We start from the raw sequence: 52,399 nt of genomic DNA, 5'->3' as shown, positions 1-52,399 counted from the left end.
GACTTGTCGCTTTTGAAAACCCACCTCACGATAGTGACCTTTAGGTAAAAAATCTCGGTCAACTAAAATGACTTGTACCTCATCAGGTGTTTCTGTTTGAGTCAGCGTTTTACCTACTCGGCCTTTTTGTCCGCCAGCTGATTTTTCTGACTTCTCTCTTGTTGGCTTTGTTCGGTTGATATCTTTTGATGGAGGAATGCTACTATTTTGACTATTAAGTCCTAATTTACTAGCTAGCATAACAACGACAACAAGAATGAGTTCAATAGACATCTTCAACGCTGGCGAGAGTGTTTTATCTTCTTGTAACTGAGTTTTAGTTTGCTCAACTATTTCAGTGATATTTATGCTGTTTAAATTCATTAAAGCTAGAGCGATAGGGTAATAGCTCTAGCTTGGCATACTGGCAGGATCAGTCAATAGCTAAAAAAGATCCTTAGAAAATAATTTGTCTTGGTGAATAGTTACAATAAGTTTAACTTTAGGAAGCCCTCGTGCAATTTCGGCTATTTTAAATAGCGGCTTATATAAATTGCGATATGACCAAAAAAAGTCAATAAAAGAAGATTCATCACAAAAAGTTGAATAATAATTAGTGAGTACTTGCCATGAAGATTCACTATATAAAAAGTCGGCTTCATTAATACCGTCTTTTTTAGCTAAAGTTTCAAATGCAAACTTTAATAATTCAGTCGGGATTGGCTCGTTACAATCTCTAAAATAATTTTGTAGTTGCTGCCAAAAATCAAAGAGTTCTTTTTTATATTTAACCCCATGCTTAGCTTTTATTTCAGAGGTATCATTTTGTACTAAATAATGAACATGCAGCTTGGTAACGTTTTCAGGCAAGGTATATTGAATCTCGCCATAATGCTCTGGCGCTCCACCTATAAAAACAAGCTCAAAGTTATAATGAGGTAACCCTTCAATTATTTGATGAACCCAGCTAGATACGCCACCACGCACATAAGGGTAAGTACCTTCTAAAAGCAGTAAAATGTCTGCATTTTTGTTACTCATGCCAATACTCCTGTAAATGACGTAATTCACTGCCCTTAGGTTGTTCTGGGAGTTCTTTTAAGTAGCGTTTACAGTCGTCAAACTTGTTCATACAAAAGGCAACTTCGGCTTTATAAGGGAGAACATGACGCCTTGCCATGCCCGACTCAGTTGCTTTGAGTAGGTACTCATGGGCTATTTCGTATTTGTCTAAGGCTAAAGATATACGCCCTAAAAATATAAAAGTTGCAGGTGTTTTTATGTGCTTAATACTTTGCAATGCAAGTGCTTCTGCTTTTTCTAAAACGTATTTACGCAGTGCGCCTTGTGCTAAGCCTAAATAGCTCAGTTCCCAATAAAGTTCGGCTAGCTGTTTTTGTAAATGACTCAATTTTGGCTGCTTAGTTGTAACTACTATTTCTTGCTGGTACAAACTGATTTTTTCGTTAAGTTTGATTTCTTTACCATCAAGGGTTGAGTAGGCGAGTAGTCGAATATCATCTTCTAAATCTTTAAGTGCTAGCTTTAAAATAGGAATAGCTTGTGAGTCACTCATGTGACGAGCCGCCATTACAGCACTTAAACGCTTGTTTGGCTCATTAGCGTGCTTCAAAATTGCTTTAAGTCCGCCCATAGAATAGGTTGGATTTGCTGATATTGCTCTGGCTTCAAAAGGAAGCTCAGGTATTTTATGCTCCTCTATTTCTATCTCGTCATTCTTGAGAGGTTTACAAAGAGCAAATGTAAGTGCTACTACAACACCTATAATTCCATGTACTGGTAATGTAAGCAATAATAAAAACATGAGTAGCAAAGAGCTATAAGGAGTCGTTTTGTATTTTTTAGGTATAAAAACATAACTAACAATAGCAAAAAAGATGCTAGCAATAGCATGCAATAATATAGCTAAAAACCAATTAGGTGTTTCCAGTACTTCTATTAGTGCAAAGTACTGACAAATAAACCCTAATATAGCCGCTACAATAATTATAATCATGAAAGTGAAACCAATCTCTTTATGTCATCTGAGCTTATAGGTAGTGCAAGTTGCTGCTCAATAACAATATCAAGCTCAGCTAAAGTGCTACCAGTGCGCTCTTTACACCAAGTGTTCATTCGGGCGATAAACCCTGCTTTTTCAAGTTCATCAGCTAATGGCATCAATAGCAGTAATACCTGATTTTGATTATCGTACAAATAAATGTCTAAACCACGGCGTGCTTCACTTAAATAACTCATAAGTTGAGTGGATTTATCAGTAATATTATTAGCTTTTATTTTTAGTAGCTGCGATGGAATGTTGTATCGTTTTGCTTCTTTATTCGCACGTTTAACTTGGCGAATAAAGTATGGATACTCTTCATAAGTCATTACTGGGTTTGTTATTTCATGGCGCAGNATGCCCAGCCATTACAGCAAGTAATGTTAGAGTTGTATTTTTAAGCGCAAAAAATTGTATTCTTTCAACCAAAATAGCGCCGTAAATAGTATTGTTTACGTCGATAAGTGGGATTGCCATATGGTATTTACTTATACCCGATGATGCTTTTTCGTCTTTTACCGATACTAATTCTTTTTCTTCGATCATTGCTAATATAAGAGGATCGTTTTTAGCTATTGGACTCATTTTACCTATAGAGGCAAGTGGTGGCTCTAAAACACTGTCGTTTTCAACTTTATATAACCCCGCTCTTTCTAGCGAACCGTACTCAACAAACAAGTCGATTATTTTTTGCGCTGCGCTATCAAGTCTTCTTTCTTTTAATAGCCCGATAGAGGTTCTTACTGCTTGTAGTGATTCACGTAAACTTAACGTATGGCCAGCTAGCATTTGCTCAATTCTATCGTGAGATGAATTAATTAAATGATACTGACGAGTAAATGTTTCAAGACGATCTGTTACGTACTCAAGCTGAATACTTTGCTGTTGATTAGTACGCTCCCACACATCTCTAAATTCGCCTGTGATCATAATTACAATAATGTAGCCAATCATAGCGTTAATATTGAAGTCGCTTTGCGGTGATAAAATATTTGCTTGAAGTAAAAAAAGTTGGCCAACAAGCAAACATAAAATACTAATAAAGCCTTTTGAAAAGCCATAGCGTAAAGAAACTAAAAGTGGGCCAAGTACAGGCCACGAAAACCCTCCCTCAGTCCAAAATGGGTCCTGTGCGTTAAATAATACAGGCAGCCCTAAAGCAAGCGCGGTAAATATAAATACCTCAGCCCATATTTGTAGCCCAGGAACGTCTCTTGGTCTAAGGAAATGTGTTTTCACTCACTAACCTCTATATAAGAAATTAAATCGGCAATCACATCTTGTGCTGTTGCTGCAATGCTATCGCGGCCCCAGCCACTTTTAGCAATAGTACCTGTCCAAACTGGTGTGGTTTGTCCATTTACAGTGAGTGATAATGTAAGTGCAACAACAGGTTCGCCATCAAGCCCTGCTTTATAGCGCCACTCTTCAATGCTGCCTGTTAGTACATAGTCAGCTTGTTGAGTGCTTAACCATTGCATAGCATTGTCTAAACGGTATTGATCATCCAGTGGTGGAAGCTCTTTGCTGTTTACGCGAGGTGCACGTATTAGAGTTGGTAATTTATTTTGTTGCCAAATACTGGCTAAAATATCTTCAGCACGCTCACCGGCAAGCGGTGTTTGAGCATGATTAACAAGCGGCATTAGTGCCACTGTTTTTGAAGGGCTAAGCTCTATATCATCAGCAACTCTGCTGGTGGTACATGCTGATAATAGTAATACCAAACACGGTATAATTAAACGAAACATACTCTCTCCTAACATTAAAAATGTACGTAATAACCTAATTGTAATTGTGTATCTGAGTTACCCACTTTATTACTACTTTGGTAACCCAGCTGTAATTTAAATAAATCATCGCCCAGTACAGACCAACCTGCGCCACTTGAAACTGATACATCTACTGTATCGTTAAGTGTTTGATAGCCAGTACTTATATCAAATAACCACGAAGGGCTTGCGCCTAGGTATGGTGGTTCTAAAGAACCAGTTGAAGCAAATGAGGTCCCTAGTGCAAAACGTCTAAATGGTTGAAGGTCAACTCTTAGCGGTCTTCTGCTTGCATCTGTATTTATTAATGCATTAACACGTTCAAAGTCTTGCCATTGCGCACTAAAATAAGCGTTCCAAATTGGGCGGTCTTTTAAAATACTGTATTGGTAACGAGCATTATATTCTTGGCCGTTTATTAGTGAGCTGCCATCGCTTCTTCGAGAAAAAGACATCGCTGCTGCTGATAGCTGTACGTTTTGTCTACCATCAATATTGTAGTTAACATAGGCCGTGGCTTTATCTAGCTGAGCATAGCTAAGTAGCGCTTCTGATTGGCGGTTTTCAACATTATATTCAAGCTTTAAACCTACCTGTGTACGCGAATCCCATTGATAACGAGAGTCCAAGCTAAAACCTTGACGGCTAACTAAGCTGCCTTGGTGAGAATCTATTTTTGCATCAAAATACCAACGACCAAATGTCATCTTATCTTCTATCGCGAACAGTAATCCGTTGTTATCAAGATTTTGCTGATTACTTAAACTTAATTTCCATTGCCCATTAGCATAAGGAAAATAAACGTTTACATCGTACTGGCTACTGTTTAAACCAGCCTCTGGCGATAGGTTTATTTCAAGCGCTCTAAAATAGGATGCGCGTGCATTTCTGAGTAAACTCAATTGCGATTCATTTGCCTCGCCAGTGAGTTCTTCGTACCAACGTTGCATGGTGGCATAGGGTTGTTTTAAATAGAGTAGGGCGTTTAGCTCATCTAATTTGCTTAGTGAACCTTCAGCTATAAGCTGTTTCGCTTTATTAAATTCGCCGTTTGTCATATAAAGTTGTAGTTTTTGCCATGGCTCTAATTTTTGTGCGGCCTTGCGCGCTAACCACCAGTTTGTTTGGGGCTCACCAATAGTGTCGGGGGCAAGTTCTTCCATTGTGTTTAATTGCATTAAATGAGGAACAGCCATCGCGCCCGCCCAGCGGAACATTAAGCCTCTGTATGCATATTTATCTTTAGGTAAGTGTTGCAGTAAATAGTGATTAAGTTCAGCAGCATTTGCATAATAACCAAGTTGCTTCATTACATCGGCTAAGTTAACCAGTGTTGTTAAGTCACTTGGATCTGCAATGGCTAATTTACGCAAATAAAAGTAAGCACTATTATATGATTTTTCATAAATAGATAGGCTAGCTAATAGCTGGGTCCACGCATAGGAAGGATCACTTTGTGAATAGCGAGCTAAAATGCGGCTAATCATCACAGTGTCGTGCATTTGCAGTGCTAACCAACCTTGTGCAAGCACAACATCAGGGTTGTATTCGCTTAATTTAGCGGCGCGGTTAAGCGTTGTGTAAGCATAATTTAAATCACTTTGGTTTTGATACCAATTTGAAAGAATTAACCAAGCAGGGTAGAGGGCTTTATTATAGCGCTGCTTATCAAGTTCAGCATGAATGCGTGCAACTGATTTAGCATCATTTACTTGGGTGCTCAGCAATGCAATTTGAATCAATTGACGGTCAGTTTGCGACTCGCTTTTCCATAAATAATCAAGAAGCTCCTGAGGCCTACCTTCAAAGCGCAATTGTTGGTAGTGCAGCATGTCGCCTACGCTTAAAGGGCTTATTTGTTGTAACTGCTCTAATGCATATAGCTCATGAGCTTTGTCTTGGACTCGCATTGCCATGTCTACATTGGCACTCCAAAACTCATCGTCAGAACTTTCATGTTTGTTTTTTAGTACTTGCAGAGCTGTAGAAAAGTCATCTTCTAGCCAAAATGCGCGGGCAATCCAAAGTAAATCTTCTTCATTTTTAGGCCCTTTATATGTAGGCCACAAAGCTCTTAATGCTTTTAAATTACCAGTATCGTGAAGTACTTTTGCTTTCCAATATTGTGATAATGCACTTTTACCATTTATTTGCTCAAAGCGTTCAATATTATTTAACTCTTGCTTTGTGTTACCAATAAATTCGTTAGCTTGCATCCAATTAGCAAAGCCATTTCCTTTTAGATTTCTATTTTGGGCTTTATATTCGTATATATCATTAGCATCTTGGTATAAATATAAAGCGGTGGCATCGTTAATACTATCGGTAAGCATCGAAGGGGTTACGGCTTTGTTAGACATTAGCCATTTAAACTCTCGAAGTGCCTCTTTAGGCTTGTTTTGCCAGCGCTTTATCTTCCAATTTAATAAATGTAGCTCTTTGTCATCTGGGCTTTGTAGTAATAACTTTGCAAGTAATTGCTCAGCCCCTTTTGCATTTCCATTTGCTAAACGCAGGTGCATTGCTTGTGTTAAGTACTCGCTGTTATTTGGCTCGCTCTTTAATAAGCTTTCAATGGCTTGAGCTGCATCTTCTGTGTTGCCAGCCAAGTTTGCTAAATAAAGGGTGCGTTTAACATCGGCTTTGTCACCGTAGGTGTTCCACCATGCATAAGCTTGAATCGGATTATTTGCGCCAAGTGCAGTTTCAATCGCTTTAGCTGCAATGTCAGCATTTATATTTGTTTTATAAATAGCGAATGCTTTGTCAGGTTCCCCTGCGCTTAACCAGTAATCGGCTGCAAGGAGTGGCTGTTTATTTTTTTGATAATACTGAGCAACTTTTGCGTTTAACCCAACGGCTTTTGCAACAGTCAGTATTTGTTCGTTCCAATTTTTATGAGCTCCTATTTTTAATGATAGCTCTTCAAAGCGGTCGTCAACTTTAGCACCACTTGCTAGCCATAATGAGTAAAGCAGCTTTATTTCAAGTGTTGCTTTGCGCTCGCCCCTAGGTAGCTTTTCAAGCTCGTTAGTGGCTTGTGAATACTCACTAAGCCCTATATGTAGCTCAACCAATTTTGCGCGAAGCTTTTCGTTGTCGGGCTCTGCATTGAGTGCTGCATTGAGGTAAGATTTCTCAAAGGTATAATCTTGTGAAAGTGCATCATCTTCAAAAAATAAGGTATGGGGAAATAACGCATAAAGTGCAAAACAACTTACAGCTAGTATCGCTAATATTGTTTTTATAGAAATTAACTGAGGGCGCTTTTTAGTATTCATTATAGAGCAGATCCGTTGCAGTTAAGGTAACCATAAAATTGACCTTTTGGCAGATTAAAGTGCGTCACATTAGTGCGTGTTACACCTTTAAAGTGTTCACCCAAATTAGATACAAATTCGCATGAGCGTGCATTAATTAAATCAAGTGAAGCGGGCACCCATGCTTTAAAACTAACCGGTCCGTTAACTTGCCAGTTATCAATAACAACATTTGCAGACGCTAAATAAGGTTTTTTACTATTTTGGCTATGATCAAAGCTAAGGCGAGCTATGTTATTTATAATATGTATGTAGTCACCTTTTTCAGTTACACCCGATACTCCTTCACTTTGAGCTATGTTTGGCACATCAAAATCGCTAGGTATGCGTAGAGTACGAATGTACTTTGAGCTAAATAACCATTCATTATTACTGTTTTTTGCAAGTGCAGAAAAGTAAAAGTCTTTTGCTACTTTTGCATAGTGGCTTAAATGCACCGGTGTATTTGGCCTTGCTAAAACATAATCAATGTTGTGTTTAAGAGCGTCTAAGCCCGCAAGAACTTCACCTGAATAAAAGTGATAATAAATAGTGTAAGGTTTTAACCTATATGGCTTTTCTGTTATTTCGAATGTTTCGGTTAAGCGTCTAAAGCCGTAATAAGGGCCATGCCATAAGTTTGTGTAAACATTTTCATTCAATATGGGGGCGTAAATTTGATACAGCAAATCTCTTTCAGGGCGACCGATAGGGGAGATGTGAGAAAGGCTTGGGTTATCAGCATTTACATCAGTATTACCGCCATTGACATTTAACACGCCAGCGTCACGAGCAAGTTCAAGTGCTTTTGGGCCAGGTGTTGCATCACCAGACCATAGCATCATTACTGTTTTTTTATTTTTAGGTGTGAGTTTTTCATCAATGTACTTTATCGAGTCGGTAATTTCTTTTTTAAGGCTAATTGTGTTGTAGCCAGGGACGTCTAGATGAAAACCGTAATCGGTGTCGTCTTCATCTATTTTTTTTCGCCCAGATAGGGCTGTCCAAAAATAGGGATGACTATAAGTGTGTGAAGCAACTTCTACGTAAGGCAGGTTAAAAATACTACGCGCAATGCCTTCGAGTTTGGCACTTTGTTTAGAATGAATACCGCCTTCTTCAATATCAGCTTGGATCACTGATGACGTTAACGGTAGTTTGTAGTGTTTAATTATTTCATCTCGAATTACTTCTGCTGAATAAGGCTTACCTGCGTAGTGGGCAACACTTGTAAATCCATCTCCATCGATATGCAAAGTAAGCATTCGCCTGCCGCTTTCGGTGGTTGTATCTGGCACTAATATAGGTGGTAACCCCATTGCTTGAGTAAGTAATGTACGCGGATCAATAACCCATTTGCTGCCTTCCATCGGAAATGTGTCAATTAACCAAGGAGCGGCCACGACTGCACCATATTTAGTTTTAGCCGCTTGTAAAATACTTATATTATTAGCAGACTTTATTGTTATTAGAGGAGTCGCATCAGTTGCTAATTTAAGTAAGTATGGTTTAACAATAGGGGGAGGTTTTGTTGACTCCCCTTTGAGCCAAGGTGCAAAGCTATCTTGTTTATATGGACCTTCAGGTAGTGTGTTTAACGACTCAATACCTAAGCTTAATAATAATTTAGTTGATTGTGGTAACTCGCCTAAAATGAGTTCTGGTACAACACCTAAATTAGCTTCAAGCCAATTGTTTAGTGTTGGTGTGTAAAACGTATCGCTTGTGGTCCACGAGATAATACCTGCATGCAAGCTAGGATCAACTAAAGGTAAGTCGCGCTTTGCCGTATCTATGTAATCAGGTATATATCCCAAATACTCAATCATGGTCGCTAGTTTTAAATGTACGGTAGTGTAAATGAGTGGCTTTACGTTACTGTTGTACGGAATGAGGATGCGTCTTGGTACTGGTGATATAGTTGATGTACCCCATGTTTGTAAGTGTCCATCAGTTACCCAAGGGGTAAAACCTGCCTGCTTAATTTTTTGCGCCATAGTAAGACGGTTGTCAGGCTGTGCATAATCAATAACTTGTACTTTAAAACCAAGCTTTTGTGCCGTTTTTAATTGTGCACTTAGCCAAGCTTGATCGTTCTCGGTGGTTAATTTGTAGCTATTATTGATTGGGTTGTAATGGCTATATAAACCTTCAGCCACTAAATCGCTGGCTAAACCGGTAAGTCTAGGTAGTAACTCAAAGCCTCGGTTGAGGATAAGGTGTTTATTAAACGTGCCAGACAGACTCTTTATAATTGCGACTAAGCCATTTTGTTGATCTGATTTACTGTGCTTATCATCTAAAAGTTGATAGCTGTCTAGAGTATCTAAAAACAAGCCACTGAAGCCTCGTGCTTTTAAAGTAGCTGCGTTATTTTGCACATGTTGTTGCCAATGCGTAGATGTTAAATCGGCAATGTGGCTATTCCAATTAGGGTTAACTCCGAGTGAAGACTCACTTTCAATAAACGACTCACCAACACTTAAATAAGCATAAACAGCTATGTCACGCTGTTTAAACCAATTGAGTTCGTGCTCAGTCACAAGGTCAGGCTGAACTACAACGCGAGAATAAAAGGTCATTTCGGCTAATGGCATCGGCGCTGAGTAGTAAAAAGCGATACTATTATTTACAGGCGTTGCGAATGCGTGAGCCGACACTAAAAGTGCAAGGTATAAAATATACTTCATTAATAATTCATTTTTATTAGATTATAACTGTGGCTCAAAGTGTTGTGTTCCAATTTTTATCTAGTTGTTTGGTATTAGGAATATAGGACTATTATATGTTAATGGAAGTTTAATATCCATATGTTCATTATTTATATGAACCTAAAACCAATACTAACATGACTAATGAGTTAACTCATTACATACGAAGCAATCGAGCGGCTCAGTACGCTATCAAATTAATTTTAGATCAATACAGTCGTTAGAATTTTGAATATAACAAATAGGGTGGTAAATAATATATTGATTAATACAAAGGTCGCAGTGTTTTTAGTGTTCAAATACCTCCTTTGTGACTATAATATCAGCACGCAGAGCAAGGTATGAGTATACTCTCACCAAATTTTTTATTTACTACGTTTTAAACCCAATAAAACATAGTAAACAGTCGTAATTTAACTTTGGCAATTGTCGCTATATATGCATTTATACACCTCGGAGAAAAAATGAGTAATTTAAGCTTGAAAAACAAATTGCTGTTACTAGCTATTTTACCGCTAATGCTACTTTTAATCAGCTTAATGCTGAGCTCTTATTATTTAGAGAATAAAAATCAGCAACAAAATTTTGAATCATTTCAAACTAAGCTGATAAGTGACAAGCAAACGTTATTAAGTACCGAAATTGAAATTGCTAGCAAAATTGCTCGCTATCAATTAGCAAATGGCTCTGAGCAAGATGCTAAAAACGCTTTAAGAGACTTAACATTTGGCCAAGGTGGTTACTTTTTTATATACGACACCAATGGCATTAGTGTTTTTCATGCATTACTAGGTGATGCTATTGAAGGACAAAATAAAATAGGGATGACTGACCCTAACGGTAAAAAAATAATTGTGGGCTTATTAGATCAAGCTAGAAAAGGCGGCGGCGCTTTTAACTATCATTTTCAAAAACCAAATACCACAGGCTTAGTTGAAAAGATGGGCTATGCAGCAATGATACCAGGCACAAACTGGATGATTGGTACTGGCGCATATATGGATGATATAGATGCAGAGCTACTTAAATACCAAACAACAATGCAAGAGCACATGAATGATAAGGTAATGACCTTATTATTAATTGCTTTGTTTTGGGTTGTTTTAACAATTATATGTGCGTTAGTTGCCGCAAACACAATGGTAAAACCAATACAGCGCATGGCGCAAAGCCTTGACGATATTGCAAAAGGTGAGGGCGATTTAACTAAGCGTCTAGACATTGATACTAACGATGAAATAGGTCAACTTGGCGAAGCATTTAATATGTTTGTAAGTAAGCTACATGGCATTATTGCTAATGTGGTTGATGTAACACACGATGTAAAAACAGCTTCTGGTGATATAAATACACAAACACGATTAATTGAAGACAAGTTACTTAATCACAATCATGAAACAGATCTTGTTGCGACGGCTATTACTGAAATGTCGGCTACTTCTCATGAGGTGGCTCAAAATACAAACCAAGTGGCAGAGTCAACCCAAGCGGCAACGCAAGAAGTTGCTAAAGCGCAAGAGTGTGTTGATATTTCACTCAGTGAGGTTTCAAACTTAATGGGAGAAATTAACTTAGCTGCTGAACAGGTTGATTCACTCAGTGATCAATCTAAAAAGATTAATAGCGTACTAAGTGTAATTGGTGGAATTGCTGAGCAAACAAATTTACTTGCACTTAATGCTGCAATAGAAGCTGCGCGAGCAGGTGAGCAAGGCAGAGGGTTTGCAGTTGTTGCTGATGAAGTAAGAAGCCTAGCAAGTCGTACTCAAGTTAGCACACTAGAGATTAGCGAAATGTTGAGTGAGCTACATAATTTAGTATCAGATGCAGTTGCTGCAATGCAAGCAAGCCAAAGTAGTTGTAATCGCTCTGTTGAATCCTCTCGTGCTATTTCAGAAAGTTTAGGCGCGGTAACAAGCTCAGTTAGATCAATTAACGACATGAGTACGCAAATCGCGACAGCAGCGCTGGAGCAAAGTAGCGTTACAGAAGAAATAAACCGTAATGTGTTTGCCATTCAAGAAATAGTTAATGAGCTAACTATTTCAAGTAAAACGACCTCTTCGGTCGGTCAGCATTTGGCTGCGCGTGGTGAAAACTTAGGCCAGCTTGTTGGTCAGTTTAAAATTTAACAAAGCTTGAAGCTCTACACTAAAAGCCGCTAATAGCGGCTTTATTTTTGTGGGCGATTTTTTGTAAAAATTATTGAATTTTTTGTATGCGTTAAGGTCTATCAGCATGCAAATATACCTATACAGTGAAATAACCATGCAAAACATGCCATCAATTAAACGTTGTACTCGAGAAGAGTTAGTGCCAGAGCAAGATTTGGGGCGTTTAGTCTCTTTTTTACGTTCGAGATTAGCCATTCATGTTGATGCCAAGTTACTCCCTATGGACCTAACTTCAGCGCAATATATTGTGGTTGTACTACTTGCGAGAGAGTCGGTTAATACGCTTGCAGGACTCTGCGAGTATATGGTTTATGACCGTGGCGCTATGAGCCGCTTACTAAACCGACTTGAAGAAAAAGGACTCATTATTAAAACGCAATGTGAGCTTGATAAGCGCTCAACTATTTTGTGTTTAAGTGAAAAAGGTAAAGCGCTTTGTCCTGAAATTATGCCTGTAGTGAACGAAGTCTATACGCAAGCATTAAATGGTTTTTCAGAGCCAGAAAAAAACCAAATAATCGACTTACTATTCAAAGCTATAAATAATCTTGATTCACTGCCAAACTCCCCCCAAAAGTAGATTATCAATAAAATAGCGATACTGTTTCAATAGAAGGTTAGCGTGCTAATTAGTTGATCTGATTGTGCGCAGAATCTAACTTTGATAATATAGTTGCCTAGGCAATTAAGGTTATCATCTTGTTAGGTTTGTTATGATTGAAAATAATTTGTTAGTACAATTACAGCAGCAATATCCAGAACATACTTTTACGCAACAACACTTAAGTGTTGTCCATAAGGGACGTTTTGCTAACGCGATTGTGTATCGATATAAAGATAATGAATTTGATTTAATTGTTAAAGATTTTAGCCAAAGCCCCTGGTTTATCCGCAAAACATTTGCACGAATGTCGGTAAATCAAGAGTATAAAGGGTTGAGCCGTTTAGCTGAGCTTGATGCAGTTGCTAACCGCTTTTGTAGATTGTCGCCGATAGCGGTTGCTTATAATTATATCGAAGGCACGCCACTGCGCGCTTTAATTCATGAAGACAAAACACTACCTGTTAACTTTTTTAGTGAGCTTGAGCGTCAAGTAGCAAAAATGCATCGCAAAGGCATCGTGCACTTAGACTTGCGTAATATGGGTAATATTTTATGCGGCGCAGACGGTAAACCTTACTTTATTGATTTTCAGTCCACTATTAGCTTTTCTCGTTTTCCACGTTGGTTGCAACGCTTTATGCGAGGATCTGACATGTCAGGCGTATATAAAGCATGGAATAAATTGGGTGAGCAGCCTCTGCCACAAAAAAAGCAAGACTATTTAGAGCGCTTTAATCACGTGCGTAAACGCTGGATTTTTAAAGGTTACCCAATACAGCGAGGCTATGCGTGGGGCGCAGCACTTATTACTCAATTTGTAGATTCTGACTTAGTACGAAATATTACAGATAGACTTTAATTTAAAGCATAAACCGTAATTTAAAAACACCTAATTCATTGTGTGATTTTGCCCATATTAGCCTAGCTAATATGGGATTTTTTTTTATTATAAGTAATCCCTTTAGTTTGCTTACTTGTTGTTTAATCCCTCAAAAATAATTCCTTTTACTGTTTTTTTAATTTTTTAAAATAAATATTAGTACTGCATTTAGTTTGCCCATACAATGCGCAAAAATAGCTTGCGCATGCTTAATAAGTTCACGTTTTTTCTGCAATTTTTTATTGTTCAAGTAGACTATAAATAATGTGCGCTTTTAAATTTTAAGGTTTTAAGATGATTGAGTATCCGGTAGACCAACTTCCACAGCTCATAAATGATTTATTGCAATGCGATACAACAGAACGCAAAAATAAATTATTAGCAGATGCGCAGTTAACGCTTTCAACAGAGCACCTGTCATTACTTTTTGAGGCGATACCAAAAGAACAACGACTTGAAATTTGGCAGTTGCTTGATGAAGACACGCAACACGAAATTTTTGTTAATTTAAGTGAAGATAGTTGTTTGTGGTTGCTACAAACGCTAGAAGACACTGAGGCTTTTAAACTTCTTGATGAAGTTAATGTAGAAGAGCTACTGGAACTTGAAGAAGTTATACCAGAGCGATTTGTTGAGTATGCAAAAAAGCAACTCGATGAAGCGCAAACCAAACAATATGATTTAGCGCAGCAATACCCGCCAGAACAATTAGGTCACTGGTTAGGTTTTGACTTTTTAAAAGTATCCGAGAAGCTAACAGCCGGTGGTGCTAAAAAATTGCTACACAAAGGTTTACCGCAATACAGTGAAGTTATTTATTTAGTAAGCCGCAAGGGTAGTTTAATAGGTGAGGTTGCGGTAAATGATTTAATAAAAGCCAGCGACACCGATAATTTAATGACATTGGCAAATCATGACTTTTCATCGCTCCATGCTGATGATGATTTATATGAAGCGGCAGAAGTGGTGATCCACAGTGAAAAAATGGCACTGCCAGTGGTTAATGCTGATAACAAATTACTTGGGCGATTAACCATTGTCTCTGCTTATGAATTACGACAAGAAATTGCTGATGAAGCAGCCGCTAAAGCCGGTGGTTTACGTGAAGACGAAGACCTGTTCGCAAGTGTGCGAAAAAGTGCTAAAAACCGTGGTATATGGTTAGGCATTAATTTAGCAACTGCCTTTTTAGCGTCGTGGTTTATCGGTTTATTTGGCGCAACGATAGAACAAGTTGTAGCATTAGCTGTATTAATGCCAGTGGTCGCTTCTATGGGGGGAATTGCAGGTAGTCAAACATTAACCGTTATTGTGCGAGGTTTAGCGCTTGGACAGGTTACAGATTCAAACCGTAATGCGTTGCTTAAAAAAGAGCTGCGTGTTGGCGCTGTAAATGGCTTGGTATGGGCGTTTGTAATCGGCCTACTTACCTTTTTATGGTTTAACGACTTAATGCTTAGTATTACGATTACGGTAGCCATATTATTGAATTTAGTGGCCGCGTCACTAGCAGGTGTTGTTATTCCGTCTATTTTAGACAAAATGAAAATTGATCCTGCGTTATCTGGTTCGGTAATTTTAACTACCGTTACCGATATTGTTGGGTTTGTTACCTTTTTAGGTTTAGGCAGTTTATTGCTTTTATAAGCCTTGTACCAATTCGCTTAATTAAGTGAATTGGTATTACTAACAGGAAAATACAATGACCTTTGAAGTCATGATCTGGTGTGCAATTGCTTTGTGTATTTCACAATCGGCAATATTTTCGGGCTTAAACTTAGCGTTTTTTTCACTAAGCAGGCTTCAGCTTGAAATGGAAAGTGCAAAAGGGAACGAGGCGGCCATAAAAGTAATGACCCTTCGAAACGACTCTAACTTTTTATTGTCGACTATTTTGTGGGGCAACGTAGGTATTAACGTACTACTTACACTACTTTCTGATTCGGTATTAATGGGCGCAAGTTCGTTTTTATTCTCAACTATCGCAATTACTATTATTGGTGAAATAACACCGCAGGCTTATTTTTCGCGTAATGCGTTAAAAATGGCAAGCCTACTTTCGCCGTTAATTAAGTTTTATCAGATTCTGTTTTATATAGTTGCTAAGCCAACGGCTTTAATACTCGATGCATGGTTAGGTAAAGAGGGGATTACGTACTTTGCTGAAAGTGAGCTCAGGGGGATTATTCGCAAACACATAGAGGCTGAAGAAGCTGATGTTCAACACGTTGAGGGAATAGGCGCGCTTAACTTTTTTAGCTTAGATGAAATAAGCGTAACGAAAGAGGGTGAGGTAATTGATCCAGACTCTATTATTGCTTTGCCTACTAAGCTTGATTTGCCTATTTTCCCAGACCTTACATTAACAACTGATAATGAATTTTTACGCAAACTACATAAGTCAGGTTATAACTGGGTGATCATTACCAATGAAGACGGTTGGCCTTTATTAGTGGTAGATGCTGACGGCTTTTTAAGATCAGCGTTATTTGAGCCAGATACGTTTGACCCTTATCACTATTGTCACAGACCTATAATTGTTGCTGATGAAGCGATGCGTTTGAGTGAAGTGATTTTAAAAATACGGGCTAATCATTCTTTAGATAAATCGTTTGATGGGGCCATTGATCACGATGTGGTATTAGTGTGGAGCGACGTGAAACGCATTATTACCGGCGCTGATATATTTGGTCGGTTGCTCAAAGGTATGAGTGCACCAAAACTCGAACTGCATGAAAATACAGAGAATAAAAAGCCGCGATAAAGCGGCTTTTTTGTATTTAGTTGGATGGAGCTTTACGCCCAACCTTCGTAGCGCTTACGACGTGACAGCACTATCGTTAATATAATACCTAAAAACAGGCCTAAAAACGCAATAGCACCACCGTAAGTCAGTAGCTGGCGTTTCTCTTTTGAGCTAGCAGCTTCTTTTTGAGTGCGCTCTTGCTCTAGCGTTGTTTTAAGCTTAGTAATTTGAGCAGATAACTGCAGATTTTGATCTGTTAAAGTTTGATTTTGTTCTTGTAGCTGTGGAAGTTCTATTTGAGCTTGGCGTAGCTTTTCTTGCATAGTGCTCATTTCGCTACTTAGTGTTTTGTACTGTTGGTGTAAGCCCGCTGTTTTAGTAATAAACTTAGTTTCTATCCAGCCTTCGCGGTCTTTATCATCTTTAATTTTTATAAAGCCGTTTTCTTCATTTGATAACAAGGTTAACTTTGTTCCAGCATCTACAGAGCCGAGTAGTCGATAATTTTTACTCGCCCCAGAGCGCATAAAAGTGTATAGATTATCGATAATATAAGCGGTGTTTGCATTCGTTGAATTTGCAGGTTGTGCTTCTTGTGCATAACTCATGAATGTGGTGGCTGTTAAAAGTAGCCCTAATAAACAATGTTTTAGCATTTATCTACCTTGTTGATCTAACTGCGTCCGTTATGAACGTGATTTTTATTTCACATAAGTAGTTAGATAGTATGGATTAAATAGATCAATAGCAAGACTGATATTGTAACCCAGTACGGTAACGCAGGAGTAGTTATTGAGTCCACTAGGTTACAAGCCTCACGCTATGATTAAATTGCTCCTAGATAGAACGAATTTTAATCCACAAAGGTCATCAGGCCCTAAAATAAGGTTAAAAAATTTGCATTGTTAAGGCGCTTTGTTTATTTTGAGCACTTATTTATTTTAAAGGTAATCCGCAAACCGAATGGATACTGAGATAGAACTGAAATTTTTGGTATCAGATGCCGTTATTCCACTGATCCCCTCGTTAATTACTCAATTTGCAAAAACGGTGAAGAATAAACCGTCTCGCAGCTTACAAAATGCATACTACGATACGCCAAGCAGAGAGCTTAGAGCGCTTGATATAGGCTTTCGAACGCGTTGTTCTGACAGCGAATGCGAGCAAACTATAAAGCTTGCAGGTGAAGTGGTAGGTGGTTTACACCAACGTCCAGAGTACAATTTACCAATTGAATCAAGCCGCCCTAATTTAATGGCGTTTGATGCTGATATTTGGCCTCATGGCATGCAAATAAGCGCCATCTCAAAAAACCTGTATCCAATATTTAGTACTAACTTTATTCGTCGTACTTGGTTAATTGAAACCGAAAGTGGCGCTAAAATTGAAGTTGTGCTCGATAAAGGTGAAATTGCGGCTTCGGGTAAAATTGAAATTATTAGCGAGCTAGAAATTGAGCTTGTTGAGGGCAGTCGTAATGAGCTGTTTGCATTTGCAGATATACTAGTTAGCCAAAACTGCATACGCTTGGGTTTGTATTCTAAGGCCGCGCGTGGTTATCGACTTGCTGATGAAAAACCTTTAATGCCAAGCAAATCTATTGGTTTTGTACAATTACCAAAGTCGACTACTCAAGAACGTGCTTTAGTTGAAGCCATGAACTTTGGCATTCGCTTTGTACAAAAGCACGAGCAATGCTATTTCGATAAGCCAAGTTTAAAAACACTTAAACGCGTAACTGACGGTATCAGTTTAATCCGCCATACTTTTTGGCTATACGACGATATAGTATCTAAAGAAAGTACAGAGCACTTACGTACCGAACTTAAATGGTTATTAAGTGAATTAGCGTGGGTAGAAAATGCGATTCAATTAAAAACGTACACGTCTAAACGCCATGCTTTTTATAAAAAAATTAATGCGGCGCCAGCACTTGCTCAAGTCATTGGAGACTTAAAAGAGTTACAGCCAAGCATTGACGATATAAATGCACTGTTTCACAGCGCACGTTATAATCGTTTATTACTGTCGTTAACTACCTGGTTAATCGATAAGCAATGGCGTAAAGACTGGGGGCAAGCAGAGCTTCAAGCGGCTGAGCAAAATGTGTCGTCTATTGCCAATTGGCTTTTTAATAAAGACTGGAAAAACCTGCACGAGTTGCTCCCTAAAGAGCAAACCCTCGATGTCGCTTCGTATTTAAACCTGCGAACTCAGCTTGAAAATAGCCTACTAAGCGGTAACTGTTTAGGATCGTTATTTGATAAAGAAGAACGCCTAGAGTTTAGATTGCCTTGGCTTGATATTTCTCATGGTATTTATGAATTAAGTACGCTTGAGTATTTAAAGCAATTATGTGCAGGGCAAGAAGACGAACAGCTTGCTAAAATCCAGTCATGGCTTGAACAAAAGTCTGAATATTTGGTCAGTGCCATGGAGCAAAGTCGCCTTGCTTCACTTGACATAGAACCTTACTGGCAAAAATAAATGATGCGCTTTTGTAATAAAATTCAGTTGCAAAAGTGTTTATTCGTTATTTTTTTATTAGTTAGTTTTAACACTTACGCTGAGCCCATATGGCATTTGTATAAAAACAAAAATGGCGTAAGTGTGTATTATCAAAGCCACAGTGATAATACCTTTGAAGTAAAAGCGCAGATGAGCGTGAAAGGCGTATCCACCAATGAGTTTTTAGAATTACTTAGTGATACCGGTGCCGCACCCCAATGGCTCGAAAATATATCTCAGGTAAAGGTTATTAAGCACATAAGCCCATCAGAAAATTTAGTGTACAGTTATTTTAATTCCCCTTGGCCTGTTAGAGATAGAGATAGCATTACTTATTCTTGTTATTCACAGTTAACTGCAAATAAAAGCCAATTGCTTATTAGTGCTCGCCCTAATAAGCAGCCCAAAAACAATGGCGTTATAAGAATTACTACTTTAAATGCACGCTGGCTACTGAGTGAGGACAAAGGCCGCCTTGATATTGAGTACCAAGTATATGCTTTGCCTGATGGGGCAATACCTACTTGGCTAAGCAATAAGGTCGGATTGAAAAGTACTTACACCACATTTATGAACTTGCATCATATGCTCACAGATAAAAAATACACTCCAAAACTACCTGTAATCAAAGCAGGTCAATGCTAAATATCGAATATATAATAATTTAATGCTGTGTTGAGTAGTCTTTAACTACGCTTAAGCAATAATGACACGCTATTATTTGGAGAATTGATGAAGTATTTAGTGGCTATATTATGTTTGATACACAGCCCATTCTTATTAGCTCAAGAATATACCTTTGGTGTAGTGCCGCAATACGAGCCGCAAAAGCTAAATACTATTTGGCAACCTTTGTTAAAGCAAGTAAGTAAGCAAACGGGAGTAACAATAAAGCTAATTACAGTTGAGTCTATTCCTGTATTTGAAAAAGCCTTTGCTAATGGTGAGTACGACTTTGCATATATGAACCCATGGCATAGTGTTGTAGCATACGAAAAACAGGGATATTTACCACTAATAAAAGATGCAGGGCGAAAGCTGCAAGGTATTTTGCTCGTAAACAAAGACAGTGATATTGATAATTTAAGCCAACTAGAGGGCGCTGAAATAGCATTCCCTGCACCTAACGCATTAGGTGCGTCATTATTAATGAGAGCTGATTTAGCATTGTTATACGGGCTAACAATAAAGCCTGTATATGTCCAAACTCATCCATCGGTATATTTAAATGTAGCACTGCACTCAACAATGGCGGGCGGTGGTGTAATGGGCACATTTAAACAACAACCAGAAAGCTTACAAAATAAACTCAAAATTCTTTATAAAACGCGTGAAATTAGTCGCCACCCAATTGTCGCCCACCCAAGGGTTGATGCTGCAATACAGTTAAAAGTGCAACAAGCTATTTTAGATATAGGGCAAAGCCCAGAGCATAAACATTTGCTTGCAGGTATCCCAATTATTAAATCTAGTATTGCAACTTTAGCTGAGTATCAGCAGTTAACTCAGTGGGGCTTACGCTCTTTTTATGTTGAAAATTAGTGGGTTTCGTAGCCTAAGAGCACAAAGCTTTATTGTGGCTTGCTTATGGCCTGTCTTTTTATGTTTTACGCCTTACCGGAACAAGCGCGTTGGGTAAACGATGGCCTTTCAAAGGCTGCTCAGCGTTCTTTAGCGCAGTTATCGACTTCTATAACGACTCCGTTGTTAACTAGGCAATATGCAGAGCTATATGAAGAAATAGACAGTCAACTTCAAACTCGCCCTAATTGGAAAAGTATTAAAATTGTTGATGTTGATTCAAAAAACCAATTGTATCCGCTTGAGAATTGGGTTGGAGCAAATGAAAACGGCGACATGCTGTTATCTCAACAGGTGGTATTTTTAGACAAACCGCTGGCTAATATTAGCTTGGTTGTTAATTTTACGAATGAAATTAACGAATCTTCAAAACTTCATTACACCTTAATATATATACAATTTATTATTTTAGTTATCGTTTTTATAGGTTTAGCTTGGCTGGTGGATTACAGGGTTACATCGCCTTTGAGGACGCTAAAACTTGGGTTTTCACGTTTAGCCAAAGGCGACTTTGATTGCCATATAGATAAACAACAAAATGAAGTGGGCAGTGTAATAAATGCATTTAATAATATGGTTGATGAGGTTGCGAATAACCATCAAAAATTAAATGCATTACGAATTCAAGCTGAGTCTGCAAGTAAAGCAAAGTCAGATTTTATGGCCAGTATGAGCCACGAATTAAGAACTCCATTAAATGCAATTTTAGGCTTAGCCCAGCTGTATGGATATGATGAGAGTGCTAATAAAGTACAAAAAGAAAACGCGAAAAGCATTTATCAAGCTGGAGAGCATTTACTATTACTCATAGACGATGTGCTTGATTTAACAGCTATTGAGTCGGGTAATATGCAGTTTAGTTTTTCTTATGTGCCTATTAAAAGCATATTAGAAGAGTCAGTAGAGCTTGTCACTGAGCTAATTAAAGGGCAATCAATAACACTGCAAACTCAAGGTTTCGAGTCCTTAGAAGGATTGAGTATTTATATTGATCAGCGCCGCTTTAAACAAGTGATGCTTAACTTGCTTTCAAATGCGATTAAATATAACAAACTAAATGGCAGCATTAATATTAATTGTCGGGTGTTAAGTAATAAACAATGCGAAATAGATGTAATAGATACCGGATGCGGATTTTCTCCAGATGACATTTCTCGCCTATTTAAACCTTTTGACCGCTTAGGCGCTGAAACCAGTAAAGTAAATGGAACCGGTATTGGTTTAGTGATAACTAAGCAGCTGGTAGAGCGTATGCAAGGGTTTTTGAGCGCACAAAGCGAGCAGCACAAAGGTTCTTGTTTTACGCTAAACTTTAACAGTTTTGATCAAACTGACTTGCCAGCACAAGTGCAAGCCCCTCAAATAACACAGCAAAGCTTAAATGCGGTAACGCTTCCTACGCTTGAGGTTTTAGTGGCAGAAGATCAAGTTACAAATCAGCAAGTGTTAAAACAGCAATTAACTATGCTTGGAGTGTGCTCTACTTTTGTAAGTAACGGTGAGCAAGCTTGGGAGGCTATACAAAATAAACGCTTTGATATTTTACTAACCGACATTCAAATGCCCTTACTCGATGGGTTAGGGTTAGCCAAAAAAATACGAGAAAACACTCATTTTGATGAACTGATTATAATTGCAATTACGGCCAACATTACCAAAAACAACATAGATAATTGCTATAGTTGTGGAATGAATGGCTTTTTAACAAAGCCTATTGAGCTTGTTAAATTAAAGTCGTTATTGATGGAGCATTCTCAAACTATGGTCAATACACGTTCAGAAAAATCAGATGGTGAAAATATAGCTTCAGATAGTTTTGATCAATTAGATATTACGCTACTAAAAGCAATGCTTGGTGATGATCCTAGCGTACATTGCATGGTATTTAATGCGTTTTTAAAAACAGCAGGGGAGCAAATTAAATTAGCTAACGCGTATGCTAAGAGTAAAAACTATGTTGATTTAGCTTTTCAGGCTCATGCATTAAAGTCGTCTTCAAAGTCTGTTGGGGCTATTGAGTTGGCAAATATATGCCAGCAGATAGAAACACAGGCAGAAAACGAAACAGTTAAAAATGAATATATACAGCAGCTGGAAGAGCGCTTTAACGCTGTAGTCATACAACTTAAAAGCTATTGTTTACGATATGAAAAACGCACATAAAAAATGGCTCTTAAAGAGCCATTTTTTGTTTTAGGTATTTTAGTATTTAGCCGCTTGCCCTTTTTTGGGTAAAGCGTGCTGTATAAAGTCACGTAAATCGTTATTAGAGCTTTCTAAATCAGCGTGGCGAAGGTACATCATGTGTCCGCTTCTGTAGCCTTTAAAGCTCAAACGGTCTTTCATTTTACCGCTTGGGTCTAATTGCCATAACGTATATTTAGCGTCAAAGTAATTGGTTGCGCCATCAAAGTATCCTGATTGGATCATCACGTTTAAGTAAGGGTTTTGCGCCATTGCTAAACGTAGATTTTCGCCTGTATTATTACCGGTTCTATCCCATGGATGGACATTACCAAATAAGTTATATTTTACATCAGTTTTATAGTTTAACTCTTCACGTAAGTAGTGATTAATTGCAGGAGTGAAAGAGTGTAACCAAGAGGTAAGTTCAGCCCAGTAGTCTGGGGATTCACCTGCGCCTCGTTTATCTATTCCTAAATAACGAGAATCTAAGCGACCCACAGTTTGACCACGTTCACGTAGTAGCTCTTTCCAGAAAAACTGAGTTGGAATATCTAAGTTATTTTGCTCAACAAATTTTTCTGATAAGCCAGCGTAGTGCGCCATTTTTGTAATTATGCGTCGCTTTTCATCAGCATTAATAAAGCCACCCTTAGCAAGCGCTGGGATTAACTCGTTTACAGTAAATTCTTCAACTTCAGGTAATAATTCATCTAGATCTTTAACTTGTAAATCGGCTTTAAGTGCTTTGTGATACCAAGCAGTCGCTGCAAAGTAAGGTAGGCGGTTAGCGGCTTTAATCGGACCGTCGCGCTTGATACCAATATCGGTAGGTGATACGAGAACAACACCGTTTATGTACATCCACTGACTGTTTTGAAGCTCATGAGCTAGGCCAGATACACGTGTTGTACCGTAGCTTTCACCAATTAAAAATTTAGGCGAGCGCCAGCGCTGGGCTCTATTTACAAAAGTATTTAACCACTCAGCAAGGTATTTAATATCGGCATTAACACCAAAAAATAGCTCTTTTTGTTTTGCTTTAGAAGGCAGTTCGCCTTTTTCGTTTTCAAGTACGCGAGAATAGCCAGTATTTACCGGGTTTACGTAAACAATATCGGCAATATCAAGTACAGAATATGGATTGTCTTTTACGCCATAAGGTTGAATTGGATAGCCTTCGTCATCAATTTTTAATACGCGAGGGCCAGTATAAGCAAGGTGCATCCATACAGAAGCCGAACCTGGCCCGCCATTAAATGAAATAAGTAATGGGCGAGTTGTTCTGTCGTCAACTTTGTCACGTGTGTAGTAGGTGTATTGTAGTGTAGCAACCGCGTCGCCTTTATCATCCCATACAGGTTGTGTGCCTGTAGCTACGGTATAACTAAAACGCTGGCCATTAATTTTAGCCTTATGTTGGGTAACTACTTTGCTGTCTACATCAATACGACGTTGGTTATCGGCAAGCGTGCTTGTACTAATTATTAATGCAATAACGGTTATCGGTAAACTGATAATACGACTAAGCTTCATTAGGTGTCCTTATTATTGTTGATACATCATTAAAGATAAAAATGAGTTAAATAACAAAAGTATTGAGACTAGTGGCCGATAATACTGGTTAAGTACGGTATTAATACATTGAAAGACGCGTATTAATCGCTTTTATAGTTATTTTGGATTTACTTTCTTTATTTAGTTAATTGCAAAATTCAGGTATATTGCGGCCTACTTGTATTGATTTTTTATACAGGCTATCACCAAAAAAAATCTAACGGATTACGCTTTCAAGCACAATAAGTGCACTCTACACCGGATGTTTATGACTAATGCTATTGCAGTAATTGCGTGGTATTTGTCGTTTTGTGGTAAAACTAATTAAAGGTAAAGAGAAGCTTTATGCAAAGAGTATTAGTGGTTGAAGACAGTAAAGTAGTGCAGCAGGTACTTCGCCACTTAACTGCACAATACCTTGATGTGGCAATCGATTTTGCTTGGTCTTTAGCTGAATGTGCCACTTACGTAGAAAAATACGACTACACGCTTGCGTTAGTTGATTTAACCTTGCCAGATGCTCCTCACGGTGAAGTCGCAAAATATACTTTATCTAAAAAGATTCCTACGGTTGTTTTAACCTCAAAAATAGATGAGTACAAGCGTCAACAAATGCTTGAATTAGGTGTCGTTGATTATGTTATTAAAGATAATCGCGACTCTTACCATTACGCCGTTAAACTCGTTGCGCAATTGCTAAGAAACCAAGGTTGTAAAGCATTAGTAGCAGATGATTCATTACTGAGCTGCTCGTTAATGAAGCAAATGCTTGAAAAGCAATTGTTTGATGTGACAGATGCCCACGATGGACAACAAGCACTCGAAATATTAAAAGCTAATCCTGATATAAAGCTACTTATGACCGACTACGCTATGCCTTCTATGGATGGCTTTGAACTTGTTAAAGCGGTACGTAACTTTAGAGGCCGAGACGACTTAGCAATTATTGGCTTGTCGGGCGCGGGGAAACATGGCCTGTCAGCGCGATTTATTAAATACGGCGCCAATGACTTTTTAACAAAGCCATTTATGAATGAAGAGTTTCATTGTCGAGTACTTCAAACAATGGAGCAACTGTCTTTAATTTCAGATATTAAAGAAAGCGCGCATAGGGATCATTTAACAGGGCTTCATAATCGACGCTATTTTTATCAATATGCAGAAAAGCTCCTTAAAAGTAAAAACCAGAAAAATACTCTCGCATTGTTAGATATCGATTTTTTCAAAAATATTAACGATACATTAGGCCATGAGGGTGGCGATCAGGCTTTAAAGCAGGTTGGTTCATTAATCCGTACTACGTTTTCAAAGTTTACAGTTGCACGGGTTGGTGGAGAAGAGTTTGCCATAATATTACCTGAGATAGAGCTTGAACGTGGTCGTGAATACTTTGAAGCATTTAGGAAAAAGCTGGCTAGTTACGATTTTTCTATCAGCGATAAATCAATTAAAATTACTACAAGTATAGGCTTGGCAGACTTTCAAGACACTAGCTTAACGCAGGCAATGCGTGTTGCTGATAAAGCATTATACGAAGCTAAAAACCAAGGTAGAAACTGCGTGGTATAGCCCTGTAATATAAAGCTAAGCATGCAATTAATATATTGCACGCACCAATGTAGATAACTTGTTAAATTAACGCACTTAATTGGTGCGTTTTTTTTGTTATTTAGTTTCTATTTTACACTAACTTATTGTTTTAAAGGATATAAAAATAGTGGCACAAAGGTTGGATTGTTTAACCCAACAGGATAACAATAAAGAGTCCGAGGGGGCCGCTATGAAAATGATTAGTGCAATCATAAAACCATTTAAATTAGACGACGTGCGTGAAGCACTCGCTGATTTAGGAATTGAGGGGATGACAGTAGTTGATGTTAAAGGTTTTGGACGTCAACGAGGTCATACTGAGTTATATCGTGGTGCAGAATACCAAGTAGATTTTATTCCTAAGATCAAACTTGAAATTGCAACTCGTACTGAAAATTGTCAACGCGTTGTTGAAGCAATTACTAAAATTGCATCAACAGGTAAAATCGGTGACGGGAAAATTTTCGTGTACGACTTAGATCAAATTGTTCGTATCCGTACTGGCGAACTTGACGAAGAAGCAATTTAAGGGGGTCTCATGGAAAATACAATAATAGAACTAAAGTTTTCACTCGATACCTTCTACTTTTTAATATCAGGTATATTAGTAATGTGGATGGCAGCAGGTTTTGCCATGTTAGAAGCGGGCTTAGTTCGCTCTAAAAACACAGCTGAAATTTTAACTAAAAATGTCGCGCTGTATTCAATTGCATGTACGATGTTTTTATTAGTTGGCTACAACATTATGTATGTAGACAATGCCGAAGGTGGTTTTATTCCTTCAATAGGCGCTTTAATTGGCACACAAGCTGCTGATGCTGATCATTCTTTAGAATCTGACTTTTTCTTCCAAGTAGTATTTGTTGCAACGGCTATGTCGATTGTATCGGGTGCAGTTGCTGAGCGTATGAAGCTATGGGCTTTCCTTGGCTTTGCTGTAGTACTAACTGGTTTTATTTACCCTATTGAAGGTTACTGGACGTGGGGTGGTGGTTTCTTATCTGAAATGGGCTTTGTAGATTTTGCAGGTTCTGCAATTGTACATGGCGCAGGTGCAGCTGCTGCACTGGCGGGTGTATTAATCTTAGGTGCTCGTAAAGGTAAATATGGTAAGAACGGTGAAATATACCCAATTCCAGGTTCAAACTTACCACTTGCTACACTAGGTACATTTATTTTATGGATGGGTTGGTTTGGCTTTAACGGTGGTTCTCAATTACTACTTTCGGATAAAGAAAACGCAACTGCGATAGGTCAAATATTACTTAATACTAATGCAGCTGCTGCAATGGGTGCCATTGCAGCACTGTTTGTATGTAAAGTACTTTGGGGTAAATCAGATTTAACAATGGTCTTAAATGGTGCATTAGCTGGCTTAGTTGTTATAACAGCTGACCCTCTATCACCATCACCATTAATGGCATGTCTACTTGGTCTACTTGGTGGTGCACTTGTTATATTTAGTATCATAGCACTTGATAAAGTTAAGATTGACGATCCAGTGGGTGCTATCTCTGTTCATGGTACGTGTGGCGCATTAGGTATTATGTTAGTACCGCTAACCAATGGTGACGCAAGCTTTGTTAATCAGTTAACGGGTCTAGTATGTATTCTTGCCTTTGTATTTGTAGCATCATTTATTGTTTGGACTGTGCTTAACAAAACAATGGGTATACGAGTAACTGAAGAGGAAGAACTAAACGGTATGGATCAACACGATTGTGGTATTGAAGCCTACCCAGAGTTTGTTTCTGTTCGAAATAGCTAATAGTTTATTTAAATAATAGTGTGTTTACACAAAGCCCGACTTCGGTAGGGCTTTTTTTGTTTCAGGGGGGGTTAACTTTTCGGATGTTAGGATATGCCCAATATGCTAAGCTCACACTCGTGAATAACCCTTGGAATAAATTACACTTAAATGGCCGACAATAAAAAAACACCTACCAGCAAACCTGCAGCTAAACGTGCTAGTAAATCGTCAAGCACGACAAAAAAAAGCACATCAAAGGGCAGTAAAAAAACAGTGAAGCCCACTGTTAAACGCTCTTTTATGAGAAAAACATGGTCAGTGTTTTGGAAATTCAGCTTGGCTGTTTTTATTGCAATGGCAATGTATTTCATTTATTTAGATTCAAAAACTACACGTATATTTGAAGGTAATAAATGGCAACTTCCAGCGCAAGTGTATGCTCGTTCTATGGAGTTTTATCCGGGGCAATTTTTATCAAGCCAAGAAGTTGTGTTTGAGTTAGAGCGTTTACATTATTCATCTGTTAATAGATTAAGCAGAACAGGGCAGTTTGTTAAAACAGCAGATAGCATCAAGATTTATCGCCGTGATTTTGAATTTTATGATGGCCTTGAAGAATCACATATTATTGAACTTCGTTTTGCAGGGCAAAAAGTTGCGACCATTAAAGATAAGTTCGGCAGACGTTTAAACTCTGCTCGCCTAGAACCTGTGCAAATAGCGCGAATTGGCAACGACTCTAAACAAGATAGAGAATTTGTACCGCTAGATAAGTTCCCAGCCATGCTTAAAGATACGCTACTGGTAGTTGAAGACCGTGATTTTTATGATCACCATGGTGTGTCGGTGTTTTCTATTTTACGTGCGCTTTATTCAAACATTAAAGCGGGACGCACCGTTCAAGGTGGCAGTACGCTTACTCAGCAATTAGCTAAAAATATTTACCTCACGCGTGAGCGTTCTTTAGTACGAAAAATAAATGAGGCCTTTATTGCCCTTATTTTAGATTATCGCTATTCAAAAGATCAGATATTAGAAGCTTACTTAAATGAGGTATACCTAGGGCAATCATACAACCAAGGCATCCATGGTATGGGGCTTGCCTCTGACTTTTACTTTTCAAAGCCTGTAGACGAGCTTGAGTACGATCAAATTGCTCTGCTGGTGGCAATGGTTAAAGGCCCATCTTATTACAACCCACGTCGTTATAAAGAGCGCACAATGGAGCGCAGGGACTTAGTGCTACGTCTAATGGTCGAAAATAAGTTACTTAGCACAAAAGAGTATCGTGCATCGCTTAATCGCCCAATTGATATTGCGCCAATGAAAGCCAGTTTACAAAAATCATACCCAGGCTATTTAGAGCTAGTAAACAGAGAGTTAAATGAATTATTACCTGATCAGCAAACACTTGATGCAGGCGTAAGAGTATTTACTTATTTTGACTTGCAAAAGCAAACAGCAATGGAAGAGTCGATTGAAAAGAGCTTACCGTATTTGGAAAATCGCCCCAGAACCGAAAAGCTAGAAGCAGCCATGATCTCTGTTAATGTTGAAAAAGGCGGTGTATCTGCACTTATTGCTGGTCGCGATGTTCGCTATTCAGGATTTAACCGTGTTTTAGACACAAAACGTAATATAGGCTCGCTTGTAAAACCTGCCGTGTATTTAACCGCACTGCAATTGCCACATTATAATTTAGCTACTTTGCTTGATGACTCGCCAGTACAGGTCACAAATGAGCAAGGTAAAGTGTGGCAACCAGAAAATTTTGACCACCAATACCGTGGTGCAATTGCGCTTTATAAAGCATTTAGTAACAGTATAAATATCCCAGCGGTTAATTTAGGCCTCGATGTAGGTGTTGATAAAGTAGTAAATACATTGAAAGGTTTAGGCGCAACAGGGGCGATAGACGAATACCCATCGCTGCTTTTAGGGGCTGTTGAAATGTCGAGTTTTGAAGTGGCTCAGCTTTATACAACAATTGCTGCAGATGGCGAATATAAAAAGCTCACTGCAATTTCGGCATTAACTGACTCTGTTGGTAAAGTACTTTATAAGCATAAAGTAAATGCAGAGCCTCGTTTTGATAAATCTGCAATGTATATGACCAAATACGCGATGAAACGCGTAACGAAAGATGGCACTGCTAAACGCTTAAATTTACACTTTCCGTCAATCCAGCTCGCTGGTAAAACAGGGACCAGCAACGATTTACGTGATAGTTGGTTTGCAGGCTTTGATCAAAATACAGTGACTGTTGCGTGGCTTGGTCGAGACGACAACAAAAGTACGGGGTTAACAGGCAGTGTGGGAGCGCTTGAAGCCTATATACGTTACTTAAAGCCACTTAACCCACAAGCAATAGCTGATACGCGTCCGCCATCAATACGCTGGGCATTTGTAAATGAGCAAACGGGTAAGCAGGCACCACCAGGATGTGGCAAGGTGATTCAGCTACCGCTTAGGGCGAGTGAGTTCGAGCCTAGGCCGCAATGCATACGTTAATTTAAGATTACTTTAAACAACAAAGCCGCTTATTTAGCGGCTTTGTTGTAAGTTGTAGTTAACGCTTAAGATTTAAAAAACTGCATTGATTTGGTTAAATCATTAGATAAGCGACTTAATTGCTGTGCATCTTGTAGCGTTGATTGAGCCGATGTTAGCGTTTGATCTGCTAAATTACTCACTTCTTGCGAATCATTTAATGCTTGTGTTGTTGCATTTGATTGCTGTTTAACACGCTCTGCAATTACTTCTCCTTGATGTTTAATATCGCCCATACTTTGCTCTGCACTTTGCAATACTTCATTGGTTTGATTGGCTGCTTTTACTGATTGCTCCATTTTTTCAACACTTGAGCGCATTTTTTGCTGGGTGTCGTCAGATGCTTGTTGTAAAGAGCTAATAATTTGATGTATTTCTTGGGTTTGTGTTTGTGTACGCTGAGCAAATGTTCTTACCTCATCAGCTACAACGGCAAATCCACGACCATGCTCGCCAGCTCGCGCGGCTTCAATAGCGGCATTAAGTGCAAGCAAGTTTGTTTGATCGGCTATTTCACTGATCCCTTTACTTACTTTGCTAATTTCTGGCTATCTTGTGCTAGCTTATCGAGCGCTTGTTGGCTCTCTGCAAATTCAATTTGGAGGTCTTGCATATATTTAGCAAGCTCCAGTGTATTGTCTGAACCTTGTTTCACATGAGCTGCAGCATTTTGTGCGGTAAGCGTAGCTTGATGCGCTGACTCTTCAACTGCAAGTGCGTTTTGAGCCATATCGCTTAGTGCATTATAAATGGCATTGACTCGAATTTGCTGTTTTGAAACATCATTGCTTGTTTCGCTACTCGCATGTGATAGCGATTTAGTTGCATCGCATAGCTCTTCTGTACTTGTTTTAACATCAAATAATAAATGTGAAAATGCATTAAGTAATGCATTGTAGCGCGATGCAATAATTCCCATTTCATCATTAGTGCTCGAATCGATAGTGGCATTTAAGTCGCCATTCGCGGCTCTATTCGCGGCATCAGCAAAGCGATTAATGGTATCAACAACTGCAAAATAAAAACCAATCATCAAATAAAATGCAAATAGCAAACTGATCAATGAAGCAGCTAAAACAAGATTTCGTGTCCACTGTTGAGTTTGCAGTTTTGCCTCTATAAGGCTCTCATGTGTTGGAATGCTCTTACTAACAAGTTGATTAATACTACTGTGAACGTTGTTTGTTAGCTTAGTGAACTCTGCTTGAGTTAATAGAATATCGTCTGGTTCAAGTAGTTTTTCATCTATCGCTTTTTTAAATGCTCCCACAGCACTGTGTAAATTAGTTAAAGGAGGCATGAGCGCTTTGTTTACTGCTTTATCTGCATTGGTGGCTACGTTGAGTATTTTATCGAGTTGTTTTTCGTATAAAGGAAGTGACTTACTAAAATTTGAAAGTGCTATAAACGTATCAGGCGTAAAACGGTTACTAGCTAAAACAGTATTAGCGCTTTGCGCTGTTGAGTTTATTTGCATTATAAGTGCAGGAATTGGCGTGACTAAAGAGCGGTTTACATAAGCGCTTGCTAATTGACTGTCTAAGGCTAGATTTGATTGAATAGAAACAAGTTCAAGTACTTCATTTGCTTGTGTGTCTTTTATATCAAAGCCGAGTGAGCGAGCTATTTTTATATTTTGATTCGTATCTCCCTGCATTTGATTTGAAAGTATAGCTCTGTAGCCTTTTAAGCCTTGCTGCTGCATTTTTGAAACAGTAATACTTTCACTTAATAACGAGAATAAAAAAAACAAACTAAGTGCTAGAGGAACGAGTAAAATTCCAAACATTAAGCTGATTTTAGTTTTGTATTTTAAGTTTGCCATTAGCTGGATAGCGGGAAAAGAAAATTGGCGTAATCCTGACATAAGGCTCTCTTGTATTTTTTGTAATAGAGTAAAGGTGAATAGACCTTGTTATGCTTAATTATCATTCATTTATAGACATACAAATAAAAAAAGCCCTTTCGGGCTTTTTTCAATCTTTAGTCTTAATTACATACTTAAAAACAAGTGGTTACAAATGTATAAATAGTAATTTTTAGCTTAAAGTTTAGCAAACGAGCGTTCCGCTGCCGCTATTGTGTTTTTTACTTCTTGCTCAGTATGCGCAGCACATACAAAACCAGCCTCAAATGCTGATGGGGCAAGGTAAACGCCTTCTTCAAGCATAAGGTGGAAAAAACGTTTGAAGCGCTCTAGGTCACACTCAGTTGCTTGCTTGTAGGTTGTTACTTTTTCAGCATCAGTAAAAAAGAATCCATACATGCCGCCCGCATAGTTAGTTGTTAGCGCAACACCGGCTTTTTTAGCACCAGCTTCAAAGCCTTCACAAATTGCTTTTGAAATAGCTTCTAACTTATCGTGAAGGCCAGGCTCACTTAATAGCTCAAGTGATTTTAAACCTGCAGCCATTGCAATAGGGTTACCAGAAAGAGTACCTGCTTGGTAAACTGGTCCTACAGGCGCAATGTAATCCATTATTTCAGTTTTACCACCAAACGCGCCAACTGGCATGCCGCCGCCAATTACTTTACCTAAACACGTAAGATCTGGTTTAATGTTGTAATAAGCTTGTGCACCGCCAAGTGCAACACGAAAGCCTGTCATTACTTCATCAAAAATAAGTACTGATTTATATTCGTCACACACATCACGCAAACCTTCTAAAAAGCCAGGCACTGGTGGAATACAGTTCATGTTACCGGCTACTGGCTCTACAATAATACAGGCAATTTCGTCTGCGTATTTTGCAAAAATAGCTTTTACTTCATCTAGGTTATTAAACGAAACTGTAAGTGTATGCTTAGCAAAGTCTTCAGGAATACCTGGAGAATTAGGCACACCCATTGTTAGCGCACCAGAGCCTGCCTTAACTAATAACGAGTCAGCGTGACCGTGGTAACAACCTTCAAATTTTAATATTTTATCGCGACCGGTAAAGCCACGTGCTAAACGAATTGCACTCATTGTTGCTTCAGTGCCTGAGCTAACCATGCGTACTTTTTCGATTGATGGAACTAGCTCTTTTACTTTTTCAGCCATTAATATTTCGGCTTCAGTTGGTGCGCCATAGCTAAGGCCATTTTCTACAGCTTCGTGTACAGCTTGTTTAATTGCAGGGTGATTATGGCCCATGATCATAGGCCCCCAAGAGCCAACATAATCAATGTAACGATTACCGTCGGCATCAAATGTAAACGCGCCTTCTGCTTTTGTAATGAATAGTGGCGTACCGCCTACACCATTAAAAGCACGAACTGGTGAGTTTACGCCACCAGGAATAGAAGCTTGGGCGCGTTCAAATAAGTCTTGGCTAATTGTCATGAAAAATCCTATAAATTGTCACTTAAAAGGGGGTTAGCTGTCGCGTTTGCGGCTAAACCAAGGTACGTCTACTTCATACTTATCGACTTTGTTTTCTACGCCGAGTGTTAAAGCAAACAGTGCCATACGAATTAATACGCCGTTTTGTACCTGGCGAAATATTGCTAAATTGTCGTTACTGTTTAAGTCGTTATCAAGCTCGTTGGCTTCTAAGCGACTGTCACGTGGAAGAGGATGCATTAATACAGAGTTAGGCTTACAGTGAGCGCTGTAAATAGATTGGCTAATCCTAAAGCCGCCACGGTATTTATTTGCTTCTTCTTGCGATGGAAAACGCTCTTCTTGAATACGTGTTTGGTAAACAATATCGGCTGCTAAATTGCCTTCCATCTTATTTACTAGCTCAATTTTATGGCCAGCATTTTCTACTGCATCTAAAATGCTTGTTGGCATTTGTAAGCCATCAGGCGCGACCATCGAAAACTTTACGTTTTTATAATGGCACAATAGTTTAGATAAAGAATGCACTGTGCGGCCATACTTTAAATCGCCCACAAGCGCTATATGCATACCATCAATATTTTGACCAAAACGGTGTAATTCACGCTCAATGGTTAATAAGTCAAGCAATGCTTGAGTAGGGTGCTCATTTGGGCCGTCGCCGCCATTAATAACCGGCACAGTACAGCCATCAGCAAATTCACTTACTGAGCCTGCATCAGGATGGCGCATAGCAACAGCGTCAGCATAAGCTGAAATAACGCGGGCGGTATCGTAAAGAGACTCACCCTTAGCAAGGGCTGAACTTTGCATACCTGTAGTTTCACGTACGCCACCGCCAAGTAAATTAAAGGCGGTGCCAAAGCTAACTCGTGTACGAGTGCTTGGTTCAAAAAACAAATTAGCTAAAATAGCGCCTTCTAGCACCGTAGTTTGCTTTTGCTTTTTAGCATAAGGCTCCATTTTTTTTGCTACTGCAAAAATACGTTCAATGCAGTCTCTGTCTAGCTGATTTACAGACAGTATATGCTCACCTTGGAAACTTAACATGGGGTTATTCCTAATCAATCAAATGGGCGCGATAATCCATAAATGGAGCACGCAATCGCGCGTGTTAAAGCAAGTATTGTAAATTGCAGCGAAGTTTAACATGCGCCGCAAAGCTTGTACCAACCGGCATAGATATTTGAGCAATTTAGCGCATTAAATTTCACTATAACGTTGTTAAAAATTTTTAACCTAGAACAACTAGATAAAAAATTTTGCCAAGCTCTAGCGTAATTTTCTAAACGTTAAATAGACCCCATATAAGCCGATTGGTATTATAAATTAGGTTTTATTACCGCAAGCGCCACTATGATGAGCAACGCAATAACTGGGAGCTCGTTAAAAATACGGTAAAAGCGGTCTGTCTTAGTGTTGCGGTCATGTTTAAAGTCATTTAATAACTTAAAACAGTAGCCGTGGTATATATATAATATGATCACCAGCACTAGTTTATAGTGTAACCACATACTGTATCTAAACCAATCACGACCATATTCAACAATGGTCAATACACCAAATACAGCGGTTAATACAGCAAATGGGGTAACGAAATAAAGTAGTCTGCGCTCCATAACTTTTAACATAGAGTTGCATGATCTTTCCTCGCTCATAGCGTGATATACAAATAATCGAGGCAAGTAAAAAATACCGGCAAACCACGCAATCATAAAAAATATGTGGAGTGTTTTATAAATCAATAATGCGCTCATAATAGTCCTTATTGTTTAAAGTAAGCTGTTACGAATGGTTAAAATATGATGAATTTGATCCCAGCGTAATAGCCCCATAATTTGTTGATTATCTAAAAGGTTATAAACGTAAAGCGCGCCACTTCTTTTATCTTTTAGGATATCGAAAGCATCGGCTAGGGTGGCCTGACTACTGATGCCCTGCAAACTAATATAATTTATATTTATTGTTTCATTAGACATTAGCGTTAAATCGTATTCAGCGAGACGATAGCCATTTTCTTCGTCAAAAACAATTAACGGAGTTTGGCTATCCATGGCATCTAATGTGCTTTTTATTTGCACTTTGTCGTCAGAATAAAGCAATTTAAAGTCTTCATCCATATCATCCATTATCCCCACTTTTTGTAATGCTTCGGTAGCGGGAGATACATGGTACGGTAATCCCTGAAAATCTAGTTGCTGCAAAAATATGGAGCGATTTCCAAAAAACTGTAATGCTGTTACATAGGCCGTGGTGATCACAAGCATAGCTGGAACAATTATTTCAGGTGACGATGTAAGCTCCATGACAGTTGTTAAAGCAGCTAGTGGCGCATGCAACGTGGCGGCCATTAATCCGGCCATACCTAACACGCCATAAGTACCCGCTATATCAGTGCCAGGACTAATAAACTGAGCAAAAAAAGCCATTAGAGTGCCAATTAATACGCCAAGCCCAATTACCGGACCAATTAAACCACCTGGTATACCCAAACCGATAGCAAACAATGTAGCAAGTAGTTTAGCGATTAAAATAGTTGTGAGTAGCTTCACGTCATCAGGAGATTCAACCGCGATAGTTATTGCGCTCATACCAGAGCCCATAGCATGAGGCACTGCGTAAGCTATTAAGCTGGCAATGCATCCTGCAATTAATAAACGAGGGAACATACTTAAAGGTTTAAATGTTTTAATAATTAGCATTAAGTTTTGATTAAAGCTAAATGCAATAGCACCCAGCGCCATACCGCATAATATTAAATAAGGGTAATGCCAACCACTCAATGGCGCTATGGTAATGAGTGCAAGCTCTGAACCTTCACCAAAAACAAACTGTGTTGCCAGTGCGCCAGTAACAGCGGCAAGCATGATAGGTACAAATATATGTACTTTATATTCACGAAGTACCACTTCCATTACAAAAATAACGGCTGNCCTGCCGCTACTCCACAACCACTTAGAGTACGCATGGCATTATGCGGTAAATGTAGCTTATCTGCCAAAATACTCGCCCCCGTTGCGCCCATATGCACGGAAGGCCCTTCTCGGCCAACTGAAAAACCGCTAATGAGAGCAAGTGCGCCACCAACAAATTGATTAACCGTATTGTATAAAGGCATTTGCCCGTAGTGACGTTTAATTCTGTGTATAACGAAGGGGATACCCAAGCGGTAATGTTTAAACCCAGTAAAGGCAGCAAACGTGGCTATTAGTAATGCAGCAACTAAAGGCATTAGTACACGTTCAAGTGTTGGTAGGGTAGTAAAGTCGTCAGGTGTTTCTAAAAATAAGCTTTGGAAAAACAGAATGGTTAAGCGAAATAAAATAATAAAAAATGCAGCAATTAATCCGGCAACTACGCCTAATAAGCATAATTGTACAGATGTTTTAGGTTTTGCCAGCCGACGCCTGAGTTGCTCAAGCCACATGCATAATTCCTCGCTGTATTTTTCAGCAGCATTTTAGCAAAAGAGTTTAGCTAAGTCCTTGTGATTTTGAAATTTTCGTAACTTATATTAACAATTTGCAGTGAAGATTAAGACCTATTGCCTATAACTAAAATATTTAATGAGTTTATAGCGTATAAAGGTCGCTTTTAGTTTGCTTAAGTATTATTTTAGCTAGTTAATGTTTGGCCACTTTTTTACTAATTTATAGGTATAACTTAGAGGAAAGAGTTGTTTTACTATACTTGATTAAAACACTCGGGTATTAGATAATCACGCCATTGCGATATTGAGGGTTTTAAAATGTCTGAAGAATTACCAATTAAGTTCAGCGATGCAGCTGCTGTTCGTGTTAAACAGTTAATCGACGAAGAAGAAAACCCAGACTTAAAACTGCGTGTTTATGTAACAGGCGGTGGTTGTTCTGGTTTTCAATATGGTTTTACTTTTGATGAAAAAGCTAATCCTGGCGATTTAGAAATTGTAAAAAATGGTGTAACACTCGTTATTGATCCAATGAGCATTCAATATTTGGTTGATGGTGAGGTTGATTACACTGAAGGATTAGAAGGCGCACGCTTTTTTGTATCTAATCCAAATGCAACAACAACTTGTGGTTGTGGTGCAAGCTTTAGCGTTTAACAGCTAAACGCTAAATAGAATAAAGCCGCTTTTGCGGCTTTTTTAATGCCTACAAATCGGTTGGTGCGTATTCGGTAATTTGCATTATCAATACAAAAAAGCCGAGCACAAAGGCTGAAAACGCTAAAATATACATAAAGCCTTTTTTACCTTGTTTAATTGGTACGCCGTTGTGGCGCAAAAAAAAGTACCAACCTAAACACAACACGATAGGTAATAAAAAAAGAAGTCTGAACATTACTTGGCCTTTTTAGTGCAAATTATTGCTTAATAATAAACGTGTAACATTAAAAAGGAACAAATATGTTATAAATATTTTTAAGCTGTTTTATGAAGGTAATATTATTTTTTAATATTTTCTGATAACTTAGGTCAAATATTCAGTGTTTATAAATGTTCGTTCAGGTTGATTTTGTACCGAGTATGTAATTAATTATTTAACCAAAGTGTTAATAGTATATAATGTATCCAAGAATGAGACGGGCAAAATTTCATTCTCAATAAAAACAAATCTTTACCATATTATTAGCGTAGTTTTTAGCTGTGTTGGTGGAGTGAGTAGCAAAACATGCTTTATTAAGCAATAGCTTGCTATTGAAAGTATGACTGCTTACCTGCCTACGGCTATTGATGGAAACTACTGCTTTAATGGGTACGTCAAATCATCTAGTAGGAGATGTAAAATGATGGGCAAAACAGTTTCTTCTGAAGAAAATGCAAAGCTAACAAAGTGGCTTAAAACTAAGCGCCATGAAAAGGGTCATACAATGCGAAGCCTAGCACAAGTGCTTGGAACGCCTCATTCGTTTATCGGCAAGATTGAAAATCAAGAACGCCGTTTAGATGTAATTGAGTTTGTTCGCTATTGTACAGCTCTACAAGTTGATCCACATGAAGCACTTAGCTTGCTAAAAGTAGATTAACTCAATAATTGCTTAGTACACTTTAAGGGGCACTTGATAGTGCTAAGCAATATGTTAATGCAGGGATGCATTAAATATTTTTATGGTAATTCTTCTCAAGCTCATACAACTTATGCCTAATCAGATATAAAAATATCAACGAAGGTAAAACCATTAAGGCTGTTAAAATAAAGAACAGCGACCAATTTCCCATTAACCAATCATCAATTACTACACCACTGTAGCTTGAAAGCAATGTTCGTCCTAAATTCCCTAATGACGCCAGTAATGCATAGTGCGTTGCACTAAATGCTCTATCGCATAACATCGATATAAAGGCCACCATAGCGACCAACGACCACGCTTGCGTAAAGCCATCAATAACAATAGCAAAGGCATACAGCCTTAGGTCAGGGCCAACTAAAGCAATCCATGAGAAGGCTAAGTTTGAAGCAGCCATCGCAATACCACTTACAAATAAACCCTTAACAATGCCATATTTTTGATTAAATAAACTGCCAACAAAGGTAAATATGATTGTAAGTACCGCTGTACCTACCTTCGAAAATGTAGCTATATCGCTATTACTAAAACCAATTTCTTTATAAAACACAATCGACATGCGCCCTAAAAACGCTTCGCCTATTTTAAATAAGAAAATAAACGCAAGTAATGCTAGTGCTGTTTTAACGCCATTTTTAGTAAAAAAAGCTCTAAAGGGATCAATAACGGTTACCGCAAGCCACGCAACAGTTTTTGTTAAAGGAGTTTGTTTTGTAGAGGACAGTTTTTCAAGGTACACACGCTCAAGTTCAGCATGTACTGCTTCGCGGTTAGTTTCGGGCTCTTTTGCAAACAGTGCTCCACTCATTAACAGCAGCATTACGGCAGCTAAAAAGTAATAAATTTGTGGCCAGTCGAGTGAGGGGATATCGGCCATGTAAAATGGAATGGCGCCTAAAAGTGCATAACCTGTCCACCAACCAGAAGTTGCCATGGCGGCTGCAGCGGTTGCTTTGTGTGATTCGCTTTCGTTTAGGGTGTCTATTCTAAAGGCATCAATAGCAATGTCTTGAGTAGCCGAAGCAATGGCGATTAATAAACAAATCGCAGCAACAATTGCCAAATTAGCTTTTAAATCAAGCCCTGCTAATAGCAAGGTGCCAATAAAAATAAAACTTTGGCAAAATAGTATCCAACTGCGACGTTGGCCTAGCCATTTATATAAAATAGGAAGTTTTGTACGGTCAATGAGTGGCGACCACAAAAAGTTTATGCTGTAAGCGCCAAATACAATGCCAAATAGGCCTATCATACTGCGACTTAGCCCTTCATCTTTTAGCCAAGCAGACATAACAGAGCCAATTAAAACCCACGGAAAACCGCTACTCATACCAAATATGAAAATGTGGGTTAAGCGTTTGTCTTTAAAGTAAGAAAAATATTCGCTAATAGAGAGAGATTTGCTCATAGGGCCTTCATTGGCTTTGATGCAGAGCAGCTAAGCTGCTCTTAAAAAATTATAGTGGGACTTGTTCAAGCACTTTAATATTTAAGATGACAACAGGTTTTTTAGGTACGAAATCGTAGCCAATTTTTTCATTAAAACCGGTTTCAACAGTCATAATTTTATCAAGCGTGTCGTAACCATCCATTACGCTACCAAATACTGCAAAGCCCCAATCTTTCCCTGGATTTAAGTGATCGTTATTATCCATATTAAAAAAGAATTGGCGAGTTCCTGAGTGCGGTTGTCTATCTTGATAGGCCATAGCAATGCTATACATATCGTTTTTTAAACCGTTACCGCTTTCATTAAAAATAGGGTCATTTTCATGTAGACCATCATAGTCTTTATCGTAACCGCCACCTTGAATAACAAAGTCGCGATCATTTTCTACATCGCGCTCAATGCGATGAAAAACGCTGCCTTGATAACTTTTGTCTGACACGTAAGTTAAAAAATTATTGACTGTGATGGGCGCTTTAGAGCGATCTAGCTCAACCACGATGCTACCCATTGAGGTTACAATTTCTACGCGTGGAAAAATGTTGTCCTTTTGCACAAAGCGGCCTTCTTGGGCTGCTAAGCTACTTACACTAAAGAATAGGACTAAGCAGATTAAAAAAAGTCGTTTCATAGTTAACCTTCTAAAAATTCTATTAATTCAGGGTCAGATACAATGCGGGTAATAACTTGCTCAGTCAACTTATTGAGCTGACCTTCTATTTTTGCTCGCTCATGACTAAATGGGCCTTCTAAATTAGCACTACCTCTATACACTTTACTAAAGTTACTTGAGGCGCGAATAACACGCACGCCAAGTTCTATGTGGGCTTCGCTGGTATGGCTCACTAGCTTTTCAGTTACAACAGCTTGCAATGCATGAATATCTACTTCAAAGCGAACCGTTGCTAAGTTAGAAATACTGGCTCCATTGCGGCTTAGGGCGCTGTCTAACACACTTTTAATAGAGCTGGTAATACCTTGGCTTGCAAAGGTTTTAGTTTTGTCTGACTCAATAAGTTTAAGTGTTGATGTATCGCCACGTAAATCAATTACACTAGTACTTAAGCTACTATTTATAGTGCTTATTTGACCATTTTTATAAACAGGGTTAAGTATTACTTGGCTAGGCTGATTCGCGCAGCCAGCAAGTATCAGTAATACACAACACCCAATTATAATGTTTGTTAATTTCATTTATAGCATTCCACTATTTTTTGTTGCACTTAAAACGACAAACTTTTTGTTTGAACCTAACAACTTACAGTTGCCGAACATACGGTTTAATTTATCATGATAATCTAAATGACGATTACCAATAATACGCAGCTCGCCGCCTTCTTTTAAAGTATCTTTTGCTTGTTTAAACATTTGCCAAGCAATATGGTCGGTAACGGCCTGAGCTTGGTGAAATGGAGGGTTACAAAGCACCATATCTACACTGTCTCTTTCAAAGCCTGTTAAACAGTCGTTTTCGATGAACTCGCAGTTATCAAACTTATCGCCTAGGTTAATTTCTACATTTAACCGAGCCGACTCTACTGCCATGTAAGACTCATCAACAAAAGTAACTGATGCATTAGGGCAACGAGCAAGCGTCATTAATCCAACAACTCCGTTACCACAGCCTAAATCAATAATGCTTTTAGCTTTTGGTGTTTCTGGTAAGTAGTTAAAAAAGAAGCGTGCACCAATATCTAACGAATCACGCGAAAACACATTTGCATGGTTTGTTATATTAAACTCAGTACCTTCAAGCTCCCACGTTACAGGGAAGTCTGCTGCTTTATATCCGCCTTTAGCTGTACTTAATATAAGACGGGATTTTTTAACTGCTAGGCTAGTTTTTGTTTCACCAATAAATTGCTCAAATGATTTTATTGTTGAGTTGTGAATTTCTTTTGTTTTACCTGCGGCAATTACTGGCGTACCAGGTGCAAGGACTTCACTGAGCTCACTTAACTGAAACTGTAAAAACCCCACATTACGAGGGATTTTAATAAGTACTAAATCAACATCCTGCGGTAATGCAGACAAACTATCTAATTGTGTAAAATCTGCTGTAGGCAGTTTGTTTTCTTGTAAGTTATAAGCCGCAGCTTGGTGGCTAATATAAGAATCGTTAACTGAACAAACCGTTAACTTATTAAAATAACAAGCAAGTGCACCAAAGCTATCGTTTAAAATAAGCAATGAGCGACAATCAGGGTGATGTTCGTTAACATAATTGATAAGGTACTCATCTGCCGAATCCCACGCTTGTAAGCTGCGGTTTTTTTGATCCAAAGGAAAGCGTTCAAGAGTAAAGGTTTTATCGCCTAGCTGGGCTTGCGTCGTCATAATGGTTCGTTGATCAGTAATCTAATGTAGGTAAATTCTAACATGCAACGGCAAAACGCCAACCCCCAACAGTTACCAAATGGCTTTTCTTATCAAAGTAGGGCACTTAGTGCACAAAAAAGCCTCGATCTATTTTATTATTTGCAAAAAAACCTACGTTGGCAGCAACCCGATGTAACTGTTTATGGTAAAACGGGGCCTATTCCACGGCTACAATGCTTCATGAGCGATTTAAATATTGAATACGGCTATTCAAGTAGTAAGCAAATAGTAGAGCCATGGGATGAATTGTTACTTAATATGAGAAGGCGTTTAGAGGCGCACTTAAATCAGCCTCTAAACTCATTACTCGTTAATTATTACCGAGATGGTAATGATACGATGGGCTGGCACAGTGATGATGAAATAGAGCTTGGTGATAAACCAACAATTGTGTGTGTCTCGCTAGGAGCTGATCGGGTTCTAAAGTTAAAGCACAAGGCGAGCAATAAAGTAACCGACTTAAAATTACAAAGTGGCAGCTGTTTAATAATGAATGGACATAGCCAGCGAGATTATCAACATGCAATACCTAAACAAACAACGCTTGCACATCCTCGAATAAGTTTAACTTACCGATTTATTAAGCACATTAAACAAAAGCAATTTAGTTAGCCAAGCGCTGCGTTAAATTGTTATAGTAAGTGTATAAATTAGCTAATTAAAACGGTCTTTTATGTCAATGCAGCAACAGATCCAAGAAAAAATAAGCAACGCTATTGCGTGTAAACATTTAAACGTAATTAACGAAAGCCATATGCACAGTGCGGGCACTGAATCACACTTTAAAGTAATAGTGGTTAGCGAAGGTTTTACAGGTAAACGTTTATTGCAGCGCCATCGTGAAATTAATGAAATTCTAAAAGATGAATTAGCAAATCATATTCATGCACTCGCAATTCATACATATACACCCGATGAGTATACAGAGCAGGGCGGCGAGGCACCAGATTCACCTAATTGTATGGGCGGCTCTAAATTAGCTTAAATAATTAATAGTGATTTGATAGTTACACTTGTGGTTAACTGATCAGATCAGTGTTTTTAGTATTAGCCTTTAAACTAGCGCTAATTTTTATTGTAAAAGATATAGGATGATCAATGGTCATTAAGCCTAAAATTCGTGGATTTATCTGCACAAACGCACACCCAGCTGGTTGTGCAGAGCATGTTCAAGAACAAATTAACTATGTAAAACAACAAGGCGCATTAAAAAGTGCACCAAAAAATGTATTAGTTATTGGCGCATCAACAGGCTACGGCTTGGCATCGCGCATTACTGCTGCGTTTGGTGGTGGTGCTAAAACATTAGGTATTTTCTTTGAAAAAGAAGGTACAGATCGTAAAACAGGCTCTGCTGGTTGGTACAATACCGCTGCTTTTCAAGAAGCTGCAGACGAAGCGGGTCTTTGGTCTAAAAATATTAATGGCGATGCGTTTTCTAACGAAATCAAGCAAAAAGCAATCGACACTATTAAAGCAGATTTGGGTAAAGTAGATTGTATTATTTACAGCCTAGCGTCTCCTCGTCGTACTGATCCAAATACAGGTGAAATGTTCTCATCTACACTTAAGCCAATAGGTAATGCAGTAACCACTAAAAACTTAAATACATCAAAGCGTGAAATTGATGAAATTACGGTTGAAGCTGCAAATCAAGACGATATCGACAACACTATTAAAGTAATGGGTGGTGAAGATTGGGAAATGTGGATTGATGCATTAAAAGAAGCCGGTGTACTTGCCGATAACTTTAAAACTACAGCGTATACTTATATTGGTAAAGAGCTAACATGGCCAATATACGGACACGCTACTATTGGTAAAGCTAAAGAAGATTTAGACCGTGCAACGGCTGCTATTAAAGAATCAACAAAAGATTTAAATGGTGAGGCATATGTTTCATCACTTAATGCAGTAGTGACACAAGCAAGTTCTGCTATTCCTATAATGCCGTTATATATTTCTGCTTTATTTAAAGTTATGAAAGCAGATGGCACATATGAAGGCACCATTGAGCAAATTCACGCATTATTTAGTGAAAACCTATACGGTGAATCGCCTCGCTTTGATGACGGTGGGCATTTATTCCAAAACTATAAAGAGCTAGAAGACGATGTGCAAGCACGCGTTCAAGCTGTATGGGATAGTGTTGATACAAGCAGCATTGATGAGCTAACAGACTATGTTGGTTACCATAATGAGTTTTTACGCTTATTTGGTTTTGGTATAGACGGTGTTGACTACGATCAAGACATAGATTCAGTTAAGCCAATTGCTAATATGATTGACTAACAGAATTTTAGTTATAAAAAAGCCGCTATAGCGGCTTTTTTTGTATTATGCGATTTGTTTAATTTACGATGGAATCAGGAACGATAATTGCTTAGGCTACTACTTTGGTCTACCTTGATTTTTATTTAAACCACTTAACAAAACTAAATAAGTGTTTCTGTCGTATAATTTTCATAAATACACTCGCATAGTCATCTAAAATGATGTTAAAATCTCGACAATATGTGATGAGTTTTACTACGTTGCTTGTTTGACATTTCTAGCAAGCTGCTCTTTTGTACCTTGATACAACTTGGAATAACTCAAATGGCGACGTGGTTGATACGATTTTTCAGTTTCTTTCCTTTAATGTAATGCAAGTGCGTATGATCAATATAAAAAAAGGTCTGGATTTACCCTTAGAGGGCGCGCCACAGCAAGTTATACATGACGGTTCTGCTGTCAAACGTGTAGCTGTGCTTGGTGAAGAGTTTATCGGTATGCGTCCAACCATGCATGTTCGTGTGGATGACCAAGTCAAAAAAGGCCAGGTACTTTTTGAAGATAAAAAGAACCCAGGCGTCCTATTTACTGCTCCAGCTTCTGGTACAGTAAAAGAAATAAATCGTGGTGCTAAACGTGTGCTGCAATCTGTTGTTATTGAAGTAGCAGGCAGTGAGCAAATCACCTTTGACTCTTTCAAAGCAGACGAGCTTCCGAGCTTAGAGCGCGAAAAAGCCAAAGAAGTACTTATCCAGTCTGGTCAATGGACAGCACTTCGTGTTCGCCCATTCAGCAAAGTAGCGGCTGTGGATGCAAATCCTAGTTCTATTTTTGTGACCGCAATCGACACAAACCCATTAGCTGCAGATCCTGCAGTAATTATTGCAGAAAATGCGCAAGCATTTGAAGCGGGTCTTGCAGTTGTTTCGCGTTTGACCGATGGCAAAGTATTTGTGTGTAAAAAAGCAGGCAGCCAAGTTCCTAGCTCATCTATAGCTCAAGTAGAAGTACATGAGTTTGGTGGTGTGCATCCGGCTGGCCTCGTTGGCACTCATATCCACCATCTTGATGCAGTTTCTGTTAGCAAACAAGTTTGGCATATTGGTTACCAAGACGTTATTGCGTATGGTCACTTATTCCTTACTGGTGAAATTTACACAAATCGTGTTATTTCGCTTGCAGGTCCTCGCGTTAAAAACCCACGTTTAGTGAAAACACAATTAGGTGCTTCATTGGATGATTTAGTGGCTGGTGAGTTAGAAGACGGAGATAACCGCGTTATTTCTGGTTCTGTTCTATCGGGTTCTATTTCAAACGGTGTTCATGCATTCTTAGGTCGTTACCACGTTCAAGTATCTGTTTTACTTGAAGGTCGCGAAAAAGAATTGTTTGGCTGGATTGCACCAGGTAGTGATAAATTCTCTGTAACGCGTACATTCCTTTCTCACCTTGCACCAAGTCGTTTATTTAAAATGACAACGTCAACAGGTGGTTCAAAACGTGCCATGGTACCAATTGGTAGCTATGAGCGTGTAATGCCGTTAGATATTTTGCCTACTCTATTATTACGTGACTTAATTGCACGCGATTTAGACAGTGCAATTTCATTGGGCGCGCTTGAACTTGATGAAGAAGATTTAGCATTATGTACCTTCGTTTGTCCAGGCAAATACGAGTATGGTTCTATCCTACGCGATTGCTTAACTACGATCGAGAAGGAAGGCTAGAGAGATGGGTTTAAAAAAATATCTAGAAGATATCGAGCCGAATTTTGAAGCCGGTGGTAAATATGAAAAGTTTTATGCTCTGTATGAAGCAGCTGCAACTATTTTTTATACACCAGGCTACGTAAATAAAGGCGCGACACACGTACGCGATAACATCGACCTAAAACGCATGATGATTTTAGTGTGGATGGCAACGTTCCCTGCTATGTTTTTTGGTATGTTCAATATTGGTCATCAGGCCGCTGGTGCTTTAGCACAAGGTTTTGAACTAGCAAACACGTGGCAAGTTGGTTTGTTCCAGTTATTCGGTGGTGAGTTAACCGCTGATGCAGGCTGGGGCGCTAAGATGTTCTATGGAGCATGTTTCTTCTTACCTATCTACGCTGTAACATTTGCAGTAGGTGGTTTCTGGGAAGTTATATTTGCTTCAGTGCGTAAGCATGAAATTAACGAAGGTTTCTTCGTTACTTCTGTATTATTTGCACTTATTTTGCCAGCAACTATTCCTTTATGGCAAGTTGCGTTAGGTATTACGTTTGGTGTAGTAATCGCTAAAGAAATCTTTGGTGGTACTGGCCGTAACTTCTTAAACCCTGCTTTAGCCGGTCGTGCATTTTTATTCTTTGCATACCCAGCTCAAATCTCAGGTGACACAGTATGGACAGCAGTAGATTCTTTCTCTGGTGCAACTATGCTAGGCCAAGCATTTGCTGGCACACTTGACTTTGCAAACATGGAATTATGGTGGAATGCGTTTTATGGTTTCATTCAAGGTTCTGTAGGTGAAACATCTACACTTGCATTATTAGTAGGTGGTTTGTTCTTAATTTACGTTCGTATCGCTTCTTGGCGCATCGTACTAGGTGTATTCCTAGGTATGGTAGCAACTGCATTTTTATTAAATGCTGTTGGCTCAGAAACTAACCCTGTATTTGCAATGCCTTGGTATTGGCATTTTGTACTTGGTGGCTTTGCGTTTGGTATGTTCTTTATGGCTACTGACCCTGTATCAGCTGCATTTACTGACAAAGGTAAATTAGCATATGGTCTATTAATTGGCTTTATGGTGGTTATGATACGTGTTGTGAATCCTGCTTTCCCAGAAGGCATGATGCTAGCAATCTTATTTGCTAACTTGTTCGCTCCACTGTTCGATCACTTTGTAGTGCAGGCTAATATTAAGCGGAGGTTGGCACGTAATGTCTAGTAATAACGAATCAATCGGCAAAACGTTATCAGTTGTTGTAGCACTATGTTTAGTGTGTGCAATCATTGTATCGTTTGCTTCTGTACAGCTTCGTCCTTTACAGCAAGCTAATAAAAACAAAGATATTCAAAGCAATATCTTAGCTGCTGCGGGCATCGACAAAGTTGAAAATGTTCTTGAAACATTTGATGCAAAAATCGAAGCGCGCGTTGTAAACATGACTACAGGTGAGTTTGTAGATACAGACCCAACAATCTTTGACTTTGAAAAAAGCAAATATGATGCAGCGCTAAGTGTTTCTCTTAAAGAGAAAGGCGTTAAAGATATTGCTGGTATTCAACGTGTGACTAAAGAGTCACCGGTGTATATCTCTAAAAAAGAAGATGGCTCAGTTGATGCAATCATTCTTCCTATCCAAGGCTACGGCTTATGGGGCTTAATGTACGGTTTTATCTCGCTTGAAAGCGATGGTGAAACAGTTAAGGGCATTATCTTTTACAAGCATAATGAAACCCCAGGTCTTGGTGGCGAAATCCAAAATCCACAGTGGACTGCTACATGGGAAGGTAAAGAACTTCCAATTCAAATTGTTAAAGGTACTGCGGGCAATGATGAGCATAAGATCGATGGTCTTTCAGGTGCTACATTAACGTCTAACGGTGTTGATCATGCAGTTGACTTTTGGACTGGCGAAAATGGCTTTGGCCCTTTCCTTGCGAAAGTACGTAAAGGAGCATTGAAATAATGGCTGATACTAAAGAAATGAAGGCGGTCCTATTTGGTCCGGTTTTAGCTAACAACCCAATCGCACTACAAGTACTTGGTATTTGTTCTGCGCTAGCGGTAACGTCTAGCTTAAAAAATGCGTTAATTATGTCAATTGCATTGACACTTGTAACTGCGTTTTCGAGCTTCTTTATCTCGCTTATTCGTAACCAGATCCCATCATCTGTACGTATCATCGTACAAATGACCATTATCGCATCATTGGTAATCGTTGTTGACCAAGTATTACAGGCATTTTCTTATGCTACTGCAAAAGAGCTTTCTGTATTCGTTGGTCTAATCATTACTAACTGTATCGTAATGGGTCGTGCTGAAGCATACGCGATGAAGTCGCCACCACTTATGTCATTCCTTGACGGTATTGGTAACGGCTTAGGTTACTCTGTAGTACTACTTACTGTTGGTTTCATTCGTGAGCTATTTGGTAAGGGTTCACTATTCGGTGTTGATATTATCCCATTAGTACAAGATGGCGGTTGGTATCAGCCTATGGGTCTATTGATCTTACCACCGAGTGCATTCTTCATCATTGGTTTGTTCATATGGGTACTGCGTACTTATAAGAAAGACCAAGTAGAAGCTAAAGCGTAAGGGGCAAATAGTGGAACATTATATTAGTTTATTTGTAAAAGCCGTTTTTATTGAGAACCTAGCGTTGTCATTCTTCTTAGGCATGTGTACTTTTTTAGCGGTATCTAAAAAAGTAACTACATCAATTGGCCTAGGCATAGCGGTTATAGTTGTATTGGGTATTTCTGTACCTGTAAACAACTTGGTTTATCATGCGGTACTTGCACCTGGTTCACTAACTTGGTTAGGTTACCCAGATGCAGATCTTAGCTTTTTACGTTTCTTAACTTTCATTGGTGTTATTGCAGCACTTGTGCAAATTCTTGAAATGGCATTAGATAAGTTTTTCCCTGCACTATACAACGCGTTAGGTATCTTCTTACCACTTATCACAGTTAACTGTGCAATATTTGGTGCGGTATCATTCATGGTTGAGCGTAACTATAACTTCGGCGAGTCTGTTGTTTATGGTATTGGCGCTGGTGTTGGTTGGGCACTTGCAATTACATTACTTGCAGGTATCCGTGAGAAACTGAAATACTCAGACGTACCTGACGGCTTACGTGGTTTAGGTATTACCTTCATCACTGTTGGTTTAATGGGACTTGGCTTTATGTCATTCTCTGGTATTTCACTGTAAAGGTAGCGAGGATAAATCATGGATTATCAGATTTTCTTAGGCGTTGGTGTTTTTATCGCTATCGTTGTACTACTGGTTTTAGTCATCATTGGTGCTAAATCTCAGTTAGTTGCAAGTGGCGATATTATCATCGGCATTAATGGCGACCCAGATAAAGCCATTAAAACATCAGCAGGTAGTAAGCTTTTAGGCGCACTATCTGAGTCAGGTATATTTGTATCATCTGCTTGTGGTGGCGGTGGCTCTTGTGGTCAGTGTCGTGTACACATTAAAGAAGGTGGTGGTGATATTCTGCCAACTGAGCTTGATCACATATCTAAAGGTGAAGCCCGTGAAGGCTGTCGTTTAGCGTGTCAGGTAAATGTTAAAAATGACATGGAAATTGAGCTTGAAGAGTCAATTTTCGGTGTTAAGAAGTGGGATTGTGAAGTTATCTCTAATGATAACAAAGCAACGTTCATCAAAGAACTTAAGCTGCAAATTCCAGATGGCGAGTCAGTGCCGTTTCGTGCGGGTGGTTACATCCAAATCGAAGCTCCACCTCACCATGTTAAATATGCAGATTTCGATGTTCCTGAAGAGTATCGTGGCGACTGGAACCATTTTGGTTTCTTCGATCTGGAGTCAAAAGTAGACGAAGAAACAATTCGTGCTTACTCAATGGCTAACTACCCAGAAGAAGAAGGCATCATTATGCTTAACGTGCGTATTGCTGCTCCACCTCCAAGAAACCTTAGCTTGCCGTGTGGTAAAATGTCTTCGTACATTTGGTCACTTAAAGAAGGCGACAAGGTAACTATTTCGGGTCCATTTGGTGAGTTCTTTGCTAAAGACACTGACGCAGAAATGGTATTTGTTGGTGGTGGTGCTGGTATGGCGCCAATGCGTTCTCATATCTTTGACCAACTTAAACGTTTGAACTCTAAACGTAAGATGAGCTTTTGGTATGGTGCACGTTCTGAGCGTGAAATGTTCTACGTAGAAGATTTTGACGGCCTAGCCGCTGAAAATCCTAACTTCGTATGGCATACAGCACTTTCAGATCCACAGCCTGAAGATAACTGGGAAGGCTATACTGGCTTTATCCATAACGTGTTATTTGAGAACTATCTTAAAGATCACGAAGCGCCTGAAGATTGTGAGTACTACATGTGTGGTCCTCCAATGATGAATGCGGCAGTTATTACTATGCTTAAAGATTTAGGTGTTGAAGACGAAAATATCTTACTAGATGACTTCGGTGGCTAACACTAATACCAAAACAGTTTAGTTTTGGTTAAAATACCAGCCTCGTAGCACTTGTGTTACGAGGCTTTTTTTATTCTTTAATTTTATCAATCTATTAAGTAGAGCTGTTATGAATCGAGTAAGTACTTCACAGGGCATAATGGCCTTTTTACTAATTACACTGACTTTATTATTGTCTGGGTGTGGTGAAAAGCCAGAGTTAAAAGAAACCTTTTTAGAAGGTAAGACTATGGGTACCACTTATCATATTAAATATTATGATGAGCAAGCCCAGCTATCGGCTTCACAACTACAGCTGCAAATAGACGCTGTTTTAAAAGATGTGAACCAATCTATGTCTACTTACATAGAAGACTCTGAAATAAATACATTTAACAGATTACCTGCAAATCAAGTCATGCCAATTAGCGAAGATTTTAGGGCTGTTATAAGCGAGTCTATTCGCTTGGGTGAATCAACTAAAACACTCGACGTAACAATGGGGCCTTTAATTGATTTATGGGGCTTTGGGCCTGATAAAAAACCAACTAATCGCCCAAGTGATGAAGAGCTTGCAAGTATGGTTGAAAAAATAGGCATTGATAAACTTATCTTAAATGAGCAAGGACTGGCTAAAACAGTTAATGGACTGGAGCTTTCTTTTTCGGCAACAGCTAAGGGCTATGGTATTGATAAAGTTGCCCAGTTATTAGAAAGCCACGACATTACTAATTACATGGTTGAGATTGGTGGTGAGCTGCGTATAGCAGGTGAAAAGCCAAATAATCAGGATTGGAAAATCGCGATTGAGCAACCAGATGCGCAACCTGGAGAGCGTAAGGTACACCGTGTTTTATCGCCAGGTACAAGTGGTATAGCGACATCGGGTGATTACCGTATTTTTTATAAAATGGATGGCGAGATCTATACCCACTTAATTGATCCAGCAACAGGTATGCCTATTAAGCACGACTTAGTGTCGGTAACTGTGCTTCATCCAAGCGCTATGACAGCAGATGGTTTAGCGACGGCACTTACTGTAATGGGGATGCAAAAAGCGCAAGCTTATGCTGAGCAACATGATTTACCGGTTTATTTAATAGGTAAATCAAAAGAGGGTTTAATTACCTACTCAAGCCCAGCATTTAAGTCTTATTTATAGTATGGTGCTGACTTGTTTATTTCCGTGTTATTTGGGTATATAATAGCAGTCGCTCAAAAATATTTGAGTTTAATTTATTGCTGATCAATAGGGGCTAAGCAATGTCACTTTTTCTTCTTACTTTTGGCTTACTAATTTTGATAGTTTCGGCTATGGCCGTTGGTATGATCGTGCAAAAAAAATCTATGGCAAGCAGCTGTGGTGGTTTAGGTTCGGTTGGTATTGATAAAGCCTGTGATTGCGATGATCCATGTGATAAACGCAAAAACCGTTTAGCAAAAGAGCAAGCCTGGAAAGAAAACCAAATTATTTAAGCCTGTCTTAAATATTAAAAAGCGCTTTATAGCGCTTTTTTTGTGCCTGTAAAACGCCTTCGCATCATAGCTTCCAAAGCAATCCAATCTAAATGTATTAGACAAAGGTATATAGTTTAGTTTTTTTCACCTATTAGGTTTATTTTTCTCGTTTGTCAAATTGGAGCTAACACTCTAAAGTTTAACCATAGACACAGAGCAAGGCTCTCGTCATAAGCTTGAGGCAAGTTAGCCTCGCTTAAAAGAATCTTTATATTGTGTGTGAAGATGTTGTCAGTGTGAAAGGCAACTCAAGTTCGGTGGATTCACTTCCATAAAGAACGAGTTTGAGTTGTTTTTATT

The 52,399-nt window shown here is 38.7% G+C and carries 42 protein-coding genes and 3 pseudogenes; 26 read left to right on the top strand and 19 right to left on the bottom strand.

The features are described 5' to 3' along the window. The 7 genes and pseudogenes from L655_RS0110345 to L655_RS0110315 form a co-directional block, all read right to left on the bottom strand. The coding region (locus L655_RS0110345; protein ID WP_024604528.1) for a DUF6444 domain-containing protein at positions 1 to 363 on the bottom strand (363 nt) is incomplete at its 3' end. Between the two features lie 96 nt (positions 364 to 459). Then, positions 460 to 1,020 (bottom strand): annotated as a pseudogene (gene pelF, locus L655_RS0110340) (GT4 family glycosyltransferase PelF); the annotation flags it as partial. Continuing rightward, the gene (locus tag L655_RS0110335; protein ID WP_024604990.1) at positions 1,013 to 1,996 is read right to left on the bottom strand and encodes a HEAT repeat domain-containing protein; all 984 of its coding nucleotides are present in this window, start codon (positions 1,994 to 1,996) and stop codon (positions 1,013 to 1,015) included. The pseudogene pelF and the gene L655_RS0110335, both read right to left, overlap by 8 nt. Then, on the bottom strand, positions 1,993 to 2,370 hold the full coding sequence (locus L655_RS1000000127960) for a PelD GGDEF domain-containing protein (protein WP_240915894.1): 378 nt from the start codon (positions 2,368 to 2,370) through the stop codon (positions 1,993 to 1,995). Before L655_RS1000000127960 ends, L655_RS0110335 begins: the two co-directional genes overlap by 4 nt. 906 nt (positions 2,371 to 3,276) lie before the next feature. Further along, positions 3,277 to 3,792 (bottom strand): hypothetical protein, encoded by a 516-nt coding sequence (locus L655_RS0110325; RefSeq protein ID WP_002958938.1) that lies wholly within the window; start codon positions 3,790 to 3,792, stop codon positions 3,277 to 3,279. Between the two features lie 14 nt (positions 3,793 to 3,806). Beyond that, complete coding sequence (locus L655_RS0110320) at positions 3,807 to 7,094, bottom strand: tetratricopeptide repeat protein (protein ID WP_024604989.1); 3,288 nt, start codon at positions 7,092 to 7,094, stop codon at positions 3,807 to 3,809. After that, complete coding sequence (locus L655_RS0110315; RefSeq protein WP_024604988.1) at positions 7,094 to 9,802, bottom strand: endo alpha-1,4 polygalactosaminidase; 2,709 nt, start codon at positions 9,800 to 9,802, stop codon at positions 7,094 to 7,096. Before L655_RS0110315 ends, L655_RS0110320 begins: the two co-directional genes overlap by 1 nt. Before the next feature lie 485 nt (positions 9,803 to 10,287). Between L655_RS0110315 and L655_RS0110310 the strand changes: the two genes are divergently transcribed. The 5 genes from L655_RS0110310 (at position 10,288) to L655_RS0110280 (ending at position 16,245) form a co-directional block, all read left to right on the top strand. Further along, the gene (locus tag L655_RS0110310; RefSeq protein ID WP_024604987.1) at positions 10,288 to 11,955 is read left to right on the top strand and encodes a methyl-accepting chemotaxis protein; all 1,668 of its coding nucleotides are present in this window, start codon (positions 10,288 to 10,290) and stop codon (positions 11,953 to 11,955) included. A 106-nt stretch (positions 11,956 to 12,061) separates the two neighbouring features. Beyond that, complete coding sequence (locus tag L655_RS0110300; RefSeq protein ID WP_240917520.1) at positions 12,062 to 12,577, top strand: MarR family transcriptional regulator; 516 nt, start codon at positions 12,062 to 12,064, stop codon at positions 12,575 to 12,577. 133 nt (positions 12,578 to 12,710) lie between these two features. Beyond that, positions 12,711 to 13,460 carry an RIO1 family regulatory kinase/ATPase gene (locus L655_RS0110295; RefSeq protein WP_024604985.1) on the top strand — a complete coding sequence of 250 codons (750 nt, stop codon included), beginning with the start codon at positions 12,711 to 12,713 and terminating at the stop codon, positions 13,458 to 13,460. A 315-nt stretch (positions 13,461 to 13,775) separates the two neighbouring features. After that, positions 13,776 to 15,128: a magnesium transporter gene (locus L655_RS0110285; RefSeq protein WP_024604984.1), complete on the top strand. Its 1,353-nt coding sequence runs from the start codon at positions 13,776 to 13,778 to the stop codon at positions 15,126 to 15,128. Between the two features lie 55 nt (positions 15,129 to 15,183). Beyond that, a complete protein-coding gene (locus tag L655_RS0110280; RefSeq protein WP_024604983.1) occupies positions 15,184 to 16,245 on the top strand; it encodes a CNNM domain-containing protein in 1,062 nt (353 codons plus the stop codon). A gap of 32 nt (positions 16,246 to 16,277) precedes the next feature. On the opposite strand, the gene L655_RS0110275 is transcribed toward L655_RS0110280, so the two are convergent. Continuing rightward, a complete protein-coding gene (locus tag L655_RS0110275; protein WP_002958928.1) occupies positions 16,278 to 16,883 on the bottom strand; it encodes a TIGR04211 family SH3 domain-containing protein in 606 nt (201 codons plus the stop codon). Positions 16,884 to 17,190: 307 nt separating this feature from the next. On the opposite strand from L655_RS0110275, the gene L655_RS0110270 reads away from it, so the two are divergent. The 4 genes from L655_RS0110270 (at position 17,191) to L655_RS0110255 (ending at position 22,479) form a co-directional block, all read left to right on the top strand. Further along, positions 17,191 to 18,714 carry a CYTH and CHAD domain-containing protein gene (locus L655_RS0110270; protein ID WP_024604982.1) on the top strand — a complete coding sequence of 508 codons (1,524 nt, stop codon included), beginning with the start codon at positions 17,191 to 17,193 and terminating at the stop codon, positions 18,712 to 18,714. Next, on the top strand, positions 18,715 to 19,380 hold the full coding sequence (locus L655_RS0110265) for an START domain-containing protein (RefSeq protein ID WP_024604981.1): 666 nt from the start codon (positions 18,715 to 18,717) through the stop codon (positions 19,378 to 19,380). Between the two features lie 87 nt (positions 19,381 to 19,467). Further along, a complete protein-coding gene (locus tag L655_RS0110260; protein WP_024604980.1) occupies positions 19,468 to 20,277 on the top strand; it encodes a phosphate/phosphite/phosphonate ABC transporter substrate-binding protein in 810 nt (269 codons plus the stop codon). 60 nt (positions 20,278 to 20,337) lie between these two features. Then, positions 20,338 to 22,479: an ATP-binding protein gene (locus L655_RS0110255; RefSeq protein WP_029751742.1), complete on the top strand. Its 2,142-nt coding sequence runs from the start codon at positions 20,338 to 20,340 to the stop codon at positions 22,477 to 22,479. Between the two features lie 39 nt (positions 22,480 to 22,518). Here L655_RS0110255 and L655_RS0110250 read toward each other — a convergent pair whose 3' ends face one another. Next, entirely contained in the window at positions 22,519 to 24,036 is a 1,518-nt protein-coding gene (locus tag L655_RS0110250) for a carboxypeptidase (protein ID WP_024604979.1), read from the bottom strand. Between the two features lie 366 nt (positions 24,037 to 24,402). Here L655_RS0110250 and L655_RS0110245 point away from each other — a divergent pair, with 366 nt between their 5' ends. The 4 genes from L655_RS0110245 (at position 24,403) to mrcB (ending at position 29,908) form a co-directional block, all read left to right on the top strand. After that, entirely contained in the window at positions 24,403 to 25,626 is a 1,224-nt protein-coding gene (locus L655_RS0110245) for a diguanylate cyclase (RefSeq protein ID WP_024604978.1), read from the top strand. Positions 25,627 to 25,837: 211 nt separating this feature from the next. Next, on the top strand, positions 25,838 to 26,176 hold the full coding sequence (locus L655_RS0110240; protein ID WP_004587162.1) for a P-II family nitrogen regulator: 339 nt from the start codon (positions 25,838 to 25,840) through the stop codon (positions 26,174 to 26,176). Positions 26,177 to 26,185: 9 nt separating this feature from the next. After that, positions 26,186 to 27,415: an ammonium transporter gene (locus L655_RS0110235; protein WP_024604977.1), complete on the top strand. Its 1,230-nt coding sequence runs from the start codon at positions 26,186 to 26,188 to the stop codon at positions 27,413 to 27,415. Between the two features lie 150 nt (positions 27,416 to 27,565). Continuing rightward, entirely contained in the window at positions 27,566 to 29,908 is a 2,343-nt protein-coding gene (gene mrcB / locus L655_RS0110230) for a penicillin-binding protein 1B (protein WP_024604976.1), read from the top strand. 65 nt (positions 29,909 to 29,973) lie between these two features. Here the strand turns inward: mrcB and L655_RS01000000125430 are convergent. The 5 genes and pseudogenes from L655_RS01000000125430 to L655_RS01000000125425 form a co-directional block, all read right to left on the bottom strand. Beyond that, positions 29,974 to 31,814: pseudogene (locus L655_RS01000000125430) on the bottom strand (methyl-accepting chemotaxis protein). A gap of 177 nt (positions 31,815 to 31,991) precedes the next feature. After that, positions 31,992 to 33,272: a glutamate-1-semialdehyde 2,1-aminomutase gene (hemL, locus tag L655_RS0110220; RefSeq protein ID WP_024604975.1), complete on the bottom strand. Its 1,281-nt coding sequence runs from the start codon at positions 33,270 to 33,272 to the stop codon at positions 31,992 to 31,994. 33 nt (positions 33,273 to 33,305) lie between these two features. Beyond that, positions 33,306 to 34,322, bottom strand: coding sequence for an aspartate carbamoyltransferase (locus L655_RS0110215; protein ID WP_002958914.1), 1,017 nt, complete (start codon positions 34,320 to 34,322; stop codon positions 33,306 to 33,308). Positions 34,323 to 34,594: 272 nt separating this feature from the next. After that, positions 34,595 to 35,029, bottom strand: coding sequence for a CopD family protein (locus tag L655_RS0110210; RefSeq protein WP_002958913.1), 435 nt, complete (start codon positions 35,027 to 35,029; stop codon positions 34,595 to 34,597). Between the two features lie 15 nt (positions 35,030 to 35,044). After that, positions 35,045 to 36,699, bottom strand: a pseudogene (locus L655_RS01000000125425) (chloride channel protein). Between the two features lie 321 nt (positions 36,700 to 37,020). On the opposite strand from L655_RS01000000125425, the gene erpA reads away from it, so the two are divergent. Next, positions 37,021 to 37,359, top strand: a complete 339-nt coding sequence (erpA, locus tag L655_RS0110200) for an iron-sulfur cluster insertion protein ErpA (protein ID WP_002958911.1) — start codon at positions 37,021 to 37,023, stop codon at positions 37,357 to 37,359. Positions 37,360 to 37,408: 49 nt separating this feature from the next. Here erpA and L655_RS0110195 read toward each other — a convergent pair whose 3' ends face one another. Further along, positions 37,409 to 37,597 carry a hypothetical protein gene (locus L655_RS0110195; protein ID WP_024596569.1) on the bottom strand — a complete coding sequence of 63 codons (189 nt, stop codon included), beginning with the start codon at positions 37,595 to 37,597 and terminating at the stop codon, positions 37,409 to 37,411. Between the two features lie 445 nt (positions 37,598 to 38,042). Here L655_RS0110195 and L655_RS0110190 point away from each other — a divergent pair, with 445 nt between their 5' ends. Next, positions 38,043 to 38,282, top strand: a complete 240-nt coding sequence (locus tag L655_RS0110190) for a helix-turn-helix transcriptional regulator (RefSeq protein ID WP_024604974.1) — start codon at positions 38,043 to 38,045, stop codon at positions 38,280 to 38,282. A gap of 70 nt (positions 38,283 to 38,352) precedes the next feature. Here the strand turns inward: L655_RS0110190 and L655_RS0110185 are convergent, their stop codons facing one another. From L655_RS0110185 to L655_RS0110170, 4 genes are read right to left on the bottom strand one after another with little or no spacing between them, the layout of a single operon-like run. Then, positions 38,353 to 39,732 (bottom strand): MFS transporter, encoded by a 1,380-nt coding sequence (locus L655_RS0110185; protein WP_024604973.1) that lies wholly within the window; start codon positions 39,730 to 39,732, stop codon positions 38,353 to 38,355. 49 nt (positions 39,733 to 39,781) lie between these two features. Then, a complete protein-coding gene (locus tag L655_RS0110180; RefSeq protein WP_024604972.1) occupies positions 39,782 to 40,402 on the bottom strand; it encodes a peptidylprolyl isomerase in 621 nt (206 codons plus the stop codon). 2 nt (positions 40,403 to 40,404) lie between these two features. Beyond that, a complete protein-coding gene (locus tag L655_RS0110175) occupies positions 40,405 to 40,965 on the bottom strand; it encodes a YajG family lipoprotein (RefSeq protein ID WP_024604971.1) in 561 nt (186 codons plus the stop codon). After that, positions 40,966 to 42,108, bottom strand: coding sequence for a methyltransferase (locus tag L655_RS0110170; protein ID WP_024604970.1), 1,143 nt, complete (start codon positions 42,106 to 42,108; stop codon positions 40,966 to 40,968). 42 nt (positions 42,109 to 42,150) lie between these two features. Between L655_RS0110170 and L655_RS0110165 the strand changes: the two genes are divergently transcribed. From L655_RS0110165 to nqrM, 11 genes are all read left to right on the top strand, one after another. Next, positions 42,151 to 42,762, top strand: a complete 612-nt coding sequence (locus tag L655_RS0110165) for an alpha-ketoglutarate-dependent dioxygenase AlkB (RefSeq protein ID WP_024604969.1) — start codon at positions 42,151 to 42,153, stop codon at positions 42,760 to 42,762. A 61-nt stretch (positions 42,763 to 42,823) separates the two neighbouring features. Beyond that, complete coding sequence (locus L655_RS0110160) at positions 42,824 to 43,135, top strand: BolA/IbaG family iron-sulfur metabolism protein (RefSeq protein WP_024596564.1); 312 nt, start codon at positions 42,824 to 42,826, stop codon at positions 43,133 to 43,135. Between the two features lie 113 nt (positions 43,136 to 43,248). Next, positions 43,249 to 44,442 (top strand): enoyl-ACP reductase FabV, encoded by a 1,194-nt coding sequence (gene fabV, locus L655_RS0110155; RefSeq protein ID WP_024604968.1) that lies wholly within the window; start codon positions 43,249 to 43,251, stop codon positions 44,440 to 44,442. Positions 44,443 to 44,807: 365 nt separating this feature from the next. Continuing rightward, positions 44,808 to 46,151, top strand: coding sequence for a Na(+)-translocating NADH-quinone reductase subunit A (locus L655_RS0110150; RefSeq protein WP_024596562.1), 1,344 nt, complete (start codon positions 44,808 to 44,810; stop codon positions 46,149 to 46,151). A gap of 4 nt (positions 46,152 to 46,155) precedes the next feature. Then, a complete protein-coding gene (locus L655_RS0110145; protein ID WP_002958899.1) occupies positions 46,156 to 47,358 on the top strand; it encodes an NADH:ubiquinone reductase (Na(+)-transporting) subunit B in 1,203 nt (400 codons plus the stop codon). Next, a complete protein-coding gene (locus L655_RS0110140; RefSeq protein WP_024604967.1) occupies positions 47,351 to 48,103 on the top strand; it encodes a Na(+)-translocating NADH-quinone reductase subunit C in 753 nt (250 codons plus the stop codon). Before L655_RS0110145 ends, L655_RS0110140 begins: the two co-directional genes overlap by 8 nt. Beyond that, complete coding sequence (locus tag L655_RS0110135) at positions 48,103 to 48,735, top strand: NADH:ubiquinone reductase (Na(+)-transporting) subunit D (protein ID WP_002958897.1); 633 nt, start codon at positions 48,103 to 48,105, stop codon at positions 48,733 to 48,735. Before L655_RS0110140 ends, L655_RS0110135 begins: the two co-directional genes overlap by 1 nt. Positions 48,736 to 48,745: 10 nt before the next feature. Beyond that, entirely contained in the window at positions 48,746 to 49,354 is a 609-nt protein-coding gene (gene nqrE / locus L655_RS0110130) for an NADH:ubiquinone reductase (Na(+)-transporting) subunit E (protein ID WP_002958896.1), read from the top strand. A gap of 18 nt (positions 49,355 to 49,372) precedes the next feature. Continuing rightward, positions 49,373 to 50,602 carry an NADH:ubiquinone reductase (Na(+)-transporting) subunit F gene (nqrF, locus tag L655_RS0110125; protein ID WP_002958895.1) on the top strand — a complete coding sequence of 410 codons (1,230 nt, stop codon included), beginning with the start codon at positions 49,373 to 49,375 and terminating at the stop codon, positions 50,600 to 50,602. Between the two features lie 109 nt (positions 50,603 to 50,711). Continuing rightward, positions 50,712 to 51,743 (top strand): FAD:protein FMN transferase, encoded by a 1,032-nt coding sequence (locus L655_RS0110120; protein WP_024604966.1) that lies wholly within the window; start codon positions 50,712 to 50,714, stop codon positions 51,741 to 51,743. A gap of 101 nt (positions 51,744 to 51,844) precedes the next feature. Continuing rightward, positions 51,845 to 52,057 carry a (Na+)-NQR maturation NqrM gene (gene nqrM, locus L655_RS0110115; protein ID WP_007376137.1) on the top strand — a complete coding sequence of 71 codons (213 nt, stop codon included), beginning with the start codon at positions 51,845 to 51,847 and terminating at the stop codon, positions 52,055 to 52,057. Positions 52,058 to 52,399 lie beyond the last annotated feature (342 nt).

The organism is Pseudoalteromonas sp. TAE79 (genome assembly GCF_000498015.1).
Classification (GTDB): Bacteria; Pseudomonadota; Gammaproteobacteria; order Enterobacterales; family Alteromonadaceae; genus Pseudoalteromonas.
Note: the sequence above shows the minus strand (reverse complement) of the source record. Positions and strands in the feature narration are given on the sequence as shown.

What these genes read in the sequence shown, in the direction of transcription:
- L655_RS0110265 (WP_024604981.1), top strand. Translation starts at nt 18,715, where the DNA reads ATGATGCGCTTTTGTAATAAAATTCAGTTGCAAAAGTGTTTATTCGTT.
- L655_RS0110210 (WP_002958913.1), bottom strand. Translation starts at nt 35,029, where the DNA reads ATGAGCGCATTATTGATTTATAAAACACTCCACATATTTTTTATGATT.
- mrcB (WP_024604976.1), top strand. Translation starts at nt 27,566, where the DNA reads ATGGCCGACAATAAAAAAACACCTACCAGCAAACCTGCAGCTAAACGT.
- L655_RS0110320 (WP_024604989.1), bottom strand. Translation starts at nt 7,094, where the DNA reads ATGAATACTAAAAAGCGCCCTCAGTTAATTTCTATAAAAACAATATTA.
- L655_RS0110245 (WP_024604978.1), top strand. Translation starts at nt 24,403, where the DNA reads ATGCAAAGAGTATTAGTGGTTGAAGACAGTAAAGTAGTGCAGCAGGTA.
- L655_RS0110240 (WP_004587162.1), top strand. Translation starts at nt 25,838, where the DNA reads ATGAAAATGATTAGTGCAATCATAAAACCATTTAAATTAGACGACGTG.
- L655_RS0110160 (WP_024596564.1), top strand. Translation starts at nt 42,824, where the DNA reads ATGTCAATGCAGCAACAGATCCAAGAAAAAATAAGCAACGCTATTGCG.
- L655_RS0110250 (WP_024604979.1), bottom strand. Translation starts at nt 24,036, where the DNA reads ATGAAGCTTAGTCGTATTATCAGTTTACCGATAACCGTTATTGCATTA.
- L655_RS1000000127960 (WP_240915894.1), bottom strand. Translation starts at nt 2,370, where the DNA reads ATGACTTATGAAGAGTATCCATACTTTATTCGCCAAGTTAAACGTGCG.
- L655_RS0110145 (WP_002958899.1), top strand. Translation starts at nt 46,156, where the DNA reads ATGGGTTTAAAAAAATATCTAGAAGATATCGAGCCGAATTTTGAAGCC.
- L655_RS0110150 (WP_024596562.1), top strand. Translation starts at nt 44,808, where the DNA reads ATGATCAATATAAAAAAAGGTCTGGATTTACCCTTAGAGGGCGCGCCA.
- L655_RS0110325 (WP_002958938.1), bottom strand. Translation starts at nt 3,792, where the DNA reads ATGTTTCGTTTAATTATACCGTGTTTGGTATTACTATTATCAGCATGT.
- L655_RS0110300 (WP_240917520.1), top strand. Translation starts at nt 12,062, where the DNA reads ATGCAAATATACCTATACAGTGAAATAACCATGCAAAACATGCCATCA.
- L655_RS0110275 (WP_002958928.1), bottom strand. Translation starts at nt 16,883, where the DNA reads ATGCTAAAACATTGTTTATTAGGGCTACTTTTAACAGCCACCACATTC.
- L655_RS0110175 (WP_024604971.1), bottom strand. Translation starts at nt 40,965, where the DNA reads ATGAAATTAACAAACATTATAATTGGGTGTTGTGTATTACTGATACTT.
- L655_RS0110280 (WP_024604983.1), top strand. Translation starts at nt 15,184, where the DNA reads ATGACCTTTGAAGTCATGATCTGGTGTGCAATTGCTTTGTGTATTTCA.
- L655_RS0110180 (WP_024604972.1), bottom strand. Translation starts at nt 40,402, where the DNA reads ATGAAACGACTTTTTTTAATCTGCTTAGTCCTATTCTTTAGTGTAAGT.
- L655_RS0110315 (WP_024604988.1), bottom strand. Translation starts at nt 9,802, where the DNA reads ATGAAGTATATTTTATACCTTGCACTTTTAGTGTCGGCTCACGCATTC.
- L655_RS0110260 (WP_024604980.1), top strand. Translation starts at nt 19,468, where the DNA reads ATGAAGTATTTAGTGGCTATATTATGTTTGATACACAGCCCATTCTTA.
- L655_RS0110215 (WP_002958914.1), bottom strand. Translation starts at nt 34,322, where the DNA reads ATGTTAAGTTTCCAAGGTGAGCATATACTGTCTGTAAATCAGCTAGAC.
- L655_RS0110235 (WP_024604977.1), top strand. Translation starts at nt 26,186, where the DNA reads ATGGAAAATACAATAATAGAACTAAAGTTTTCACTCGATACCTTCTAC.
- nqrF (WP_002958895.1), top strand. Translation starts at nt 49,373, where the DNA reads ATGGATTATCAGATTTTCTTAGGCGTTGGTGTTTTTATCGCTATCGTT.
- L655_RS0110165 (WP_024604969.1), top strand. Translation starts at nt 42,151, where the DNA reads ATGCAACGGCAAAACGCCAACCCCCAACAGTTACCAAATGGCTTTTCT.
- hemL (WP_024604975.1), bottom strand. Translation starts at nt 33,272, where the DNA reads ATGACAATTAGCCAAGACTTATTTGAACGCGCCCAAGCTTCTATTCCT.
- L655_RS0110195 (WP_024596569.1), bottom strand. Translation starts at nt 37,597, where the DNA reads ATGTTCAGACTTCTTTTTTTATTACCTATCGTGTTGTGTTTAGGTTGG.
- L655_RS0110170 (WP_024604970.1), bottom strand. Translation starts at nt 42,108, where the DNA reads ATGACGACGCAAGCCCAGCTAGGCGATAAAACCTTTACTCTTGAACGC.
- L655_RS0110135 (WP_002958897.1), top strand. Translation starts at nt 48,103, where the DNA reads ATGGCTGATACTAAAGAAATGAAGGCGGTCCTATTTGGTCCGGTTTTA.
- L655_RS0110310 (WP_024604987.1), top strand. Translation starts at nt 10,288, where the DNA reads ATGAGTAATTTAAGCTTGAAAAACAAATTGCTGTTACTAGCTATTTTA.
- L655_RS0110255 (WP_029751742.1), top strand. Translation starts at nt 20,338, where the DNA reads ATGTTTTACGCCTTACCGGAACAAGCGCGTTGGGTAAACGATGGCCTT.
- L655_RS0110295 (WP_024604985.1), top strand. Translation starts at nt 12,711, where the DNA reads ATGATTGAAAATAATTTGTTAGTACAATTACAGCAGCAATATCCAGAA.
- L655_RS0110120 (WP_024604966.1), top strand. Translation starts at nt 50,712, where the DNA reads ATGAATCGAGTAAGTACTTCACAGGGCATAATGGCCTTTTTACTAATT.
- erpA (WP_002958911.1), top strand. Translation starts at nt 37,021, where the DNA reads ATGTCTGAAGAATTACCAATTAAGTTCAGCGATGCAGCTGCTGTTCGT.
- L655_RS0110285 (WP_024604984.1), top strand. Translation starts at nt 13,776, where the DNA reads ATGATTGAGTATCCGGTAGACCAACTTCCACAGCTCATAAATGATTTA.
- L655_RS0110190 (WP_024604974.1), top strand. Translation starts at nt 38,043, where the DNA reads ATGATGGGCAAAACAGTTTCTTCTGAAGAAAATGCAAAGCTAACAAAG.
- L655_RS0110185 (WP_024604973.1), bottom strand. Translation starts at nt 39,732, where the DNA reads ATGAGCAAATCTCTCTCTATTAGCGAATATTTTTCTTACTTTAAAGAC.
- L655_RS0110140 (WP_024604967.1), top strand. Translation starts at nt 47,351, where the DNA reads ATGTCTAGTAATAACGAATCAATCGGCAAAACGTTATCAGTTGTTGTA.
- L655_RS0110270 (WP_024604982.1), top strand. Translation starts at nt 17,191, where the DNA reads ATGGATACTGAGATAGAACTGAAATTTTTGGTATCAGATGCCGTTATT.
- fabV (WP_024604968.1), top strand. Translation starts at nt 43,249, where the DNA reads ATGGTCATTAAGCCTAAAATTCGTGGATTTATCTGCACAAACGCACAC.
- L655_RS0110335 (WP_024604990.1), bottom strand. Translation starts at nt 1,996, where the DNA reads ATGATTATAATTATTGTAGCGGCTATATTAGGGTTTATTTGTCAGTAC.
- nqrM (WP_007376137.1), top strand. Translation starts at nt 51,845, where the DNA reads ATGTCACTTTTTCTTCTTACTTTTGGCTTACTAATTTTGATAGTTTCG.